Source organism: Salipiger mucosus DSM 16094 (assembly GCF_000442255.1).
Lineage (GTDB): Bacteria > Pseudomonadota > Alphaproteobacteria > Rhodobacterales > Rhodobacteraceae > Salipiger > Salipiger mucosus.
The window spans coordinates 599984-654453 of sequence record NZ_KE557273.1; the positions used below are offsets into that span (position 1 = coordinate 599984).

General features: G+C 69.5%; 55 protein-coding genes, 1 tRNA gene and 2 pseudogenes (2 of these 58 running past the window's edge). 40 read left to right on the plus strand and 18 right to left on the minus strand.

Translation table 11 applies throughout. From position 1 onward, the window contains the following. Together SALMUC_RS03030 and SALMUC_RS03035 are read left to right on the plus strand one after the other, a co-directional pair. On the plus strand, window positions 1–2519 hold the 3' portion of the coding sequence (locus SALMUC_RS03030) for an ATP-binding protein (RefSeq protein ID WP_020039550.1). The gene continues 163 nt to the left of window position 1, outside the view; the window shows 2519 of its 2682 coding nt (coding positions 164–2682); its start codon lies beyond the left edge, outside the window; it ends in the stop codon at window positions 2517–2519. 95 nt (window positions 2520–2614) lie between these two features. Beyond that, the gene (locus SALMUC_RS03035) at window positions 2615–3760 is read left to right on the plus strand and encodes a FliM/FliN family flagellar motor switch protein (protein ID WP_020039551.1); all 1146 of its coding nucleotides are present in this window, start codon (window positions 2615–2617) and stop codon (window positions 3758–3760) included. Window positions 3761–3770: 10 nt separating this feature from the next. Here the strand turns inward: SALMUC_RS03035 and SALMUC_RS03040 are convergent, their stop codons facing one another. From SALMUC_RS03040 to SALMUC_RS03055, 4 genes are all read right to left on the minus strand, one after another. After that, window positions 3771–4202 (minus strand): protein tyrosine phosphatase family protein, encoded by a 432-nt coding sequence (locus SALMUC_RS03040; RefSeq protein WP_020039552.1) that lies wholly within the window; start codon window positions 4200–4202, stop codon window positions 3771–3773. Between the two features lie 10 nt (window positions 4203–4212). Beyond that, window positions 4213–4650, minus strand: a complete 438-nt coding sequence (locus SALMUC_RS03045) for a DUF6691 family protein (protein ID WP_020039553.1) — start codon at window positions 4648–4650, stop codon at window positions 4213–4215. A gap of 1 nt (window position 4651) precedes the next feature. Beyond that, the gene (locus tag SALMUC_RS03050) at window positions 4652–5077 is read right to left on the minus strand and encodes a YeeE/YedE family protein (protein ID WP_020039554.1); all 426 of its coding nucleotides are present in this window, start codon (window positions 5075–5077) and stop codon (window positions 4652–4654) included. A gap of 119 nt (window positions 5078–5196) precedes the next feature. Then, entirely contained in the window at window positions 5197–6060 is an 864-nt protein-coding gene (locus tag SALMUC_RS03055) for an MBL fold metallo-hydrolase (RefSeq protein WP_084513905.1), read from the minus strand. A 134-nt stretch (window positions 6061–6194) separates the two neighbouring features. Here SALMUC_RS03055 and SALMUC_RS03060 point away from each other — a divergent pair, with 134 nt between their 5' ends. Next, window positions 6195–6521 carry a TraR/DksA family transcriptional regulator gene (locus SALMUC_RS03060; RefSeq protein WP_037370989.1) on the plus strand — a complete coding sequence of 109 codons (327 nt, stop codon included), beginning with the start codon at window positions 6195–6197 and terminating at the stop codon, window positions 6519–6521. Window positions 6522–6540: 19 nt separating this feature from the next. Beyond that, the gene (locus SALMUC_RS03065; RefSeq protein ID WP_020039557.1) at window positions 6541–6753 is read left to right on the plus strand and encodes a hypothetical protein; all 213 of its coding nucleotides are present in this window, start codon (window positions 6541–6543) and stop codon (window positions 6751–6753) included. Between the two features lie 158 nt (window positions 6754–6911). Here the strand turns inward: SALMUC_RS03065 and SALMUC_RS03070 are convergent, their stop codons facing one another. After that, window positions 6912–7127: a hypothetical protein gene (locus SALMUC_RS03070; protein ID WP_020039558.1), complete on the minus strand. Its 216-nt coding sequence runs from the start codon at window positions 7125–7127 to the stop codon at window positions 6912–6914. 132 nt (window positions 7128–7259) lie between these two features. Between SALMUC_RS03070 and SALMUC_RS03075 the strand changes: the two genes are divergently transcribed. After that, window positions 7260–7511, plus strand: coding sequence for a DUF2312 domain-containing protein (locus SALMUC_RS03075; protein WP_020039559.1), 252 nt, complete (start codon window positions 7260–7262; stop codon window positions 7509–7511). Window positions 7512–7522: 11 nt separating this feature from the next. Here the strand turns inward: SALMUC_RS03075 and SALMUC_RS03080 are convergent, their stop codons facing one another. Then, window positions 7523–8404 (minus strand): hypothetical protein, encoded by an 882-nt coding sequence (locus tag SALMUC_RS03080; protein ID WP_020039560.1) that lies wholly within the window; start codon window positions 8402–8404, stop codon window positions 7523–7525. 83 nt (window positions 8405–8487) lie between these two features. Between SALMUC_RS03080 and SALMUC_RS03085 the strand changes: the two genes are divergently transcribed. The 5 genes from SALMUC_RS03085 (at window position 8488) to SALMUC_RS03100 (ending at window position 12085) form a co-directional block, all read left to right on the plus strand. Further along, entirely contained in the window at window positions 8488–10137 is a 1650-nt protein-coding gene (locus SALMUC_RS03085) for an ABC transporter permease (RefSeq protein WP_020039561.1), read from the plus strand. Between the two features lie 49 nt (window positions 10138–10186). Next, window positions 10187–10262, plus strand: a tRNA-Thr gene (locus tag SALMUC_RS03090). Window positions 10263–10325: 63 nt separating this feature from the next. Further along, window positions 10326–10841 carry a DUF6538 domain-containing protein gene (locus tag SALMUC_RS31640; protein ID WP_342663007.1) on the plus strand — a complete coding sequence of 172 codons (516 nt, stop codon included), beginning with the start codon at window positions 10326–10328 and terminating at the stop codon, window positions 10839–10841. Next, on the plus strand, window positions 10841–11245 hold the full coding sequence (locus SALMUC_RS03095; protein ID WP_020039562.1) for a hypothetical protein: 405 nt from the start codon (window positions 10841–10843) through the stop codon (window positions 11243–11245). The genes SALMUC_RS31640 and SALMUC_RS03095 overlap by 1 nt, the downstream gene beginning before the upstream one ends. Window positions 11246–11509: 264 nt before the next feature. Continuing rightward, window positions 11510–12085, plus strand: a complete 576-nt coding sequence (locus SALMUC_RS03100; protein ID WP_020039563.1) for a hypothetical protein — start codon at window positions 11510–11512, stop codon at window positions 12083–12085. Window positions 12086–12363: 278 nt separating this feature from the next. Here SALMUC_RS03100 and SALMUC_RS03105 read toward each other — a convergent pair whose 3' ends face one another. Then, a complete protein-coding gene (locus SALMUC_RS03105) occupies window positions 12364–14727 on the minus strand; it encodes a 1-deoxy-D-xylulose-5-phosphate synthase N-terminal domain-containing protein (protein WP_020039564.1) in 2364 nt (787 codons plus the stop codon). A 128-nt stretch (window positions 14728–14855) separates the two neighbouring features. Here SALMUC_RS03105 and SALMUC_RS03110 point away from each other — a divergent pair, with 128 nt between their 5' ends. The 3 genes from SALMUC_RS03110 to SALMUC_RS03120 all read left to right on the plus strand — a co-directional run bounded on the left by SALMUC_RS03110 (window position 14856) and on the right by SALMUC_RS03120 (window position 19812). Further along, window positions 14856–15320 (plus strand): Lrp/AsnC family transcriptional regulator, encoded by a 465-nt coding sequence (locus tag SALMUC_RS03110; protein WP_020039565.1) that lies wholly within the window; start codon window positions 14856–14858, stop codon window positions 15318–15320. A 158-nt stretch (window positions 15321–15478) separates the two neighbouring features. Further along, complete coding sequence (locus SALMUC_RS03115; protein ID WP_020039566.1) at window positions 15479–16693, plus strand: efflux RND transporter periplasmic adaptor subunit; 1215 nt, start codon at window positions 15479–15481, stop codon at window positions 16691–16693. Then, on the plus strand, window positions 16690–19812 hold the full coding sequence (locus SALMUC_RS03120; protein WP_020039567.1) for an efflux RND transporter permease subunit: 3123 nt from the start codon (window positions 16690–16692) through the stop codon (window positions 19810–19812). Before SALMUC_RS03115 ends, SALMUC_RS03120 begins: the two co-directional genes overlap by 4 nt. 4 nt (window positions 19813–19816) lie before the next feature. Here the strand turns inward: SALMUC_RS03120 and SALMUC_RS03125 are convergent, their stop codons facing one another. Both SALMUC_RS03125 and SALMUC_RS03130 read right to left on the minus strand, forming a co-directional pair. Further along, window positions 19817–20554, minus strand: coding sequence for an SDR family NAD(P)-dependent oxidoreductase (locus SALMUC_RS03125; RefSeq protein WP_020039568.1), 738 nt, complete (start codon window positions 20552–20554; stop codon window positions 19817–19819). Between the two features lie 25 nt (window positions 20555–20579). Beyond that, entirely contained in the window at window positions 20580–21275 is a 696-nt protein-coding gene (locus SALMUC_RS03130; protein ID WP_020039569.1) for a GntR family transcriptional regulator, read from the minus strand. Window positions 21276–21438: 163 nt separating this feature from the next. Here SALMUC_RS03130 and SALMUC_RS03135 point away from each other — a divergent pair, with 163 nt between their 5' ends. Genes SALMUC_RS03135 through SALMUC_RS03145 form a run of 3 tightly spaced genes read left to right on the plus strand, consistent with a single transcriptional unit; the run spans window position 21439 to window position 23931 of the window. Further along, entirely contained in the window at window positions 21439–22248 is an 810-nt protein-coding gene (locus SALMUC_RS03135; RefSeq protein WP_020039570.1) for an aspartate dehydrogenase domain-containing protein, read from the plus strand. A 2-nt stretch (window positions 22249–22250) separates the two neighbouring features. Further along, entirely contained in the window at window positions 22251–23516 is a 1266-nt protein-coding gene (locus SALMUC_RS03140; RefSeq protein WP_020039571.1) for an aconitase X catalytic domain-containing protein, read from the plus strand. Further along, on the plus strand, window positions 23509–23931 hold the full coding sequence (locus SALMUC_RS03145; protein ID WP_020039572.1) for an aconitase X swivel domain-containing protein: 423 nt from the start codon (window positions 23509–23511) through the stop codon (window positions 23929–23931). Before SALMUC_RS03140 ends, SALMUC_RS03145 begins: the two co-directional genes overlap by 8 nt. A gap of 14 nt (window positions 23932–23945) precedes the next feature. Here SALMUC_RS03145 and SALMUC_RS03150 read toward each other — a convergent pair whose 3' ends face one another. Beyond that, window positions 23946–24821, minus strand: a complete 876-nt coding sequence (locus tag SALMUC_RS03150) for a VOC family protein (RefSeq protein WP_020039573.1) — start codon at window positions 24819–24821, stop codon at window positions 23946–23948. Between the two features lie 178 nt (window positions 24822–24999). Here SALMUC_RS03150 and SALMUC_RS03155 point away from each other — a divergent pair, with 178 nt between their 5' ends. The 3 genes from SALMUC_RS03155 (at window position 25000) to SALMUC_RS03165 (ending at window position 28035) form a co-directional block, all read left to right on the plus strand. After that, window positions 25000–25986 (plus strand): tripartite tricarboxylate transporter substrate binding protein, encoded by a 987-nt coding sequence (locus SALMUC_RS03155; protein ID WP_020039574.1) that lies wholly within the window; start codon window positions 25000–25002, stop codon window positions 25984–25986. Window positions 25987–26081: 95 nt separating this feature from the next. After that, entirely contained in the window at window positions 26082–26546 is a 465-nt protein-coding gene (locus tag SALMUC_RS27915) for a tripartite tricarboxylate transporter TctB family protein (RefSeq protein ID WP_084513906.1), read from the plus strand. Window position 26547: 1 nt separating this feature from the next. Next, complete coding sequence (locus SALMUC_RS03165) at window positions 26548–28035, plus strand: tripartite tricarboxylate transporter permease (protein WP_020039576.1); 1488 nt, start codon at window positions 26548–26550, stop codon at window positions 28033–28035. Between the two features lie 15 nt (window positions 28036–28050). Here the strand turns inward: SALMUC_RS03165 and SALMUC_RS03170 are convergent, their stop codons facing one another. Further along, a complete protein-coding gene (locus tag SALMUC_RS03170; protein WP_037370994.1) occupies window positions 28051–29514 on the minus strand; it encodes an MmgE/PrpD family protein in 1464 nt (487 codons plus the stop codon). A gap of 181 nt (window positions 29515–29695) precedes the next feature. Here SALMUC_RS03170 and SALMUC_RS03175 point away from each other — a divergent pair, with 181 nt between their 5' ends. From SALMUC_RS03175 to SALMUC_RS03210, 8 genes are all read left to right on the plus strand, one after another. Continuing rightward, window positions 29696–30898 carry a CaiB/BaiF CoA transferase family protein gene (locus SALMUC_RS03175; protein ID WP_020039578.1) on the plus strand — a complete coding sequence of 401 codons (1203 nt, stop codon included), beginning with the start codon at window positions 29696–29698 and terminating at the stop codon, window positions 30896–30898. 23 nt (window positions 30899–30921) lie between these two features. After that, a complete protein-coding gene (locus tag SALMUC_RS03180; RefSeq protein WP_020039579.1) occupies window positions 30922–32082 on the plus strand; it encodes an acyl-CoA dehydrogenase family protein in 1161 nt (386 codons plus the stop codon). Between the two features lie 94 nt (window positions 32083–32176). Next, a complete protein-coding gene (locus tag SALMUC_RS03185) occupies window positions 32177–32611 on the plus strand; it encodes a hotdog domain-containing protein (protein ID WP_020039580.1) in 435 nt (144 codons plus the stop codon). Next, window positions 32604–33041: a MaoC family dehydratase gene (locus SALMUC_RS03190; protein WP_020039581.1), complete on the plus strand. Its 438-nt coding sequence runs from the start codon at window positions 32604–32606 to the stop codon at window positions 33039–33041. Before SALMUC_RS03185 ends, SALMUC_RS03190 begins: the two co-directional genes overlap by 8 nt. Before the next feature lie 69 nt (window positions 33042–33110). Further along, window positions 33111–33971, plus strand: coding sequence for a dihydrodipicolinate synthase family protein (locus SALMUC_RS03195; RefSeq protein ID WP_084513876.1), 861 nt, complete (start codon window positions 33111–33113; stop codon window positions 33969–33971). Next, the gene (locus SALMUC_RS03200) at window positions 33968–34891 is read left to right on the plus strand and encodes a dihydrodipicolinate synthase family protein (protein ID WP_020039584.1); all 924 of its coding nucleotides are present in this window, start codon (window positions 33968–33970) and stop codon (window positions 34889–34891) included. The genes SALMUC_RS03195 and SALMUC_RS03200 overlap by 4 nt, the downstream gene beginning before the upstream one ends. Beyond that, window positions 34888–35169, plus strand: a complete 282-nt coding sequence (locus tag SALMUC_RS03205; RefSeq protein WP_020039585.1) for an EthD domain-containing protein — start codon at window positions 34888–34890, stop codon at window positions 35167–35169. The genes SALMUC_RS03200 and SALMUC_RS03205 overlap by 4 nt, the downstream gene beginning before the upstream one ends. Before the next feature lie 32 nt (window positions 35170–35201). Continuing rightward, the gene (locus SALMUC_RS03210) at window positions 35202–36134 is read left to right on the plus strand and encodes a LysR family transcriptional regulator (protein ID WP_021119767.1); all 933 of its coding nucleotides are present in this window, start codon (window positions 35202–35204) and stop codon (window positions 36132–36134) included. On the opposite strand, the gene SALMUC_RS03215 is transcribed toward SALMUC_RS03210, so the two are convergent. Further along, window positions 36097–36915 carry an HpcH/HpaI aldolase family protein gene (locus SALMUC_RS03215; RefSeq protein ID WP_245584653.1) on the minus strand — a complete coding sequence of 273 codons (819 nt, stop codon included), beginning with the start codon at window positions 36913–36915 and terminating at the stop codon, window positions 36097–36099. The two genes, SALMUC_RS03210 and SALMUC_RS03215, sit on opposite strands and share 38 nt — an antisense overlap. A gap of 227 nt (window positions 36916–37142) precedes the next feature. On the opposite strand from SALMUC_RS03215, the gene SALMUC_RS03220 reads away from it, so the two are divergent. The 4 genes from SALMUC_RS03220 to hydA all read left to right on the plus strand — a co-directional run bounded on the left by SALMUC_RS03220 (window position 37143) and on the right by hydA (window position 41475). Further along, the gene (locus SALMUC_RS03220; protein ID WP_020039588.1) at window positions 37143–37706 is read left to right on the plus strand and encodes a TRAP transporter small permease; all 564 of its coding nucleotides are present in this window, start codon (window positions 37143–37145) and stop codon (window positions 37704–37706) included. Further along, a complete protein-coding gene (locus SALMUC_RS03225; protein WP_020039589.1) occupies window positions 37703–38983 on the plus strand; it encodes a TRAP transporter large permease in 1281 nt (426 codons plus the stop codon). Before SALMUC_RS03220 ends, SALMUC_RS03225 begins: the two co-directional genes overlap by 4 nt. Window positions 38984–39031: 48 nt before the next feature. Next, on the plus strand, window positions 39032–39994 hold the full coding sequence (locus SALMUC_RS03230; protein WP_020039590.1) for a TRAP transporter substrate-binding protein: 963 nt from the start codon (window positions 39032–39034) through the stop codon (window positions 39992–39994). A 74-nt stretch (window positions 39995–40068) separates the two neighbouring features. Beyond that, a complete protein-coding gene (hydA, locus tag SALMUC_RS03235; RefSeq protein WP_020039591.1) occupies window positions 40069–41475 on the plus strand; it encodes a dihydropyrimidinase in 1407 nt (468 codons plus the stop codon). A 24-nt stretch (window positions 41476–41499) separates the two neighbouring features. Here hydA and SALMUC_RS03240 read toward each other — a convergent pair whose 3' ends face one another. From SALMUC_RS03240 to SALMUC_RS03255, 4 genes are all read right to left on the minus strand, one after another. After that, window positions 41500–42162, minus strand: a complete 663-nt coding sequence (locus tag SALMUC_RS03240; RefSeq protein ID WP_198014473.1) for a GntR family transcriptional regulator — start codon at window positions 42160–42162, stop codon at window positions 41500–41502. 15 nt (window positions 42163–42177) lie between these two features. Beyond that, entirely contained in the window at window positions 42178–42621 is a 444-nt protein-coding gene (locus tag SALMUC_RS03245) for a MaoC family dehydratase (protein ID WP_020039593.1), read from the minus strand. After that, window positions 42618–43760 carry an acyl-CoA dehydrogenase family protein gene (locus tag SALMUC_RS03250; protein WP_020039594.1) on the minus strand — a complete coding sequence of 381 codons (1143 nt, stop codon included), beginning with the start codon at window positions 43758–43760 and terminating at the stop codon, window positions 42618–42620. The genes SALMUC_RS03245 and SALMUC_RS03250 overlap by 4 nt, the downstream gene beginning before the upstream one ends. 67 nt (window positions 43761–43827) lie before the next feature. Further along, window positions 43828–44193 carry a tautomerase family protein gene (locus SALMUC_RS03255; RefSeq protein ID WP_020039595.1) on the minus strand — a complete coding sequence of 122 codons (366 nt, stop codon included), beginning with the start codon at window positions 44191–44193 and terminating at the stop codon, window positions 43828–43830. A 129-nt stretch (window positions 44194–44322) separates the two neighbouring features. On the opposite strand from SALMUC_RS03255, the pseudogene SALMUC_RS31455 reads away from it, so the two are divergent. The 7 genes and pseudogenes from SALMUC_RS31455 to SALMUC_RS03285 form a co-directional block, all read left to right on the plus strand. Beyond that, a pseudogene (locus tag SALMUC_RS31455) lies at window positions 44323–44667 on the plus strand (dihydrodipicolinate synthase family protein); the annotation flags it as partial. A 124-nt stretch (window positions 44668–44791) separates the two neighbouring features. Next, a pseudogene (locus tag SALMUC_RS31460) lies at window positions 44792–45202 on the plus strand (dihydrodipicolinate synthase family protein); the annotation flags it as partial. A 60-nt stretch (window positions 45203–45262) separates the two neighbouring features. Then, the gene (locus SALMUC_RS03265) at window positions 45263–46240 is read left to right on the plus strand and encodes a TRAP transporter substrate-binding protein (RefSeq protein WP_020039597.1); all 978 of its coding nucleotides are present in this window, start codon (window positions 45263–45265) and stop codon (window positions 46238–46240) included. A 74-nt stretch (window positions 46241–46314) separates the two neighbouring features. Then, entirely contained in the window at window positions 46315–46830 is a 516-nt protein-coding gene (locus SALMUC_RS03270; protein WP_020039598.1) for a TRAP transporter small permease, read from the plus strand. 1 nt (window position 46831) lies between these two features. Then, window positions 46832–48118: a TRAP transporter large permease gene (locus SALMUC_RS03275; RefSeq protein WP_020039599.1), complete on the plus strand. Its 1287-nt coding sequence runs from the start codon at window positions 46832–46834 to the stop codon at window positions 48116–48118. Between the two features lie 29 nt (window positions 48119–48147). Beyond that, window positions 48148–48561 carry a DUF3830 family protein gene (locus tag SALMUC_RS03280; protein WP_020039600.1) on the plus strand — a complete coding sequence of 138 codons (414 nt, stop codon included), beginning with the start codon at window positions 48148–48150 and terminating at the stop codon, window positions 48559–48561. Between the two features lie 9 nt (window positions 48562–48570). Then, window positions 48571–50052, plus strand: a complete 1482-nt coding sequence (locus SALMUC_RS03285; RefSeq protein ID WP_021119771.1) for a class I adenylate-forming enzyme family protein — start codon at window positions 48571–48573, stop codon at window positions 50050–50052. A gap of 27 nt (window positions 50053–50079) precedes the next feature. Here the strand turns inward: SALMUC_RS03285 and SALMUC_RS03290 are convergent, their stop codons facing one another. Together SALMUC_RS03290 and SALMUC_RS03295 are read right to left on the minus strand one after the other, a co-directional pair. Next, a complete protein-coding gene (locus tag SALMUC_RS03290) occupies window positions 50080–50799 on the minus strand; it encodes a response regulator transcription factor (protein ID WP_020039602.1) in 720 nt (239 codons plus the stop codon). Then, complete coding sequence (locus SALMUC_RS03295; RefSeq protein WP_020039603.1) at window positions 50796–51974, minus strand: sensor histidine kinase; 1179 nt, start codon at window positions 51972–51974, stop codon at window positions 50796–50798. Before SALMUC_RS03295 ends, SALMUC_RS03290 begins: the two co-directional genes overlap by 4 nt. 217 nt (window positions 51975–52191) lie before the next feature. On the opposite strand from SALMUC_RS03295, the gene SALMUC_RS03300 reads away from it, so the two are divergent. Next, window positions 52192–53217: an ABC transporter substrate-binding protein gene (locus tag SALMUC_RS03300; RefSeq protein ID WP_020039604.1), complete on the plus strand. Its 1026-nt coding sequence runs from the start codon at window positions 52192–52194 to the stop codon at window positions 53215–53217. Between the two features lie 61 nt (window positions 53218–53278). Beyond that, on the plus strand, window positions 53279–54470 hold the 5' portion of the coding sequence (locus SALMUC_RS03305) for a sugar ABC transporter ATP-binding protein (RefSeq protein WP_020039605.1). 233 nt of this gene lie beyond the right edge of the window; the window shows 1192 of its 1425 coding nt (coding positions 1–1192); its start codon is at window positions 53279–53281; its stop codon lies beyond the right edge, outside the window.

Consider the following 54470-nt stretch of genomic DNA (forward strand, 5'->3'; position numbering starts at 1 on the left):
CCTTCTACGGCGCCGTGGGCTCGGCCGTGCGCTCGGGGTTCGAGTATCTCACCATCTACCTCGGCCCCTCGCTGGTGCTGGTGGGCTGGTGGTGGATCCTGCGCAAGCTGGTGCGCATCGGCCGGGCGCAGCGCATCACCTCGGTCGCCGACCTCATCTCGTCGCGCTACGGCAAGTCGAACCTGCTCGGCGTGGGAGTCACCATCCTCGCGGTGGTCGGCACCACGCCCTACATCGCGCTGCAACTCCAGTCGGTCACGCTCAGCTTCGAGGTCTTCGCCGCCGGCGACATGGCCGCGGGCGAGGAAAAGGGCCACACCGCGCTCTGGGTCGCGGCGGGGCTCGCGCTCTTCACGGTGATCTTCGGCACCCGCAACCTCGACGCCAACGAACGCCACAACGGCGTGGTCATGGCCATCGCCGTCGAGGCGGTGGTCAAGCTCGCCGCGCTGCTGGCGGTTGGCGTCTTCGTCGTCTGGGGCGTCTCGGGCGGGGTCGAGCAGACGCTGGCGCGCATCGACGCCTCGGCGCTCGGGCGCTGGCGCATCGACGGCGGGCGCTGGGCGGGGCTGATGCTGCTCTCGGCGGCGGCCTTCCTCTGCCTGCCGCGCATCTTCCAGGTGTTGGTGGTCGAGAACGACGACGAGACCCACCTGCGCACCGCGAGCTGGGCCTTTCCGCTCTACCTCGGACTCATGAGCCTCTTCGTCGTGCCCATCGCGGTCGCGGGGCTCGACCTGCTGCCGCCGGGCTCGAACCCCGACCTCTTCGTGCTGACCGTCCCGCTCAGCCAGGGCCGCGACGGGCTGGCGATGCTGTCGTTCCTCGGCGGCTTCAGCTCGGCCACCTCGATGGTGATCGTCGCGGCCATCGCACTCTCCACGATGGTATCGAACCACGTGGTGATGCCGCTTTGGCTGCGCTTTGCCGAACCCGGCGCCACGGTTTCGGGCGACGTGCGCAACGTGGTGCTGACCTCGCGCCGGCTGTCGATCATCGGCGTGGTGATGCTGGGCTACCTCTACTACCGCCTCTCCGGCGGCGGCGCGGCGCTCGCGACCATCGGCCTCGTCAGCTTCACCGGCGTCGCGCAGGTGCTGCCCGCCATGCTGGGCGGCATCTTCTGGCGCGGCGCCACGCGGGTGGGGGCGCTCACCGGGCTGACGCTGGGCTTCGGCTGCTGGGGTTACACGCTCTTCCTGCCCAGCTTCGGCCCGGGCGTCTTCCTGCCCGAGGCGTGGATGGTGCACGGACCCTTCGGCCTCTCCTGGCTGCGGCCTCAGGCGCTCTTCGGGATCGGCGGGATGGACCCGCTGCTGCATGCGCTCTTCTGGTCCATGGCCCTCAACACCGCGGGCTTCGTCGCGGCCTCGCTCGCCAGCTTCCCCACGCCGCTCGAGCGGCTGCAGGGCGCGCAGTTCGTGCATGTCTTCGACCACTCGCCCAGCCCGCGCAGCTGGACCGGCGGCGCCGCGCAGGCCGAGGACCTGATGATCATGGCGCAGCGCATCCTGGGCGCGCCCGACGCCCGCGCGCTCTTCGAGCGCGAGGCGCGGCGGCAGGGGCTGCACGGCGGGCTGCCCGATCCCACGCCCGGCTTCCTCGAGACGCTCGAGCGTGAACTCGCGGGCTCGGTCGGCGCGGCGACGGCGCATGCCATGGTCGGCCAGATCGTCGGCGGCATGTCGGTCTCGGTCGAGGACCTCATGGCCGTGGCCGACGAGACCGCGCAGATGATGGAATACTCCGCCCGCCTGCGCGCCCAGAGCCAGGAGCTCGCCCGCACCGCCGCCCAGCTGCGCGAGGCCAACGCCAAGCTCACGCGCCTGTCGGTTCAGAAGGACGCCTTCCTGAGCCAGATCAGCCACGAGCTGCGCACCCCCATGACCTCGATCCGCGCCTTCTCCGAGATCCTGCGCGACACCGAGGGCCTCGCCCCCGAGGACCAACACAAGTATGCCTCGATCATCCACGACGAGGCGATCCGCCTGACCCGTCTGCTGGACGACCTGCTGGACCTCTCGGTGCTCGAGAACGGGCAGGTGAGCCTCAACCTGCGCGAGGGGCTGCTGTCGGACGTGCTCGATCGCGCGGTCGCCGCGGCCGCCGCCGACGAGACCGGCGCGCGCCTTCGGATCGAGCGCGACCCGGCCGCCGAGCAGGTCTGGCTCAACACCGACCTCGACCGGCTGAGCCAGGTCTTCATCAACCTTGTCGCCAATGCCCGGAAGTACTGTGATGCCGTACGACCCGTACTTGAGATCCGGGTGTCGGCGGGCGAGGAGGTGGTCATCGACTTCATCGACAACGGCCAGGGCATCGGCCGCGAGGCCCGCGACATGATCTTCGAGAAATTCGCCCGCGTGAGCGATCAGAAGGCCGGCGGCGCGGGGCTGGGACTGGCGATCTGCCGGCAGATCATGGTCCGGCTCGGGGGCAACATCTCGTATCTGTCTGGGCAGCCGGGCGCAGCATTTCGCGTCGTCCTGCCCGCGAACATCGCGCTCGCCGCGCAATGAGCGGGGCCGGGAAACTGCCCTGATCTAAAGCCGTTGGTAACCAAATCCGGCCATAAGCCCGGGGGAAGCCCCCCTCGCAACAGGCAAGAGATCGGATGGGAGACGCGGCGATACAGGATGTCCTGGGCCAGAAGGCGACCGCCGCCCGGCGGGCGCTCGAGGCGCGCGCGATGTCCCCGGCCAAGGCCCTCCGCCGGGCCCTGTCGCGCACCGCCGACGTGCTGTGGGATCTTGCGCTGGTCACCCACGGCGTCAGCCAGGAGATCCTCGATCAGGACGGGGTGATCGACCTTTTACCCCATGATTCCCTGCTCTTGCTGCTCGACGGGCCCGAGGGCGCCATCGGGCTCGCCGCCGTCGACCGCGAGGTCATGACCGGCCTGATCGAGGTGCAGACCATCCTGCAGGTCACGCAGATGCCCATCGAGGATCGCGCGCTCACCCAGACCGACGCGGCCATGATGACACCGATGATCGACGGCACGATGGAGCGATTGGCGCGCTACCTGCAGGAGCATCCGCTCTGCCCCCAGATCGAGGGGTATCGCTTCGGCGCCATGATCGAGGACGCGCGCGCCGCCGGCCTCCTGCTGGATGCCGCCGGCTACCGCGCGTTCAGGGTGTCGGTCGACCTCGCGCTGGGCCGGCGGCGGGGCGAGCTGATGTTCATCCTGCCCGAACGCCCCGAAAACGGGGCGCGCGGGGCAGAGGTGGACAGCCCCGGCGAGCCCGGCCCGCACGAGGCCCGGATGAAGCTGCTGCCGGTGCGCATGGACGCGGTGCTCTGCCGGCTGACCCTCTCGCTGCGCGAGGCCGAGGCGCTGCGCCCCGGCGACCTGCTGCCCCTCCCGCCCGAGGCGTTGCAAGGCGTCCTGCTCCATGCCGCAAGCGGAGAGGCGGTGGCGGGCGGCCGTCTCGGCCAGTTGAACGGGATGCGCGCCGTGCGCCTGACCTGGCCTGAAGGGGCGGGTGACGGCGAGGCGGGGCAATCCGGTGCGCGGCCGGAGGAGGAGCCGAGCGGCGCCGGATACCTCTCCGCCGTGCCGGAGGCGACGGCAGAGGAGGCGCCGTTCCCGTTCGACAATCAGGAGGATGTGGCGGAGGAGGCCATGGCGGCAGACCTTCCGGACCTGCCGCCGATGGAGTTCGATACGGGGGATTTCGGCTTCGACGCCGAGGCCGGAGACGACCTCGGCGATTTCGACTTCGCTGCCGCGCCGCTCGACCCCGAGCAGGAATGAACCGCCGGGCTCAGCCCGCCTGTTCGGCCAGCTTGTCCAGCGTCGGGCGCAGCCCGCTCAGGTCGTAGCCGCCGCGCGCGCCCGCCGCGACGATCTCGTCGGTGGGCATCTTGCCGGCCTGGCCCATGGCCCAGATGATCGTGCTGCGGGTGCCCGACCGGCAGTAGGCCAGAACGGGGCCATTGGCCTGCTCGATCAGCTCGGCGTGGCGTGCCACGTCGTCGAGCGTCAGCGACTCGTTGGTCATGGGCACGGCGGCAAAGTCCAGCCCCGCGCCCCGCGCCGCTGCCTCGATGGCGGCGGCCTGAAGCTCGGGCGGGTTCTCGGCATCCGGCCGGTTGCAGATGATGCGGGTGATCCCCGCATCGGCGATGGCGGGCAGGTCCCCGGCCTCGATCTGAGGCGCGACGTAGTAGCCCGGTGCGATCTGTTTCAGGTCCATGCCGGCAGATTTATTCCGCCGGCACCGGCTTGTCGAGCCGCGCGCGCAGAAACGGCGCGATCGCCATCCCCGTCAGCATGGCTGCCAGAAAAATGAACAACCCGGCTCCGCCATAGCTGATCGCGGCGATGGAGGGGCCAGGGCAGAGGCCCGCCAGCCCCCAGCCCATGCCGAACATCACCGAGCCCAGCACGAGCTTGCGGTCGATCTCGGTCGAGGGTTTCGGCGGCATCGGCGTTCCCAGCACGGAGCTGCGCCGCCGCTGCGCCACCAGCCAGGCCAGCGCCATCGGGATCATCGCGCCGCCCATGACGAAGGCCAGCGTGGGGTCCCAGTTGCCGAAGACGTCGAGCCAGCCCTGCACCTTGGTGGTGTCGGTCATGCCCGAGACGAAGAGGCCGGCGCCGAAGAGGCCCCCGGCGACGAAGGCGAAGATCAGTCGTGCCATGTCAGATGACCCCCAGCAGGTGGCGGAAGAGGACGACGCCCACGCCGCCCGTGACGATGTAGACCGCCGTGGCGGCGAAGCCCCGCAGCGAGAGGCGCGACATGCCGCAGACCCCGTGTCCAGATGTGCAGCCGTTTGCGATCCGCGTGCCCAGGCCCACCAGCAGGCCGGCGGCCACCAGCACCGCGATGTTGTCGGTGATATGCGTGTTCACCTCGCGGTAGATCGGCGTCAGCACCACGGGCAGCAGCGCGACGCCCACCAGGAAGGCGAGCCGTTCCCATTTCGTGTTGCCGGCCGAGCCGTCGATCAGCCCGCCGATGATGCCCGAGGCGCCCATGATCCGCCCGTTGACCAGCAGGTAGGCGGCGCCGCCGCTGCCGATCAGCAGGCCGCCGACCAGCCCCCAGATCCAATCCATTTCCATGTCGCGCGTTTCCCTTGTTCAATAGCTGTCTTGCCGCGCCGAAGCGCGGTGCGCCCCCGGTTCGCGGCGGGGGCGCGGTCTTGTTCGGTTGTCCGCTGCGGGGCCGGGGCCCCGGTGGCTCAGAGCTTGTTCACCGGCACCTTGAGAAAGACGTCGCCCTGGTCGTCCGCGGGCGGCATCCGGCCGGCGCGCATGTTGACCTGCAGCGACGGGATGATGAGCTTTGGCATGGCCAGCGTCGCATCGCGTTCGTCGCGCATGCGCACGAATTCCTCGGCCGACTTGCCTTCGCCCACGTGGACGTTGAGCGCCTTCTGCTCGCCCACCGTCGTCTCCCAGGCGTAGTCGTCGCGGCCCGGCGCCTTGTAGTCGTGGCCCACGAAGATCCGCGTCTCGTCGGGCAGGGCGAGAATCTTCTGGATCGAGTTGTAGAGGGTTTCCGACGACCCGCCGGGGAAGTCGCAACGCGCCGTGCCGAAGTCGGGCATGAACAGCGTGTCGCCCACGAATGCGGCGTCGCCGATGACGTAGGTCAGGCAGGCCGGCGTGTGGCCCGGCGTGTGCAGCACGTCGCCGCGCAGCTGGCCGATGTGAAAGCTGTCGCTCTCCTTGAACAGCGCGTCGAACTGCGAGCCGTCGCGCTGGAACTCGGTGCCCTCGTTGAAGACCTTGCCGAAGGTGTCCTGCACCACGGTGATGCGGTCGCCGATGCCGATCTTGCCGCCCAGCTCCTGCTGGATATAGGGCGCGGCCGAGAGGTGGTCGGCGTGGACGTGGCTTTCCAGCAGCCACTCGACCTTGAGATCATGGTCCTTGACGAAGGCGATGATCGCGTCGGCCGATCGCGTGTCGGTGCGGCCGGACGAGTAGTCGAAGTCCAGCACGCTGTCGACGACCGCGCAGGCGCTGCCCGAGGGGTCCTTGACGACGTAGGAGATGGTGTTGGTAGCCTCGTCGAAGAAGGCGGTGACTTCAGGTGACATCATGAGCGGATCCTCCGTTTCGAGAGTCATATATGAAATAATGAATGTATGTTCAAGGATTCGTTTCGATTGACATGCGTCAAGGCCGAGGGCCTCGCGGCGCGGCATGGTCGGGCCGGAAATACGGAGGAGTCATGTCACACGAGGCGAGAAGAAGGGCCTTGCTTGCGCGGCTGGAGGAGCTTGGCGGACGGCTCGACGAGATCGAGCAGTCCCTCGAGCAGCCGCATTCGAAGGACTGGGAGGACAACGCGACCGAGCGCGAGGGCGACGAGGTCCTCGAGGGGCTCGGCGTGAGAAGCCGGGGCGAGATCGCCCGGATCAGGGCGGCCCTGAAACGCATTGACGAGGGTGAGTACGGGTATTGCGTGAACTGCGGAGAGCCGATTGCCGAGGCGCGGCTCGACGTGCTGCCCGAGGCGGCGCTCTGCGCCAGATGCGCGGGCGGCCGGACCGCCTGAAACGAGAGGAGATGAGGAAATGACCGACATTCTGAACCGCCGGATCGAGGAAATCGAAGTCGCCATCGAGGCCACCAGTGGCGCACACCGCGAGAGCCTGATGCGGGAACTGGAGCGCGTGGTCGCGGAACTCGAGGCGCAGGGCGGCAAGGCGTCGTCTTCGGCCCAGGCACGTCTCGACGCCGAATGCGAGGACCGGGTCGAGGAGAATTTCGACAACATGCCGATCTGACCTCCGGTCCCGCCGAAGTCCCGCCTTCCCGTCCAACGGGTGACATCGCGCGCGACGCGGGCGATACGAACCGGGTGCGCACTGTTTCGGTGCGCGCCCGGGGCAGGCAGGAACGGGCTTCGCTTCGAGGACCTGGAGACGCGAGAGGCGGGCAGGGCTCAGCCCAGGAAGATCCCGAGGATCACCATCATCAGCCCGATGACCGAGAACATCAGCGCGGCCATGTTCACGGGCATGACGCGCTGGACGACCGCGCGCAGCGCCTCGTCCTCGAGCCCCGAGCGGCGCGCGCGCCAGACCCGCGCGATGCACCAGACGAGCCCCGCGAGGCCCGCGACCGAGATGGCCGCCCCCAACCAGATGAGCCACTCCATGGTGCGCCAATCTCCCTTCAATCCGCAGCGTGGCGTAATCCATCGCCCCGCGTCCGGCAACCCCTTGCCCGGCGCCGCGCCCGGCGCTAGTCAGTCGCGACCGATCGCAGCAGATACGGGCAGGAGGCAGATATGCAGGACGATGGCGGATACGGCGTCGCAGCCGGCGAGCTGAAGCAGTTCATAGAGCGCTTCGAGCGGCTCGAGGCCGAGAAGAAGGAAATCGCCGACCAGCAGAAGGAAGTCATGGCCGAGGCAAAGGGCCGCGGCTACGACACCAAGGTCATGCGCAAGGTCATCGCCCTGCGCAAGCGCGAACCCGACGACATCGCCGAGGAAGAGGCGGTGCTCGAGATGTACAAGTCGGCCCTCGGCATGGGCTGAGGCCCCGGCGCTCAGGGCGTGAGCAGGCTCACGCCCGGCATCCGGCCGATCTCCCAGACGTCCTCGTCGTAGAGCTCGGTCAGCATGTCGACATAGGCCGAATCCCAGCCGGGCAGGTCGAGCTCTTCCTCGACGGCCTCGTCCAGCGCGTACTTGTCGAGGAAGGCCGCCATCACGCGCCGCTTCTGCGGCTCGGTGATCTCGGGGTTTTCCTTCAGGAAACCGCGAAAGCGCGTCATGCCCTCCGGGCTGATGATCTCGGCCAGCAGGTCGAAGGCGCCGGTGATCTTGCGGCTCTCCTCGACCCCGGCCATGGCCCGGATGATCCGGCCCCAGATCAGCGGCGTGTCCTCGTTGCACCAGGTGGTGACCGGCACGTCCGGCAACTCGGCCCGGATGCGTCCGATCAGGTCGGACCAGCGCAGGTGCATCGGGTCGGCCCCGCCGAGGAACTCCTCGAAGCTGGGCACCGGCGTCGCGCGGAAAGTCGCGGGCAGCCATGTCGCGAAGTCGCGCAGGCCCACGAAGATCTCCAGGTCGTCGCCCCCGAAGAGCTGCTGCACGCCGCGCAGCCGCCGCTCGGTCCGGCGGTAGAGCTTGCCGCCGCTCAGCGCCTGCTTGGGCACCGAGAGCAGGGTCTCGTGGCTCAGCACCAGCCGCGAGACGTTCTCGGGGTCGTCGTCGAGGATCGCGTCCAGCAGGACCTCGCGTGCGTCGGCGGCCGGTGCGCCGTCTTCGAGCGAGTGCATTGCCTCGCTCAGCAGCCTGCGGTATCGGCTGGGTCCGGGGATCGCCACGCCGTCCCCGCGCAGCGCCTCGGCGTTGCGCAGCAGACCCTTGAGCAGCCTGTCCTCGTCCGTGCAATGGACCCCGATGTGAAGAACGACCTTCATCGCCAGCCTGCCTTTCCTGCCCGGTGCGGGACTATACGCGCCTCGGGGGGGAAGGAAACCGCCTTGCGCCGAAAGGCCCGCGGATGAGCCTCGCCGACCACAGCGGCGGCCTCCGGGTCGCCTGGCCGAGCCCCTGGTCTCTGGGGGCGGCGGCGATCGCGCTGGTGGTGTTGGCGCCGATCTGCGCGGTGATCTGGATCGCGCTCTTTCCGACCGACAACATCTGGCCGCACCTGCTCTCGACGACCCTGCCGCGCTACCTGCGCAACACGCTGGTGCTGATGGCGGGCGTGGGCGTGCTGTCGGGGGCGGCTGGCTCGGGCGCGGCCTGGCTGGTGTCGCGCTACCAGTTCCCGGGGCGCGCCTGGCTGGAATGGGCGCTGCTGCTGCCGCTCGCGATCCCGGCCTACGTCGGGGCCTACGCGCTGGTGGACCTGCTGGAATACGCCGGTCCCGTGCAGGGCGCGCTGCGCCAGCTCTTCGGCTGGCAGACAGCGCGCGACTACTGGTTCCCCGAGATCCGCTCCATGGGCGCGGCCATCGTCGTGCTCTCGGCGGCGCTTTACCCCTACGTCTACCTTCTGGCGCGCAACGCCTTCCGCGAGCAGTCGGCTTCCTCCGAAGAGGTGGCCCAGTCGCTGGGCGCGGGCGCGCTGGGCCGCTTCTGGCGCGTGGGCCTGCCGCTGGCACGGCCGGCCATCGCCGCCGGCATGGCCATCGCGATGATGGAAAGCGTCAACGATTTCGGCACCGTCGACTACTTCGCCGTGCAGACGCTGACGACCGGCATCTTCTCGGTCTGGCTGCAGAGCAACAACGCCGGCGGCGCGGCGCAGATCGCTTCGACCGTGCTGGCGCTGGTGATCCTGCTGGTGCTGCTGGAAAAGGGCTCGCGCCGGCGGATGCGCTTCTTCAACCTTTCCTCGCGCCATCGCCCGGTGCCGCGCGCGCCACTTTCGGGCGCCGCCGCCTGGAGCGCGACCGCCGCCTGCGCCGTGCCCTTCGCCATGGGCTTCCTGCTGCCGGCGGGGGTGATCCTGTCGCATGCGCTCGACAATGCCGAGACCTGGGCCGACCCCGCGCTCTGGCGCGCGGTCTGGCACACCGTGACGGTGGGCGGCGTCGCGGCGGTGCTGACCGTGCTGGGCGGCGTCTTCCTGGTCTACGGCGTGCGGCTCTCGGGCCGCGCGCTGCCGCGCCTGCTGCTGCCGGCCACGACCATCGGCTACGCCGCGCCGGGCGCGGTGCTCGGCGTGGGCATCCTGATCCCGCTGGCACGCCTCGACCACGCGCTCGCCGATGCTGTCGAGGCCGCGACGGGCCATGACATCGGGCTCGTCATGACCGGCTCGGCCTTCGCGCTGGTGCTGGCCTACTTCGTGCGCTTCTTCGCCATCGCCCAGGGCGCGGCGGATGCGGCGATGGGACGGGTCTCGCCCAACCTCGCGCTCGCGGCGCGCTCGCTGGGCCGCAGCCAACGCCGCACCCTGACCGAGGTCTACTACCCGCTCATGCGCGCCTCGGTGGCCTCGGCGCTGCTGCTGGTCTTCGTGGACTGCGTCAAGGAACTGCCCGCGACGCTGCTGCTGCGGCCCTTCAACTACGAGACGCTGGCCACCCGCGTCCACGACCAGGCCTCGCTCGAGAACCTCGGCGGCGCGGCCCCGGCGGCGGTGCTGGTGATCTGCGTCGGCCTGCTGGCGGTCGGGATGCTTGCGCGGGCGAACCGCTAGAACGGGCTTGCGCCGAGGTGCCGCTCTGGCATATGCCCCTTGCAACGGTGCCCCTATAGCTCAGCTGGTAGAGCAACTGATTTGTAATCAGTAGGTCGGGAGTTCGAGTCTCTCTGGGGGCACCAGTTTCCAAAGGTAAGCCGCTGTTTTCCCTCAGCTTCAACACGAGCTGAGCCGAGGCGTAGACCATGCTGGAGACCAAGACCGCCGCTTACACATTCGTGAAGCAGGGCATCTACTACTTCTCAAGACGCGTTCCGAGCGACCTGAGACACCATTACACGACACCGCGAGTCATGTTTTCGCTTCGCACCAAATCCGTTGCCGTTGCAGCGTCCAGGGCAACACGAGCTGCGCAGAAGTTGGACGAGCATTGGTATCACCTGCGCATTCAAGAGGTAGAACTTCCGGGGAAGCACCTACTCCGCTCTGCACCTGGTCAGGCAGTCGCGTCCAACTCGGGAAGCGTTCGGCCAGCCGAAGACGCTGTGAGCCTTAGTGAAGCCGTCGCTATCTACCTTCGGCTGAAGGGCAAAAACCGTCCTGTGACCTTCCACCGTGCCGCCGAGCGATCCTGCGGCTACGTCATCGACTCTTGCGGCGATAGGGCCATCACGGCCTATACCGAGACACGCTGCCTCGAGACCTCGCTCCGATGGTTGTCCTCGACGCGTCAGGACGCTGTCGCGAGACTTACACCCTGATGGAACAGGAGCGAGGCAACCTGGAGCGACTGCCGTCCGCCGTGAAGGACTACAGTAACCTGAGGATCAACCTCTGGTCCAAGCCGTGGCGTTCTGCCGGAGCGACAAAGCTGCCAGGGTCCATTCAGAAGGCGCTGGAAGTGATCGATCAGTGGGACCACGAGGGCTTCGGCGACGGGATCGTCTTCGCAGAGGTGGCGGAGAAGATCGGGATGCCCCGGAAGGACTTCAACAAGCGCGTCGCCAGGGACCCACGCTTCAAGCAAGAGCTGGCCCAGCGCGGCTATGACGAGGTCACGCTCCCACGGCAGAGCAAAAGGGGGCACAGGTCTGCCAAGGGCATCGCCCGGACTGCACCGGCCTCCGCCTTCGCTCCTGACCCCGAGGCCTCCTACACCGTCTGAGAGCCTCCGGACCTTTTGGGGGTCAGATATCTGAGCGGCTTATTACTAAGGCGTGCGCTCGGCTTTCCCCCCATCACCCCTGGCGCCCTCCATCTCCTGCGAGGGCATTCGGTGCCACCATTGCCGCAACCAACGCTAAGGCTCGAGTTGCGCACGAGACCTCCAGTTGAGGTTCAACTTCCAGCCCCCACCGAACGCCGGTCTGCGGACCCTCCACCGGTAGCCGCCGATTTCGTGTGCGTTCAACTGAGACCAAGGACAATCATGCCCGACACCAACACCCTGACGGACCTTCTCGGTGAACCACGTCCATCGATCATCAGCACCTGGGACATCGTTGTTACGCCCTCGCTCTCCGTGAGTCTTGCCCGGGCAGAAGCCGAACAGCCGGAAGATGTGAACGATGGCTTGGTCCACGCTGTAACGTCGCCTGGCCGCATCGCCTACGCTCTCGGAGAGATAGCGACCCTGAAGGCCAACCTCAGCGAGCAACAGGAGCGCTTCATCAGATGTGCGGCCTACCGTTCACCACACGAAGCTGTCCTCGAAGGCCAGCCATGGCTCGAGCGAGCGCTTGAGGGCCACACCCGCTACCGGGACACTCTCGCCCCCTTCATCTGGCGTTCCATCAACACCTCCACAGCCACGGACTGGGAGATCGCGGAACGGATTGGCGAACCACTACGGCTGGTCAAGCAAGCTCGTTTGGTGAAAAACGCTCTGATAGGCCGTGGCCTGCACCTTCCTGCATCCTGGTGCGAGGCTCTGGACCTGGCGGCACACAAAGCACCCGAAGCCTTCAGCCGCACTCATGCCATACGTCGTCAGCAAGCCACCTAAACCGTAGACCATTCCGTAGACCATCCGGTGCCTGTTGACGCCGGGTGGTCGATGCTCATACCCCTTGTTTTGCTGAAGGGAAGACCCGAAAGGGTGCCTGCAACGGGAACCAAACCAAGCCCCCCGCTCTCTGGGGGCACCAGTTTCTTCGAACGTTCCGCGCTCCGGCAGACCCGCAACCCCTGCAGTTCCGGCGCAGACGGACCGCCATCAGGCCTGTCCCGACCCGGTCGTGCCCAGAGCCGGCCCCGCCGTCGCGACGGCGCCGGCCGTTCAGGTCAGGCGCGGCGCCCGGCGGTGAGGCCGTTGACCTTCTCGATGATGCCCTCGGCGTCGATGCCGTAGTGCCGGTAGAGCTCGCCGATGGTGCCGGTCTGGCCGAAGTGCTCGACTCCCAGCGGCACCGTGCGGTGTCCCTCGACCGAGCCCAGCCAGGACAGCGTCGCCGGGTGCCCGTCGATCACCGTGACGATCCGGCAGTGCGGCGGCAGGTCCGACATCAGCCGCTCGACATGCGAGACGGCCGCCGTATTGCCCCGCGCCCGCGCGCGCTGCGCCGCGGTCCAGCCGGCGTTCAGGCGGTCGGCCGAGGTCACCGCCAGCACGCCCACGTCGCGGCGCGCCTCGGTCAGCCGGCCGGCGGCCTTGATCGCCTCGGGGGCCACCGCGCCCTGGTAGGCGATCACCACCTCGCAGTTGGGGCCCGGCGGGCGCAGCCAATAGGCGCCGTCGACCGAGCCCTGCCGGAAGGCCTCGTCGTGGCGCTTGCCGGGCTGCTCGATCGGGTTGGTGGTCAGCCGCAGGTAGACCGAGCCGCCCGTCTCGTCGCGCAGCCAGGTGCGTTCGTCCGGGTCGCCCTCTCCGTCGCGCTGCAGGTAGTCGAAGGCCCATTCCATGATGACCGCAAGCTCGTCGGCGAAGGCCGGCTCGAAGGCGGCGAGCCCGTCCTGCGCGAGCCCGATCAGCGGCGTGCCGACCGACTGGTGCGCGCCGCCTTCCGGGGCCAGCGTCACGCCCGAGGGCGTGCCCACGGCGATGAAGCGCGCGTCCTGGTAGCAGGCGTAGTTCAGCGCATCGAGGCCACGCGCGACGAAGGGATCGTAGAGCGTGCCGATGGGAATGAGCCGCTTGCCCCAGAGGCTGTGCGCCAGCCCCGCGGCGCCCAGCAGCAGGAAGAGGTTCATCTCGGCGATGCCCAGCTCGATGTGCTGGCCCTCGGGCGTGAACTCCCACTTCGCGGTCGAGGGGATGCGGTGCTCGATGAAGGCGTCGGCCTGGGCCGAGCGGGCGAAGAGCTTGCGCCGGTTCACCCAGGGGCCGAGGTTGGTGGTCCCTGTCACGTCGGGCGAGGTGGTCAGGATGCGCTCCGAGAGCGGGCTGTCGCCGCGCGCCAGCTCGTCGAGGATCTTGCCGAAGGCCATCTGGGTCGAGACCTCGCGCTCGGCGCGGTAGCCGATCTCCGGCACGGGCACGCGGTCGTCGGTGTAGCGCCGCGCGCCCTTCGAGAAGAACGGCACCTGCGACAGGAACGCCTGCAGCGCGTCGGGCGTCTCGACGGTGGCCAGCGGCTCCCACTCGTCGCCCTCGGGCACGCCCATGTGCGCCTGCCACTCGGCCATCTGCGCCGTGGTCATCAGCCCGCCGTGGTTGTCCTTGTGCCCGGCGATGGGGGTGCCCCAGCCCTTGATGGTATAGGCGAGGAAACAGGTCGGGCGGTCGTGGTCGATGGCATCGAAGGTCTCGGCCATGGTCGCCACGCAGTTGCCGCCGAGGTTTTCCATCAGCGCGGCCAGCTCGCGGTCGCTGCGTCGGTCGATCAGCGCGGTCACGTCGCCCTGGTCGCCGAGGTCGTCCATCAGCCGCTTCCGCCAGACCGCGCCGCCCATGTAGGTCAGGGCCGAGTATTCCGCGTTCGGGCAGGCGTCGATCCACTCGCGCAGCTTGTCGCCGCCCGGCTCCTCGAAGGCCGCGCGCTGCAGGGCGCCGTGCTTGATCTTGACCACGTCCCAGCCGAAGGCGTCGAAGATCTTCTCGATGCGCCCGAACAGCCCCTCGCGGACGATGCCGTCGAGCGACTGGCGGTTGTAGTCGACGATCCACCAGCAGTTCCGCAGGTCGTTCTTCCAGCCCTCCTGCAGGGCCTCGTAGACGTTGCCCTCGTCCATCTCGGCATCGCCCACCAGCGCCACCATGCGCCCGCGGGTGATGTCCGCGCCCCAGGGCTTGGCGGCGATGTAGTCCTGCACCATCGCCGCGAAGGAGGTGATCGCCACGCCGAGGCCCACCGAGCCGGTCGAGAAATCCACGTCGTCGACGTCCTTGGTGCGGCTGGGATAGGACTGCGCGCCGCCGTAGCCGCGGAAGGCCTCGAGCGTGGCGCGGTCCTGCTGGCCCATGAGATACTGCATCGCGTGGAAGACCGGCGAGGCATGGGGCTTGACCGCCACCCGGTCCTCGGGCCGCAGCGCCGAGAAGTAGAGCGCCGTCATGATCGACACCATCGAGGCCGAGCTGGCCTGGTGGCCGCCCACCTTGATCCCGTCCACCTTGGGCCGGATGTGGTTGGCGTTGTGGATCATCCAGTGCGACAGCCAGAGCAGGCGCTGTTCGACGGTCCTGAGGTGATCGGTCTGTGCGGGCATGGGCGGTCTCCTTTCCGCAGATCCTAGCGCGTCGCGCGGGTGGAAACTCACCGTCTTCGACGATATTTCCGCAGGGGCGTGCCGGATTCCGGCGCCGGACCCGGAAAATGCGCTGGAATCCACTGCCCATGGCCAACGATCTCGACGACATCGACACCCGCATCCTGCACGAACTGCAGCGCGACGGGCGCCTCAGCCACCAGGATCTCAGCGCGCGCGTGGGCCTTTCGCCGTCGCCCTGCGCGCGGCGCATCCGCCGGCTCGAGGCCGAGGGCTACATCACCGGCTACAGCGCCCGCATCGACGAAACGCGGCTCGGTTTCGGCTTCAGCGTCTTCGTCTCGGTGCGGCTCGACCGGCAGGTGGACGATCGGCTCGGGACCTTCGAGCGCAACGTCTCGCGCTGCCCCGAGATCGTGGACTGCTGGCTGATGACCGGCAGCTTCGACTACCTGCTGCGCGTGGCCGTGCGCGACCTCGACGAGTTCGAGCGTTTCCTCACCGGGCGGCTGACGCGCTTTGACGGGGTCGCCTCGCTGGAATCCTCGATCCCCATCCGCCGGGTCAAGTACCAGTCGGCCCGCCTGGACTGACGCGCCACGTCACGTCACCGACCCGCCTTGCGCTCTTGCACGGTCAGGCTACCTGCCTCCATCATCGCGGCGACGGCCCCGGCACGGGATCGGGGCGCGACGACGAACACCAGACGGGCGGCAAAGGGCGACGACAGCCCCAGGCGGAGCACGGCAACATGACATCATCTGACGGGCAGGACGCCCAGACAGGGCAGGGCGGCCTGCGCTTCGAGAGCGACCGGGGCGCCTCGCGCTCGATCTGGATCGCGAGCGCCCTGCTGCTCGCCATCGTGCTGTGGATGGGCAGCGGCTTCGTCTTCCCCAGCGAGGAGGAGACGGCCGAGGCCTCGCAGGGCGTCGAGGTTCAGCCGCCGGCGGTGCGCGTGCGCGCCTCCACCGCCGAGGCGGTCACGCTGACCTTCGGCGCCGAGGGCCAGGCGCTGCCCGAGCGCGACACCGAGGTGCGCGCCGAGGCCTCGGGCACCGTCGTTCGCCTGCCAGCGCGCAAGGGCGAGCCGGTGGAGCAGGGCGCGGTCATCGCCGAGCTCTCCTCGCAGCAGGCCCAGGCGACGCTGGAGCAGGCCCGCGAGGAAGAGGCCCGCGCGCAGCGCGAGTTCGACAACGCGAGCCAGCTTCTCGAGCGCGGCGTCGCCACGGTCGACCGCGTGGCCCAGGCCCGCGCGACGCTGGCCGCCGCAGAGGCGCAGGTCGCCTCGGCCGAGCAGGCGCTCGAGGACCTGACCGTCGTGGCGCCCTTCGCCGGCCGCATCGAGCGGCTTCCGATCAACGAGGGCGAATACGTGGCCTCCGGCGACGAGGTCGCGCGGATCGTCGACAACGACCCGCTGACCGTCGCCATCCAGGTGCCGCAACAGGCGCTGAACCGCATCCGGACCGGGCAGGCCGCGCAGGTGCGCTTCATCACCGGGCAGACCCGCGAGGGCACGGTCACCTTCGTCGGCACCGCCGCCGCCTCCGAGACGCGCACCTTCCTGACCGAGATCGAGGTCGCCAATCCCGAGGGCGACATTCCCGCCGGCGTCTCGGCCGAGATCACCATCCCCACGGGGCAGGCCGAGGCGCATTTCGTGCGCCCCTCGGTCGTGTCGCTGAACCCCGAGGGCGAGATCGGCATCAAGACCGTCGAAGGGGATCGCGTCCGCTTCCACCCGGTCGAGATCGTCAAGGCCGAGGTCTCGGGCGTCTGGGCCACCGGGCTGCCGGAAAACGCGCAGATCATCACGGTCGGGCAGGGCTTCGTCCGCGAGGGCGAGACCGTCCGCGCCCGGCCCGCCGAGGACGAGGACACCGGCGAGGCCGCCGAGGCGCCGGAGTCGGGCGCCGCGCAGGCAACCCTGCCGGAGGACACCGAGACGGAGGCGCAGCCGTGAACGCGATCATCGACGCCGCCTTCTCGCGCAGCCGCGTCGTCACCATGCTGCTGGCCATGATCCTGGCCGTCGGCGTCGCGGCCTACATCGCGATCCCCAAGGAGGCCAACCCCGAGGTCCCGCTGCCTCTGGTCTACGTCTCGACCGGCATCGACGGCATCAGCCCCACCGACGCCGAGCGCCTGCTGATCGAGCCGATGGAGGCCGAGTTCGGCGCCATCGAGGGGCTCGACCAGATGAACGCCGAGGCGGCCGAGGGCTTTGCCAGCGTGCAGCTCGAGTTCACCGCGGGCGACGACATCGACGAGGCGCTCGACAAGGTGCGCGAGGCCGCCGACCGGGTGCAGAGCGATCTGCCCGCCGACGCCCGCGACCTGACCGTCACCGAGATCAACACCGCGCTCTTCCCGATCATCACCGCCGTCCTGTCGGGGCCCTTGCCCGAGCGCACCCTCAACAATCTCGCCGAGACCACGCAGGACGAGCTCGAGGCGCTGCCCGGCGTGCTCGAGGTCGAGATCGGCGGCGAGCGCGAGGAATTCCTCGAGGTGCTGATCGACCCGACGGTCTTCCAGACCTACAACCTCAGCTTCGAGACGCTCATCAACCAGCTGCAGCGCAACAACCAGCTCATCGCCGCCGGCGCGATCGAGACCGGCGGCGGGCGCATCGTGCTCAAGGTGCCGGGTCTGATCCAGGACGTCGAGGACGTGATGCAGATGCCGGTCAAGGTCGACGGCGATACCGTCGTGACCTTCGGCGACGTGGCTTCGGTGCGGCGCACCTTCGAGGACCCCACCGGCTTTGCCCGCATCGACGGCCAGCCGGCGCTGGCGCTCGAGGTCACCAAGCGCTCGGGCGCCAACATCATCGAGACGGTGGCAGCAACCCGCGCGACCATCGAGGAGCTGCGCGCCGACTGGCCCGACAGCCTGCGGGTGACCTACCTGCAGGACCAGTCCGAGCAGGTCGAGACGCTGCTCTCGGACCTCGAGTCGAACGTCATCGCGGCGATCATCCTGGTGATGATCGTGATCGTCTTCGCGCTGGGCCTGCGCTCGGCCGTGCTGGTGGGCCTCGCGATCCCCGGCGCCTTCCTCGCCGGGGTCACGGCGATCTGGGCGATGGGGTTCACCATGAACATCGTGGTGCTCTTCGCGCTGATCCTCGTCGTCGGCATGCTGGTCGACGGCGCCATCGTCACGGTCGAGCTTGCCGACCGCCGCCTGCACGAGGGCGATCCGCCCAAGGTGGCCTACGCCCATGCGGCGAAACGCATGGCCTGGCCGATCATCGCCTCGACTTTCACCACGCTCAGCGTCTTCTTCCCGCTGCTGTTCTGGACGGGCATCATCGGCGAGTTCATGAAGTACCTGCCGATCACGGTGATCCTCACCCTGACGGCCTCGCTCTTCATGGCGCTGATCTTCATTCCCGTGGCGGGCGGCATCATCGGGCGCGGCCAGCCGCAGTCGGCCCGGGCCAAGGCGGCGCTGCATGCCGCCGAACACGGCGACCCGCGCGAGGTCGGCGGCATCACCGGCGCCTATGTCCGCCTGCTGGAACGCGCGATCCTGCGGCCCTGGGCGACCGTGGTGCTGGCGCTCGCGCTGCTCACGGGGGCCTTCGCCCTCTACGGCCAGTTCGGGCGCGGCATCTCGTTCTTCCCCTCGGTCGAGCCCGAGTTCATGCAGGTGCAGATCCGCGCCCGCGACAACCTCTCGATCTACGAGCGCGACGACATCGTCCGCCGTGTCGAGGAGCGCATCCTCGGCACCGAGGGCGTCGACAGCGTCTACGCCCGTTCGACCATGAGCGCGGGGCAGGGTGACGAGGACGTCATCGGCACGCTGCAGCTCGACCTGCTGGACTGGGACAAGCGCCGCAAGGCGGCCGAGATCGGCGCCGAGATCCGCGAGGACGTCTCGGACATCGCCGGCATCGACGTGCAGGTCGAGACCGAAAGCGGCGGGCCGAACAGCGGCAAGCCGGTCGTCCTGCGGCTCTTCGACAACTCCGAGACCGACCGCCGCGCGGCGGTCGAGGCCACGCTCTCGGCGATGGACCGGCTGGGCGGCTTCACCGACGTGGTCGACACCCGCCCGCTGCCCGGCGTCGAGGTGGCGATCAACGTCGACCGCGCCGAGGCCGCGCGCTTCGGCGCCGACGTGAGCCTTCTGGGGCAGGCGATCCAGCTTCTGACGCAGGGCATCACCGTGACCGACTACCGCCCGGCGGATGCCGACGGCGAGCTTGACGTGCGGGTGCGCTTCCCCAGCGACGAACGCTCGCTGGCCGAGCTGGGCAACCTGCGCGTGCCCACCACCTCGGGGCTGGTGCCGATCTCGAACTTCGTCTCCTTCGAGCCGGTCGAGCGGGTCGGCGTGATCCGCCGCATCGACGAGCGCCGCACCACCACGATCGAGGCCAACGTCGCGCCCGGGGTGCTGGTCAACGACCAGATCGCCGCGCTGCGCGGGGCGCTGGAAGAGGCCGACCTGCCCGAGGATGTCACCTGGGAATTCGGCGGCGAGGCCGAGGACCAGCAGGAATCCATGACCTTCCTCGCCACCGCCTTCGGCGCGGCCATCGTGCTGATGTTCACGACGCTGGTGCTGCAGTTCAACAGCTTCTTCCAGGCCACGGTGGTCATGAGCGCCATCGTCTTCTCGGTGGCGGGCGTGCTGCTGGGGCTGGTGGTCACCGGGCGGCCCTTCGGCATCGTCATGGGCGGCGTGGGGGTGATCGCCCTCGCGGGGATCGTGGTGAACAACAACATCGTGCTGATCGACACCTACAACGACCTGCGCCGCGAGGGGGCCTCGCCGCTCGAGGCGGCGCTGCGCACCGGCGCGCAGCGCCTGCGGCCGGTGGTGCTGACCTCGGTGACGACGGCGCTGGGGCTGATGCCCATGGTGATCGGGCTCAACATCGACTTCTTCCGCCGCGAGATCCTCTACGGCGCCCCCTCGACGCAGTACTGGACCGAGCTGTCCAGCGCCATCGCCGGGGGGCTCGTGGTGGCCACCGTGCTGACGCTGGTGGTCACGCCCGCGATGCTCATGCTGCGCGAGCCGCGCGACCGGCGGGCCGTGGCGGGCACCCCCGCCTCGGCCTGAGCGCTCAGAGCGTGAGGCCGCCGTTGGCGTGGATGCTCTGCCCGGTGACGTAGCCCGCGGGCGCCGAGAGCAGGAAACGCGCCAGCGCGGCGACCTCGTCGCGCTGGCCGACGCGCGCCATGGGGATGCCGGCGGTGACCTGCTCCCACTGCGCCGGGGTCAGCGACGAGGGCGTGCCCGGCTCCTTCTCGATGAAACCCGGCACCACCGCGTTCACCGTGATCCCGCGCGGCGCGAGGTTGGCCGCGATCACGCGCACCTGCGCCTCGAGCGCCGCCTTGGCGGGGGCCGTGGGCAGGTAGCTGTGGGTCTTGGCCCTGTGCGCCCCGAAGGCGCTGACGCAGACGATGCGCCCGCGCCGGTCCTCGAGCCGCGGCGAGAGCATCGCGCAGAGCCGGTGAAAGGCCACCGGCATGGCCGCCAGCGCCGTGGCCAGCGGCTCGTGCGGGGTGTCGTCGATCTTGCCCAGCTTGGCGTAGCCCGCGGCGAAGGTCAGCCCCGTGAGCGGCCCCGCCTGCTGTCCGGCCCAGTCCTCGACCGCCGCGAAGAGGCCCGCGTCCTCGGTCCGCCCGAGGCAGGTCTCGACCTCGGCGCCCTCGACCCGGCAGGCCTCGGCCACGCCGGCGAGCCGCTCTGCGTTCGAGCCGGTGTGCAGCAGCAGCGAGACGCCGGGCCCGGCCAGCTGCCGCGCCAGCGCGGCGCCGATGCCCGATCCCGAACCGATGATGACATGGCGTTCCACGGGCAATCTCCTCGCGTGTCTGTGGTCAGGCCGAGGACAGGGTGTGAACGTGGCCGTAGGCGGCCTTGATCGCGGCGACGATGTCCTCGTTGCGGTGCAGGATATGCTCGCGCATCGCCTCGGTCGCCGCCTCCCTGTCGCGCCGCCGCACCGCCTCGAGGATCTCGAGATGCTGGCGCTGCGTCGTCTCGCGCCGGCCGTCCATGGCGATCCAGCGCACCAGGTGGATGCGGTCGTTGAGGTTCGCCATGGTCCTGCGCAGCACCTCGTTCCCGGCCAGCCGCGCCAGCCCGTCGTGAAAGCCGATGTCCAGCTCGATCAGCCGGTCGACCGAGGCATCGGGCGATTCCGCCATGCTCTCGCGCAGGAACGCGTCCAGCGCGTCGAGCCCGTCCTCGGTGGCGCGGTCGCAGGCCAGCCGCACCAGCGAGCATTCGATCTCGGTGCGCGCCTCGAAGAGGTCGCGGATCTTGGCGGTCTCGAGGTCCGGCACGGAAAAGCCGCGCCCGCGGTCCTCCAGCAGCCCCTCGGCCACGAGCCGGTTCAGCGCCTCGCGCAGGGGCGTGCGGCTGATGCTCAACTCCCCGGCAAGCACCACCTCGTTGATCTTCTGGTTGGGCGTGAAGCCGAAGCGCAGCAACCGGTCGCGCAGCATCCGGTAGGCCCGCTGCGCCGAGGATGCGGTGCGGCCGTCGGGTCTGGCATCGCTGCGTTCGGCCATTTTGCGCTCCTTCCGGTCAAGACATCCGGCAACCTACCCGGTGGCGCGATTCCGCGTCAACGCGATGCTGCATCGCGGCGGCTGCAGCGCGGCAGGCGATCACCCTTGCGCCGTTACTTGTATACAAATACGAATACAGAGAAGGCATCAAGGGGGTTTGGGCATGACGGCAATCGTTCTGGGCGGCTTCGGCAACGTGGGCCAGCAGATCGCGGCGCGGCTGGCCGAGACCGGCGACACCCGCATCGAGATCGTGGCCATCGCGGCGCGCGACCACGACAAGGCCCGCAAGGCGGCGGCGAAGCTGGGCCTCGACGTGCCGGTGATCGACGCGGCCGAGGCGCCGGACCACGACGCGGTGCTCGTGGAATGCGCCACCTACGAGGGCTTCCGCGACGTGGTCGAGCCCACGCTGCGCGCGGGCGGTCATGTCATCGCCATCAGCGTCGGCGCGCTGGGCGCGAACCTCGACCTGATCGACCTCACCGAGCAATCGGGCGCCACGCTGCAGATCGCCGGCGGCACGCTGCCCGGGCTCGACATCCTGCGCGCCGCGCGCGAGGGCGAGATCCGCTCGGTGCGGCTCACCTCGCATATCCATCCCGCCTCGCTGGCCAAGGAGCCCTACATCCACGACAACGGCATCGACCTCGGCCCCGCCGACACCACGCCGGTGCCGATCTTCGAGGGCTCCGCGCGCGAGGCCGCGCGGCATTTCCCGCGCCATTTCAACGTGGCGGTGACGCTGGGGCTGGCGGGGATCGGGCTGGACGCGACCGAGGTGCGCATCCGCGCCGACGGCACGCTGCCCGGCGCGCGCCACACGCTCGCGGTGGACTCCGACGCGGTGCAGCTCGAGATGCACTCGCAGAACTTCCCCTCGCCGCGCAACAACCGCACCAGCCGGATCGTCTCGCAAAGCATCCTCGCCGCGCTGCGCCGTCTCGACGGCGGGCTGCAGGTGGGCAGCTGACCATGCACCTGAGCGAGCGCGACCGCGCCCTGCTGGACGGCGCCGAGGGCGAAGCCGCACGACAGGCCATGGCCGCGCTCGTGCAACTGGCCGAGGCCTACGACGCGCCCGACATGGTCGACATCGGCTATGCCCATGTCCACGCGGGCATGGCGCTCTACAAGGGCGACGTCGAACTGATCGAGAGCGTCGCGGGGCAGGGCGCGCGCATGGCGGTGCCGGTCTCGACCAACATCGCGAATGCCGACATGGGCGACTGGGCCTCGACCGGCGCGCCGGACAGCCTCGGGAAGCTGCAGAAGCGCGCCGAGGCCGCCCACCGCGCCATGGGCAGCGCGACCAGCTTCACCTGCACGCCCTACTGGGCGGGGCACTGGCCGACCTGGAACATGCACATCGCCTCGATCGAGAGCGGCGTGACGGTCTTTGCCAACTCGGTGCTGGGCGCGCGGTCGAACCGCGACGGCTTCTTCGCGACCTATGCCGGGATCACCGGGCGCTACCCGCGCTTCGGTCTGCACCTCGACGAGAACCGCCGCCCGACGCATCGCGTGCAGGTCACCGCGCGCCCGCGCGGAACGGCGGATTTCACCGCTTTGGGCTATGCCGTGGGGCGGGCCGTCACCAACGGCGTGCCGCTGATCGCGGGGCTGGACCGGCGCCCCGACCTCGACGAGCTGGACGCGCTGGGCGTCGGCATGGCGACCTCGGGCGGCGTCGCGATGTTCGTGATCCCGGGCGTCACGCCGCCCTTCGGCCCCGAGGCCGACGGCGCGGGCCTGCCAGAGGCCGAGGTGGACGAGGGCGCGCTCGCCGGCATCTTCGGCGAGTTCAGCACCGGCGACGAGACCGGCTTCGACCTGGTGCACCTGGGCTGCCCGCATGCCTCCTTCGAGGAGATGAAGCACTACGCCCGCCTGCTCGAGGGCCGCCGCGTGGCCGATGGTGTCGAGGTCTGGATCACCACCAACCGCGTCGTGCGCCAGATGGCGCGCGAGGCCGGGCTGCTCGCGCCCATGCTGGCGGCGGGGGCGAAGGTGGTTTCGGACACCTGCCCGATTTCGTGCCATTTCGCCTGCACCTGCTCGCCCGACCCGGCGCTCGGGGTCGAGCCGCCGAAGATCCGCACGATCCTCGTCGATTCCGCCAAGCAGGCGCATTACGTCCGCGACATGATCCAGTGCCCGACGTTGCTGACCACAAGCGAGCTTGCGGTCGAGTCGGCCTGCACCGGGCGCTTCCATCCCCGGCCGCGCCGCAATGACTGAGGGCAGCCGCTGGAGCGCGCGGGCGCTGGTCCGCGGCCTGGCCGAGGGGCCGGCCATGGTCTCGGGCACCGCACTGTCGTTCCTTGGCGATCTCGACATCCGCACCGGCCGCGTCGTGGGCGCGTCGAGCGATCTTGCCGGCCGCGTGGTCGCGGGCCGGGTGCTGGTGCTGCCCGAAACGCGCGGCTCTGCCGGGGCCTGGCGGTTTCTCTACCAGCTGAAGGTGCACGGCACGCACCCGGCGGCCTTGGTGCTGCGCACGCTTCCCGATCCCTCCGTGGTGCAGGGGGCGATCCTCTCCGAGGTGCCGGTGGTGATGCCGTCCGACGCAGGCTTCTGGGACGCCATACGCGACGGCGAGATCCTGCGGGTGGACGGCGATGCGGCCTGCGTGGCGCAGAACTCGAACGGGTAGTGCCGGCCCTCGGCTCAAGCCTCGAACAGCCAGGCGCCGCGTCCCAGTGCCGGGTCGAAGGGCAGGCGCCAGGCCTCGCCGACGCTCTCGGCCCCAAGCCGCGCCGCCAGCGCCGCCGGGTCGGCCACCCCGATGCGCAGCGCGACGAAGCAGGGCCGCCCGGGCTCGACCGCGACGCCGGCCAGCGCCTCGGCCTCCGGCTCGGGCAGCACCTCGACCGCGCCCTGGTCGAGCGGCACCCGGAAGCCCGGTCCGAACGGCTCGGCCGGGCGCCCCAGGAAGCGCGCGAAGCGGTCCGCCGCCTCGGCCGGATCGGGCGCCGAGACCACCACCGCCCGCAGCGCCCGCGCGGCGTTCTCGTGCGCCGTCCAGCGCGGCTGCCACATGGCCTCGGGGGCGTGATGCGTCAGGATCTGCACGCGCCCCTCGGGCATCGCCCCGGCCTGAAGCCGCGCCACCGTGAAGGCCGCCGTGGCGCTGCCGCCCTCGGTCTCGACCTCGCGCGAGAAATGCACCAGCGGGCGCATGTCGAACCCCGCCTCCGCCAGCTCGGCGTGCCGCGCCTCGGCGTCGGCCACGCCGAAGGCCGCGAGATGCAGCCCCGCACGCCGGTCGAGCGCGGCGCGGAACTCCAGCCCGATGGGCGTGTCGGCGGTGTGCACGAGGAACTCGAGATACCCCTCGGGCAGCATCACGCAGACGTTTCCGGTGCCGGTCAGCTTCGGCGCGCCGCCCTCGGGGTCGGGCACGACTTGCGCCGAGAAGGGCGTCACCGTGAAGCCCATGCCCGTCAGCGCCGCGCGCGCCGCCTCGGGGTCGGGCACGAAATGCCCGGTGTGATCCAGGCAGACCCCGCCGGGCGCGGGACTGTTGGCGTTCGATATGCTCATTTCTTCATCACCCCAAGGCCGCGCGCAGGAGACGCGGGAAAACCGTTGCAATCCGAAATCCATTGTATAACACTTTGTATACAACTTGCGAGGGGCCGCCACTCACGGACGGGAATCCGGCCCCGCGCCAACAAGACAGGTCAAGAGACCGCCATTGCAACAGGAGAGGTTCTTCCCCATGACGATCCGGACCGGACTACGCAGCATCCTCGCCGGCGCCACGCTGGCCGCGACCGCCGCCTTCGGCGCGGCCGCGCAGGACTATCCCACCAAGGACATCACCCACATCATGCCCTGGAGCGCGGGCGGCGGCACCGACACGGTGATGCGCACCTTCCTGCAATACGCCGAGGAGCCGCTGGGCGTGGGCATCCGCACCCAGAATGTCACCGGCGCGCAGTCGGGCGTGGGCACGCTGCGGCTGATGAAGGCGCGGCCCGACGGCTACACCATCGGCTCGCTGACCTGGGACAGCATGATCACCGTGCCCTACTTCGATCTCGTGCCCGGCTACGACACCGGCGCGCTGAGCTACCTCGCCACGGTCACGCTCTATCCCACCGTGCTCGCGGTCAACGCCGACACCGGCTGGGAAACGCTCGACGACTTCATCGCCGCGGCCAACGAGGCCCCGGGCGAGATCGCGATCTCGAACTCGGGCATCGCCGGCATCTGGCACCTGCACGCGCTCGACATGGCCGACGCGCTGGACGTCGAGCTGAACCACGTGCCCTTCCCGAACGGCTCGGCCGAACAGCGCGAGGCGCTGCTCTCGGGCGAGAACGAGGCGGCCAGCGTCAGCTATGCCACCGTGGCCTCGGCGCACGAGGCGGGCGACGTCAACATCCTCGCCGTGATGTCCAGCGAGCGCGACGTGAACCTGCCCGACACGCCGACCTTCACCGAACTGGGCTACGACGTGGTCTGGGGCGGCATGCGCGTGCTGGCGGTCCCCGCCGAGACCTCGGACGAGATCAAGGCGACGCTGACCGAGGGCTTCAAGGCCGCCTTCGACGACCCCGAGTTCCAGGAGATCGCCGACAAGCAGGGCATGAACGCCTTCTGGATGGGCGCCGAGGAAACGCAGGCCTACGTCGACAAGACGCAGGAGCGCGCGATCTCGATGCTTTCCAAGCTCGAGGAAGAGGGCGTCATCACCAAGTGACGCCGCTCTCGCGGACCCGATGATCCGGCCCGGCCGCGCCCGTCGCGGCCGGGCCTCTGCGCCCCAAGGGACCCCTTCGCACGATGCCTCTCACGATGACCCGACAGGCCTTATTCGCGCTCGCGCTGATCGTCTTCGACGGCTGGTATCTCTACCAGTCCTTCGACCTGCCGCGCCCCTTCGCCACCGGCGAGCCCGGCCCGGCCTTCTTCCCCTGGATCCTCGCCGCCGTGCTGGGCCTCGCTGCCTTTGCCGTGCTGGTGCAGGAGCTGTCGGGCCGCCCCGTGCCGGGCGAGGACACCGAGGGCGCGCGCGTCACTTGGCGCACCGTCGTGCTGATCGCGCTGACCGCGGGCTTTGCCTGGGCCTTCGAGCCGCTGGGCTACTGGGTCGCCACGGCGCTCTACACCTTCGCGGTGGCCTGGCTCTTCGAGCAGGAGCGCGCGGGCGCGCTCAAGGCCACGCTGACGGGCGCGATCATCGCCGCCGGGATCACCGGGGCGGGCTGGCTCTTCTTCGTCACGCTCTTCGAGCTGTTCCTGCCGGAAGGGAATTTCTGAGATGCTGGGCGACCTCTTCGGCGGCTTCGCCGCGCTCGCCAACCCCGAGACCTTTCTCTACCTCGTCGGCGGCTTCGTCATGGGGCTGGTCTTCGGCGCCATCCCCGGCCTGACCGCCACGCTGGCCATCGCGCTGCTGCTGCCCTTCACCTTCGCGATGGAGCTGACCAACGCGCTGGTCATGGTCATGGCGATCTTCATGTCGGGCATCTACGCGGGCTCGGTCACCGGCATCATCGTCAACATCCCCGGCGCGGCCTCGGGCGCGATCACGACGATGGAAGGCCACGTCATGATGAAGCGCGGCCACGGCGCCAAGGCGCTGGGGCTCGACGCGCTGGCCTCGTCGATCGGCGGGGTCGTCGGCGCGCTGGTGCTGATGTTCGTGGCCGTGCCCATGAGCCGGCTCGCGCTGCTCTTCCAGACGCCGGACAAGTTCGCGCTGGTGTTTCTCGCCGTGGTCACCGTGGCCATCGTCGCGCGCGGCTCGATCTGGAAGAGCATCATCGCCGTGACGCTGGGGCTCATGGTCTCGACCGTGGGCTTCGACAACATGGTCGCCAAGGCGCGCTTCGTCTTCGGCAGCGCCGACCTGATCGAGGGCGTGCAGCTGCTGCCCGCCGTCATCGGCCTCTTCGCGGTCTGCGAGCTTCTGGTGCAGGCCGGCTCGCCGCCGCGCGGCGCGCTCGACGTGCCCGAGTTCAAGGTCACCCGCCGCGACTTCGTCCCGCGCTGGTCCGAGATCCGCGAGATCGGCTTCTGGACCTACGTCAAGAGCTCGGTCATCGGCGTGCTCGTGGGGATGCTGCCGGGCGGCGGCGCCTCGATGGCCTCCTTCGTGGCCTATGCCGAGGCCAAGCGCGTCTCGAAGAAGCCGCAGGAATACGGCGACGGCAGCCACGAGGGGCTCGCGGCCGCTGAATCCGCCAACAACGCCATGTGCGGCGGGGCGGTGGTGCCGCTGCTGACGCTGGGCATCCCCGGCGACAGCGTGACCGCGATCATCTTCGGCGTGCTGCTCATCCACGGTCTGGTGCCGGGGCCGGGCCTGCTGACCAACGAGATGGCGACCATCGCGCCAATGTTCGCGGCGCTGCTGGTGGCGGCGACCTTCGTGTTCCTGTCGGTGATCCTCTTCGGGCCCTGGTACATCTGGCTCGCGCGGCTGAACCGGGGCGTGCTCTATGCCTTCATCGCCATGATCGCCATGGTCGGCACCTATGCCTCGACCTACTCGGTCTTCCAGATGTGGGTGGCCTTCGCCATCGGCGGCATCGCCTTCGGGCTGCGGCTGCTGGGCTACCCGCTGGTGCCGATGCTCATGGGGATCATCCTGGGCCCCTACATGGAGCTCTACATGCGCCGGGCGCTCATCACCGCGAACGGCGACCCGACGGTCTTCTTCGAGAGCCCGATCTCGCTGGCGCTCTACGCGCTCACCGGCGTCTTCATCTACTTCCTGAGGATCCGGGCGCGGCCGGTCGCCTGACCGGCCCGCGCGCCCTCACTGGGTCTCGAACCGGGCGCCGACGCGCGCGGCGTAGTCGCTGACGTCGGGCGCCTCCCAGAGGCCCTGCGCCGCCGCCTCGAGACCCGCGACCTCAGCCGCCGGCAGCACCGCGCCGGCGAGATCGCCGAACTTCGCGCTCAGCTCCTCGGGCGTCATCGGCGCCTCGGGGTAGCCGCGCGCAATGTCCATCCGGCGGCTGTGCACCTGCCCGTCGCGCGTCGTGATCTCGAGCTTCGTTGCATAGAAGTCGGGGAACAGCGGATCGAGCTCGGGATCGCTGGTCACGCTCACCCGGCCGCAGAGGTCGCGCAGCTCCGCGTCCTCCTCGCGCCGGTCGAAGAAGATGTCGGCGATCCGCAGCCGCCGGTTGGTCAACGCGACCGGCAGCACGTATTGCGCGCAGTGGCTCTTGAGCGGGTTGTCGTCGATGCAGTGGATGCCGTCGCGGGGAAAGCGCATCACGATGCGCTCGACCTGCGCGGGGCGCAGGTCGGTCTCGGCCACGATGTCGAAGAGCGCGTCCAGCGCCGGGTGCAGGAAGGCGACGCAGGAATAGGGCTTGATCGCCATTTCCATCACCCCGTCCCAGGCGGTGCCCAGATCGGCGACCAGCTTCTCGGGCGCGGGGCTGCGGCTGAAGGCGTGAAAGACCGTGTGGCCGTGGTCGAAGACCTCCGTCGGCCCGCCGAAGCCGCGCCCGGCCAGCATCGCGGCGGTCACGCCGTTGCGCGCGGCCATGCCCATCTGGAAGGGACGGGCGTTCTCGGTCGGATCGCTCTCCCAGGCCATCAGCCCCGAGGCCTGGCAGGCGGCCAGCCCGAAGGCCCGCACCACACGCGCCCGGTCCAGCCCCAGCAGGAAGCTGGCCGCCGCCGCCGCGCCGAAGGCCCCGCAGACCGCCGAGGGGTGGAACCCCAGCGCGTACTGCTCCGAGGGCCCCAGCGCGACCGACAGGCGGTATTCCACCTCGAGCCCAAGCGCCACGGCGGCGATCATGTCGCGCCCGCTGCGCCCCTCGGCCTCGCAGAGCGCCAGCGCCACCGGGATCATCACGGCGACAGGGTGCAGGATGCCCTCCGGGTGGTGGGGCTCGACGTCGCTGGCATAGCCCATCGTGCCGTTGGCCAGCACCGCCTGCACGACCGAGGTGCGAAAGCCCTGTCCGACCACCGAGCAGACCGCTTCGCCGCCCTGGTCGCGCACGAACTCCGAGATGATCCGCCCGGTCGAGAAGGCCGGGTTCCCGGCCGAGACCAGCGCCGCGGTGCCGTCGGTCACCAGCCGCCGCGTGGTCTCCCGCACCGCCTCGGGAAGGCTCTCGGGGCGGAACGAGGCGACGAAATCGGCAAGCGCCTCGGTCATCGGGGCCTGTGCGGGCGTGGTCATGGCGGTGTCCCTTGCTGAGGTGAAACTGGCAAAGCGCGCGCCCCGGTCGCGACCGGGCAGTCCGCGCGGCATGCAGCAACTCTTGCCTGTATACAGCTCGGAATACAAGTCTGCCGTGCCCCGCCCGCCGATTGGCCCGCGGCCCGCATCTATATCATTTCCGAATTCTCGGCGGGCGTATTAGCATAGTGGCCTATATTCCCACCCGCGCGCCCCGCGTCTACTCTCGCTGCAGCACAGCAAGGAGACGATCATGGGCGCGCTCGACGGCATCAGGGTTCTGAGCTTCAATCACTTCCTCTCCGGGCCCGCGGCGGCGCAGCACCTCGGCGACCTCGGGGCCGACGTGATCGCGGTCGAACCGCTCACCGGCGCCTTCCAGCGCAACTGGGCGGTGGGCAACCGCTTCGTGGACGACACCTCGGTCAACCACATGACGACCGGGCGCAACAAGCGCTCCATCGCCGTGGACCTCAAGGCCCCCGAGGGCATCGCCGCGGTCAAGCGCCTGATCGCCAACGCCGACGTGGTGATGGAGAACTTCCGCCCCGGCACGCTCGACAAGCTGGGCCTCTCGGAAGAGGAAATGCGCCGGGTCAACCCCGCCATCATCTACGCCACCACCACCGGCTTTGGCGCCGACGGCCCCTATGCCAAGCGTCCGGGGCAGGACATCCTGCTGCAGGCCATGTCGGGCCTCGCCGCCCACACCGGCAGCATGGAGCACGGCCCCGTCGCCGTGGGCTCGGTCCCGATCGACCACCACGCCGCGGCGCTGACCGTGACCGGCATCGTCGCCGCGCTCTTCGAGCGCCAGCGCACCGGCAAGGCCCGCCGGGTCGAGGTGAACATGCTGCAGGCCGCGATGGACCTGCAGGGCGAGTCGATCACCGCCTGGATGAACGGCGCCGAGCACGACGGCCCCCGCGGCAGCGACGGCATGGCCAACTGGTTCAGCCCCGCGCCCTACGGCATCTACGCCACCACCGACGGCTTCGTCATGATCTCGATGTCCAAGCCGGCCGATCTCGCCCGCGCGCTCGACCTGCCCGAGTTCCTCGAGTTCTCCGAGAAGGACGGCTTCGACCGCCGGAGCGAGGTCTCGCGCAAGGTGGGCGAGGGGATGGCCGCGCTCTCGACCGACCAGGCGCTCGAGAAGCTGGCGGCGCAGGGCGTCTGGCACGAGGTCGTGCAGGACTACGACGCGCTGCCCGCGAACCCGCAGGTCCGGCACCTGCAGGCCTTCACCGAGGCGAAGACGCAGGGAGGCTCGCCCATGGTCATGCTCTCGCACCCGGTGCGCTACGACGGCGTGGCGCCCGAGGTGCGGCTGACCCCGCAGCCGCTGGGCGGCCAGACCCGCGAGGTGCTCGCCGAGGCGGGCTTTGCCGACGACGAGATCGACACGCTGCTGGCGGCCGGGACCGTCGTGCAGACCGACAGGATGCGCGGCTGAGCCGCGGAAAGGACGACAGGCACATGGATTTCACGACCTCCGACGAGATGAAGATGGTGACCGAGGCGGTGGGCCGCTTCGTGCGCGAAAAGGTCCAGCCGCTCGAGATGGAAACCGAGGAGGCCGCCGCGGTCCCGCCCGAGAAGCTCGCGGCGGTCAAGGCCGAGGCGCAGGCGCTGGGCTTCTACGCGCTCAACATGAGCGAAGAGGTCGGCGGCGGCGGTCTCGGCGTGCTCGACATGTGCCTCGTCGAGGAACAGCTCGGCCAGACCTCCGACGCGCTGATCCGGCGCATCTTCGGGCAGGTCTACCCGATGCTCGAGCAGTTCGAGGGCCCGCTGCGCGACGAATATCTCTATCCCACCGTCAAGGGCGACAAGATCTGCGCCATGGCCATCACCGAGCCGGGCGCCGGCTCGGACGCGGCGGCGATCAAGACCAACGCCTATCTCGACGGCGACGAATGGGTGCTGAACGGCACCAAGCACTTCATCTCGGACGGCGACATCGCCGACTACGTCATCGTCATGGCCCTGACCGACGCCGAGAAGCGCGCCCGCGGCGGCATCACGCTGCTGATCGTCGACAAGGACACCCCCGGCTTCACCGTCGCGCGGAACCAGAAGATGATGGGCCACCGCGGCTACGGCCACGCCGAGCTCAACTTCGACGACGTGCGCATCCCCAAGGACAAGGTCCTGGGCGAGGTCGGGCAGGGCTTCCGCGTGATGATGGCCAATGTCGGCGGCATCCGCCTCGGCCACATCGGCGCCCGCGCTGTCGGTATGGCCTCGCGCGTGCTCGAGATGATGCGCGAACACGCCGCCACCCGGAAGCAGTTCGGCCAGCCCATCGGCGACTTCCAGATGGTGCAGCAGATGATCGCCGACAGCGCGATGGAGATCTTCGCCACGCGCATGATGGTGCTCAACACCGCCTGGGAGGTCGACCAGGGCCTTGATCCGCGGGACAAGGTCTCGATGGTCAAGGTGCAGGCCTCGGAAATGCTGGGCCGCGTGGCCGACCGCGGCATCCAGGTCTTCGGCGGCTACGGCTTCACCAAGGAGCTGCCGCTGGAACGCATCTACCGCGATGCCCGCGTCACACGCATCTACGACGGCACCTCCGAGGTGCACCGCATGCTGATCGCCCGCTCGGTGATCAAGCGCGGGCTCACCCTCTGACGGCCCCTTTCATCTTTCCGCAAATACGCGGGGGGCGTGGGGGCTCGCCCCCACCACCAGCCCCCGCGACCAGCCACAGGACAGCGATCCGCCCATGACGACCGAACCCCACGCCCCCGCCCACCTCGAGCCGGGCCAGTCCATCACCTTCCGCAAGACCATGAGCGTGGCCGAGCAGGGCTTCTTCACCGGGATCTCGGGCAACCTCGGCGGGCTCTACGTCGACCGCGCGCAGGCGCGCGCGCAGGGCCTGTCCGACATGGCGGTCTTCGAGCTCGCCGCCGGCGCGCTCTTCACCACCGCGCTCTCGCGCCTCGCCGGGCCCACGATGCGGATCGAGGCGATTTCCTTCCGCTTCGCCCGCGCGATCACGCTGGGCGAGACCTTCGAGGCGACCGCCACCGTGGGCCGCACCAACGGCTCGCTCACCTGCCTGCTGACGGGCCGCATCTGCGACGAGCAGGTGGCCGAGGGCGAGGCGCGTCTCGTGCCGGTCCGCGCCGGAACGGACGAGGCCGCCGATGTATGACATCCGCCAGATCGACGAGCTGAACGTCGGCGACCGGGTCTCCGTCTCCAAGACCGTGACCGAGGCCGACGGCGCCATGTACATCGCCGCCACCGGCGACTTCGGCCCCGTCCACGTCGACGAGGATTTCGCCTCGGGCACCCGCTTCGAGACCCGCCTCGCGCCGGGCATCCTCGTGGCCGGCATCTGCACCTCGGTCCTCACCGCCGAGCTGGTGGGCACGCTGGGCGTGTCGATCCGCGACAGCTTCTGGTTCACCGGGGCCGTGCGCTACGGCGACACGATCACCTTCGAGATCTGGATCTCGGCCAAGGACGAAGAGAACCGCACCGTCGACTGGCAGGCCAGCGCGGTCAACGAAGAGGGCGTCGAGGTGCTCAAGGCCGACGCCACCCTGAAATTCCCCAGAAAGAAGAAGGTCACGACATGAGCCTCACCGGACAGGACCTGCGCGGCATCACCGTCGCCACCGTGCCTCCCCTTCGACGCCGATGGCGCCATCGACTGGGACGGCTACGCCGCCGTCCTCGACCACAGCGCGGACCCCGCGACCACCGACTGCGTCTTCGTCAACGGCCACGCGGGCGAGGCCACGGCGCTCACCGACGCCGAGAAGCTCGAGGTCATCAAGCGCACCCGCGCCCAGATCCACAAGGATCAGCCGCTGCTGGCGGGCGTGGTGCCCACCGGCATCCCCGACGCCCTGCGCCAGGCCGAGGCCGCCCGCGAGGCCGGCGCCGACGTCGCCGTGATCTTCCCGCCCGAGGCGCTGGGCGGCGGCAACGCCAATACCGACGCGGCGGTCCGGATGTACGAACGGCTCGCGCGCGAGCTGCAGATGCCGCTGTCGCACTTCCAGTTCCCCATCGCCTCGGGCTTCGGCCTCTCGACCGAGGTCATGGCCAAGGTCGCGCAGATCCCCGAGGTCATCGCGCTCAAGGAGGGCAGCGCCACGCTGCTCGCCTACGACGAGAACCGCCGCGCGGTGAAGGCCGCCGCGCCGGACACGGCGATCCTGCCCTCGAACTTCCACTGGTTCTTCGCCCAGGTGGCGCTGGGCGGCGACGGGATCCTGTCGGGCCTCGCCTCGCTCACGCCGGGGCTGCTCAAGGACCTCTGGGAGGCTTCCGAGGCGATGGACCTCGCCGCCATGCGCGAGGCCAACGACCGGCTCTACCCGGTGATCCGCGCGATCTACGGCCCCGCGCCGGTGATCGACATGCACACCCGCATGAAGGACGGCCTGCAGATGCTCGGCGTGATCGAGAACTCGGCGCCGCGCCTGCCGCTGCTGCCGCAGTCGAACGAGGTGGTCGAGGGCGTGCGCCGCGCGCTGATCGCCGCCGGGATGCTGAAATGACCCCGCGCGCGGCGCACGGCGGGCTCTACGCCGCCACGATCACGCCCATGACCGAACAGGGCGCGCTCGACCACGCCGGGCTCGAGCGTCACCTCGCCGCCGTGCTGGCCGACCCCGGCCAGGCGGGGCTGCTGCTCAACGGCCACGCGGGCGAGGGCATCTTCATGTCCCGCGACGAACAGGTCGAGGTCGTGCGCATCGCCCGCCAGGTCGCGGGCACGCGGCGCATCATCGCCGCCGTCAGCGCCGAGGCCACCGCCCAGGCCGCCGCCGACGCCAAGGCGGCGGTGCAGGGCGGCGCCGACGCGGTGATGGTCTTCGCCCCCGCCTCGTGGTCCATGGGCCCCGATCCGCGCGCCATCGTCGCGCACCACCGCGGCGTGGCCGAGGCCGCCGGCGCCCCGGTCTACCTCTTCCAGGGCTCGGCGGGCGCGGGTCTTGCCTACAAGCCCGACGTGCTGAAGCAGCTGCTGGAAATCGAGACCGTCGCCGGCATCAAGGAAGGCTCGTGGGAGGTCAAATCCTACGAGACGACCCGCCGCATCGCCCGCGCGCAACGTCCCGACGTGGCGGTCATGGCCTCGGGCGACGAACATCTCTACACCTGCTTCGTGCTCGGCAGCGACGGCAGCGCCGTCAGCCTCGCCGCGCTGGTGCCCGAGCTGATCTCGGCCCTCGACACCCACGTCCTGAACCAGGAACACCCGCAGGCGCTGGCGATCCACGAGGCGCTCTTCGACCTCGCGCGGCTGGTCTACGCCGCGCCCGGGCACCTCGCCGCGGCACGCCTCAAGGCCTGCCTCGCCGCGCTGGGCCGCATAGACAGCCCCGCCTGCCGCGCGCCCACCCCGCGCATCGCGCAGGACGAACTCGAGCGCATCATGGCCGCGCTGCGCCCCTGCCTGGAGCTTTCCGCATGACCCAGACGCACATCGTCTTCGTGGACATCGACCCCGAGCACGAGGCGGCCTTCGACGAGTGGTACGAGACCCGCCACCTGCCGGACATCCTCGCCTGTCCCGGCTGGCTCGACGCCCGGCGCGAGAAATGCATCGAGGGCGGCCCGCGCCACGTCGCGATCTACACGATCACCGGACCGGAAGCCTATGAAACGCCGGAGTTCAATGCTATCAAGGGCTTCGGGCCGTTCACGGACAAGATCCGCAACTTCCGCCGCATCCGGCTGACGCGGAGTTGAGCGCGCCCGCCAACCGGGACCGGGGCCGCGACATGCTCAACCTCAGGCAGCTCGAAATCCTCCGCGCCGTGGTGCAGTACCGCACCACCGTCGGCGCGGCGGAACGGCTGGGGATGTCGCAGCCCTCGATCTCGAACACCATCCGCCACATCGAGAGCGTGCTGGGCTTCCCGCTCTTCGAGCGGGTCAGCAACCGCCTCACGCCCACCGAGGAGGCGCTGATCCTCCTGGAGGAGTCCGAGCCGCTCTTCCTGCTGCGCGACGCGGTGAACCAGCGCGCGGCCGACCTGCGCATGGGCCGGATCGGCCGCATCCGCATCGCCTCGACGGCCGAGCTGTCCGAGGCCGTGCTGCCCCGCGTCATCGCGGACTACGCCACCGAGTACCCCGAGATCCAGATCTCGCTCGAGACCCGTCCGCTCGACAGCGTCCTGCAGGTCGTCGAGAACGGGCTCGCCGACGTGGCCTTCATCATCGCCGGCTACGAGCGGCAGGCGCTGGAATACGAGGTCATGGACGAGCTGCGCGCCGTCTGCCTCTGCTCCGCCGACGACCCGCTCGCGCAACTCGACCAGGTCACGCCGCGCGATCTCGACGCGCGGCAGATCGTCGGTCCGCAGGTCGCCAACCGCATCGGGCTTATCATCGCCGAGAGCTTCAGCGCCTCGGGCTACGACTACCGCCCCAGCGTCGAGACCCGCTTCATGAACGCCGCCGCGCGCATTGTGCGCGACGGCTGGGGCGTCACGCTGGTCGACGAGCTCTCGGCCTTCACCGCGCTGCGCCCCGGCCTCGTGGTGCGTCCCTACGCGCCGGAGCTGCGCTTCTCGCTCTCCGCGGCCACCTCGCGCGCCAAGGCGACCTCGCGCCAGACGCGGCGCTTCATCGACGCTTTCGCCGAGCGCGCCGCGCTGCGCATCGCCGAGGTCAGGGCCGCGACCCAGAAGGGCGGCGGGCCGGAGTGACCTCCGCCTCCGTGGCGCGCAGCCGCTCGAGCAGCGCCGCACCCCCCTCGATCACGAGGTTCGTCTCGTTCGTGGCGACGATCACCTCCGCTCCCAGCGCAAGCCCATGGCTCTGCACCAGCTGCGGCGGCAGGCCCATCACGCCGAAGCCGCAGCCGTGGCGCTGCGCGGCCGCCGCGATGGTCTCGAAAGCCTCGCGCACCCGCGGGTGATCGAGCTGCCCGCGCAGGCCCAGCCCGTCGGCCAGGTCGTTCGAGCCGATCATCAGCATGTCGATCCCCTCGGTCGCGGCGATGCCCTCGACCGCCTCCAGCGCGGCGGCGCTCTCGATCATGGCGACGACCCTGGTGCCGCGCTCGGCCCGCTCGGTCAGTTCCGAGGCCGGCAGCAGCGCGTAGTCCAGCGCGGGCAGGGGGCCGGGCAGGGCGCGCGCCCCGCGCGGCGCGAAGCGGCAGCGCCGCGCCACCTGCGCCGCGTCCTGGGCGCTGTCGACGTGCGGCACCACCACGGCCGAGGCGCCGCAGTCCAGCACCCGCGCCACGTCGTCCGAGTGCGGCCCGGTGACCCGCCCCCAGACCGGCATCCCGGCGGCGATGCCCGCGGCGGCCGCCTGGCCGAGCTCCCCGATGCCCAGCGGGCCGTGCTCCATGTCGATCACGGCGAAATCGAATCCCGCCCCGCGCGCCAGCAAAATCGCCTCGGCGCGGCCCAGAAGGCAGAATGCAAGGCCCCACAGACGCGGGGGCGTGTTCGTGCTATGCTCAGTTTTTGATCGGTTCACCAAGGTGTGCTCACTTTGCGGTCGTTGCGCTCGGGGGTCTGCCTTGAGGCTAGTGCACTTTTTCCGGAAATATTCGTCAAAAGTGGGGAATAAATACTTGGTATCAGTCTTCTTATAGTCTGCGTCCTTCATCCCCACAGCGTTGCCGATAACCTGATCCCGACAGGCGCGGAGCGACCGCGGCGTGGCCGCCACCCGCCCGTGCCAAACAGCAAGGAGGTGCGCCGATGCCGGATCGCACGACACGTCCCGCCGCTCGCGGTGCGTGGGAAAACAACAAGTATTTCAAGGTCCTGTCCAAGGGGCTCTGGGCGCTGCGGCGGCTGGTCGATGCCATCGCGCTGATGCTGCTGGCCTACATGGCCGTCGCCATCCTGGCGCAGGTCACGGGCCGCTACGTCTTCAATTATTCCATCGCCTGGAGCGAGGAGACCGCCACCTTCGCGCAGGTCTGGCTCACGCTGCTCGGCGCGGGGATCGCCATGCGCTACAACCAGCACGTCGGCGTCGACGTGCTGATCCGCAAGGCGCCGCGCCCGGTGCAGCAGGCCTGCTCGGCCGCCTCCTTCGCCCTCGGCGCCTGGTTCCTGGGCGTCGTCGTGGTGGGCTCGCTGTCGATGGTCGGCATCGGCCTCGTCGTCAAATCGCCCGCGCTGCGCATCCCCATGGCGATCCCCTACATGGCGCTGCCCGTGGGCTTCGGCTACTTCCTGCTCGAATTCGCGATCTCCAGCCTTCCGCGCATCCTGCGCCCCGAGGGTCCCTCCGACACCGGCGAGGCCGCGGCATGATCTGGGCAGCAGGCGGTTTCCTTCTTCTCCTCGTCTCGGGCATCCCGATCGTTCTCGCGCTGGGCATCGCCGCGCTGGTCGCGATCGAGATGACCACCACGGCCCCGATCTCCATCGTGGCGCAGCGGGTCTACGGCGGCATCAACAGCTTCACGCTCATGGCGATCCCCTTCTTCGTCGCCTCCGGCCTGCTGATGGAGGCCGGCGGCATCGCCCGGCGCTTCGTCAACCTGGCCACGGCGCTCGTGGGCTGGATCACCGGCAGCCTCTACCTCGTCTCGGTGGTCACCGGCACCGGCCTCGCGGCGATCTCGGGCTCGGGCTCGGCCGACACGGCGGCGATCAGCGCCGTCATGACGCCCGAGATGAAGCGCCGGCGCTACGACATCGACCTCGCGGCGGCGGTGATCGCGGCCTCGGGCTCGCTCGCCTCGATCATCCCGCCCTCCATCGTCATGATCGTCGTCGCCATCACCGCGAACCAGTCCATCGGCGCGATGTTCCTCGGCGGCATGGTGCCCGGCCTGCTGGTCATGAGCGGCCTCATGCTGGGCTGCTGGATCTACGCCCGCCGCGGCGGCGAAGCCTACCGCGACCGCGAGGCCTTCACCTTCTCCCGCCTGCGCGACGGCTTCCTCGACGCGGCGCCCGGCCTGCTGGTGCCCGTGGTCATCATCGGCGGCATCACCGGCGGCATCTTCACCGCGACCGAGGCCGCCTGCATGGCGCTCTTCACCACGCTGATCGTGACCTTCTTCGTCTACCGCGAGATCAAGCTGCGCGATCTGCCCGCGATCATGCTGCGCGCGGTCAGCCTCTCGGCCACGGTGCTGGTCATCATCTCGACGGCCTCGGTCTTCACCTGGATCATCGCCACGCAGGGCTTCCCGGGCATGCTGCGCGACTGGCTGACCGGGCTCACCGACAACCCGGTGACCTTCCTGCTGATCGTGAACGTGCTGCTGCTCGTCGTCGGCATGTTCATGGAAAGCATCTCGGCCATCCTGATCCTGCTGCCGATCCTGCTGCCGCTGGCGCAGAGCTACGACATCGACCCGGTGCAGTTCGGCGTCATCACCGCCCTGAACCTCTCGATCGGGCTCATCACGCCGCCCTACGGCATCTGCCTCTACGTCGCCTCGACGGTGGCCGGACGGCGGATCGAGCAGGTCTCGCGCAAGGTCTGGCTGCCCTTCGGCTGCATGCTCATTGCGCTCATGCTGGTGACCTTCGTGCCGGCAATCTCCCTGTGGCTGCCCTCGGTGCTGATGGACTGAAGGCTCCGCATCCTCCTCCAACCAACCCCAACGAAAGAGAAAAAACTCATGTCCAACAGAACCCTCACCTCCATGGCCGTGGCCGCCGCGCTGGTCGCCGCCCCGGCCTTCGCCGCCGACTACACCTTCCAGGTCGCCCACACCAACGCCGCCGACGAAGTGCAGGACATGGGCCTTCAGAAGATGAAGACCCTGCTCGAGGAAAAGACCGACGGCGCCGCCACCATCGAGATCTTCCCCGGCGGCCAGCTGGGCGACGAGGCGCAGATCATCGAAAGCGTCATGCTGGGCTCGCTCGACGTTGCGATGACCTCCAACTCGATGCTGTCGAACTACGTCGAGGACTTCCTCGTCTTCGACATGCCCTTCCTCTTCCCCTCGATCCCCGCGCTGGGCGAAAAGGTCGACGCCAACTTCGACATGATGCAGGCATCGGCCAACGAGGCCGGCTTCGAGCTGCTGGGCGTCTTCTCCTCGGGCATCCGCCACATGATGACCTCGGAGCCGATCGAGAGCATCGAGGACCTCGAGGGCATGAAGATCCGCACCATGCAGAACCCGGTGCACGTCGAGGCCTTCCGCGCCTACGGCGCCAACCCGACGCCGATGTCCTACTCCGAGCTCTACGGCGCGCTGCAGTCCGGCGTCGTCGACGGGGCCGAGGGTGCCTCGACCGGCTATGACGGCATGAAGTTCTACGAGGTCGCGCCCTCCTTCGCGCTGGTCGGCTGGCTCAACATGACCGCGCCGGTCTCCATGCAGAAGGCCGCCTTCGACGCGCTCCCCGAAGAGATCCAGACCGCGCTGCTCGAGGCCGGGCAGGAAGCCGCGAGCTGGCAGCGCCAGTATGTCGTCGACCAGGAACAGCCGCTGCTCGACAGCTTCGAGGAAATGGGCGTCACCATCACCCGCCCGGACACCGAACCCTTCATCGAGGCCTCGCGGCCCCTTTACGAGACCCAGCTCACCACCGAAGGTCAAAAGGCCCTCTACGAGGCCCTGACCGAGTGAGCGACCGGCCCGCGGCGTTTCTGACCCTTGGCGCCGCGGGCCACCTGACGACCAGAATTTGAAAGACACCCCACATGCTCGACACCGCCATCCGCAACGCCGAGATCGTCACCGCCGCCGACCGCTACCGCGCGGACATCGGCATCCGTGACGGCCGCATCGTCTCCATCGCCGAGGACGTCGGTCCCGCCACGGAAGAGATCGACGCGGCGGGCCTGCTGGTGCTTCCGGGCGGCATCGACGCGCATGTGCACCTCGAGCAGCCGCAGGGCGGCGACGTGGTCATGGCGGACGGCTTCGAGAGCGGGACGCGCTCGGCGGCGGCGGGCGGCAACACCACGGTGCTGCCCTTCGCGCTGCAGAAGAAGGGCCAGTCGCTGCGCGATGCCGTGCAGGCCTACCACGCGGCGGCCGAGGGCAAGTGCTACACCGACACCTCGTTCCACATCATCATCACCGACCCCACGCCGCAGGTGCTGGGGCAGGAGCTGCCCGCGCTGGTGCGCGACGGCTACACCTCGTTCAAGGTCTTCATGACCTACGACGACATGGTCCTCAACGACGCCCAGCTGATCGACGTCTTCGACGTGGCGCGGCGGGAAAAGGCGATGGTCATGGTCCATGCCGAGGGCTACGACGCCATCCGCTACATGGCCCGCCGGCTGGAAGAGGCCGGCAAGACCGCGCCCTACTACCACGCCGAAAGCCGCCCCCAGAGCGTCGAGCGCGAGGCGACCCACCGCGCCATCAGCCATGCCGAGCTGACCGACGTGCCGATCTGCATCGTGCACGTCTCGGGCCGCGACCCGATGGAGCAGATCCAATGGGCCCGCCGGCGCGGCATGAACGTCTGGGCCGAGACCTGCCCGCAGTACATCGCGCTCACCGCCGATGACCTCAAGGGCCTGAACATGGACTTCGACGGGGCGAAATACGTCTGCTCGCCCCCGCCGCGCGATCTCGACAGCCAGGCGGCGATCTGGGAGGGGCTGCGCGACGGCACCTTCGACATCTTCTCGTCCGACCACTGTCCCTTCCGCTTCGAGGACAGCCACGGCAAGGACGTCGAGGGCGCCCGCACCTCCTTCCGCTGGGTGCCCAACGGCATTCCCGGCATCGAGGCGCGCATGCCGATCCTCTTCTCCGAGGGCGTCTCGAAGGGGCGCATCACCCTGGAACGCTTCGTGGAGCTGACCGCGACGAACCCGGCCAAGCTCTTCGGGATGTATCCGCGCAAGGGCACCATCGCCGTGGGCGCCGACGCCGACCTCACCGTCTGGGACGCGACGCGCGAGGTGACCATGTCGCAGGAGCTGCATCACCACGACTGCGACTACACCCCCTACGAGGGCATGGCGATCACCGGCTGGCCGGTGCGCACCATCCTGCGCGGCCGCACGATCTTTGCCGAGGGCGAGATCACCGGCGCGCCGGGGCAGGGGGTCTACCTCGAACGCGGCACCAGCCGCGCCTTCGGCTGAACCACGCGAACGGGCGCCGGGGGCTCAGCCCTCCGGCGCGATCCGCGACACGAGGTCTTCCATCATCGCGGCGTTCTGCATCCGCAGGATCGCCTCGGCGGCCGAGGCATCCTGCCGCCGCAGCGCGTCGACCAGAAGGGTCATCTCCTCGGCCATGACGCGCCGCCGCCCGGTGCCGTAGCCAAAGCCCCGCCGGAAGGCGAATATCGTGTCCCAGCCGCGCTGGAACAGGCGCAGCACCTCGCGGTTGCCACCGAACTCCACCAGCCGGGCGTTGAACTGCCGGTTGGTCTCGATGGCCTCGATATCCTCGCCCGCCTCGATGTGCCCGCGATACTCCGCCGCCAGCGCCTCGAGCTCGCGGATGCGCTCCAGCGTCAGCTTGGTCATCCCGCGCTTCACGGCAAAGATCCGCAGCTCGGTGTTCAGCTCGAAGAGGTCGGTGATGTAGGATCGGTCGAGCTGCCGCACCGTGGCGCCGCGGTTGGGCTCGATCTCGACCAGTCCCTCGCCCTCGAGCTTCCGCAGCGCCTCGCGCAGCGGCATGGTCGAGAAGCCCAGCCGCTTGGCCAGCTCCGCCGTCTTCAGCCGCGCGCCGGGCGCGATATGCCCGGCAAGGATGTCCTCGCGGATCAGGCGCGTGGCCTGGTCCACCGAGTTCTGCGCGGCATCCGGGTCGTCGGTCATGCGGCGCACCATCCGTCAGGGCGCCTTTCGGATCAAGGAGATATGCTCGGAGTCGATCAGCAGCGTGCCGGCCTCGTCCATGAGCCGCACCGCCTCGGTGATGATCCCCGCCGGCCGCGACAGCGACTCGCGTTTGGCGGTGAACTCCATCTCCACGTGCACCACGGCCCCCGCGACGATGGGTCCGACAAAGCGCACCTTGTCCCAGCCCAGCGAGGCGATCGAGGTCTCCTCGTAGAGCCGCAGCTCGGTCTTGAGCCCCTCCATCAGCGACAGCCCGAAGAGCCCGTGCGCGATGATGCCGGGAAAGCCCTGCGCCTTGGCGTAGTCCTCGTCGGTGTGCAGCGGGTGGAAATCGCGGGTCAGCTTGCAGAAGGCGGCGATGTCGGGCGCCGTGATCTCGTGCGTGGGCGTGGTGAAGCGGGCGCCGACGTCGACGTCTTCGTAATAGAGGTTCATGCGTGCAACTTCTGCATCTGGCGCGCGATGATCATGCGCTGGATCTGGTTGGTGCCCTCGTAGATCTGCGAGAGCCGGACGTCACGATACAGCCGCTCGACCCGATACTCGCGCGAGTAGCCGTTGCCGCCGTGGATCTGCAGCGCGTTCGAGATGTGCCCCTGCGCCATGTCGGTGGTGAAGAGCTTGGCCTGCGCCGCCTCCAGCGCGATGGGGTGCCCCGCGTCGTAGAGCTTCGCCGCGTGGTGGATCAGCAGCCGCGCGGCGGCGATGTCCTTGGCCATGTCGGCCACCATGAACTGGATCGCCTGGAAGTCGTAGATCGGCTTGCCGAACTGCTTGCGGTCATGGGCATAGGAGATGGCATCCTCCATCCCGGCCTGCGCCATGCCGAGCGCCATCGACGACATCATCAGGCGCGAGAAGTTGAAGTTCTCCATCGCCATGCGGAAGGCGCCGTTCTCGGGGCCGATCAGGTTGCCCACCGGCACGCGCACCTCGTCGAAGCTGATCATGCATTCGGCCAGCCCGTGCATGCCCAGCAGCTCCTCGGACTTGCCGCGGATCACGCCGGGGCGGTCGGTCTCGACCAGGATGCACGAGATGCCCTTGTGCCCGGCCTCGGGGTCGGTCTTGGCAAAGACCATGACGGCATCGGCGACCTGTCCGAAGGTGACCCAGGCCTTGGTGCCCTTGATCACGTAGTCGCCGCCGTCGCGTCGCGCGGTGGTCTTCATCGCCGCCACGTCCGACCCGCAGTCGGGCTCGGTCACCGCGGTCGCGGGAATCAGGCTGCCGTCCAGCACGCCGGGAATCAGCTTGTGGTGCTGTTCCGAGCCGTGGTGATGCAGGAAGAGCGCCGCCTCGACCGGGATGGCAAAGGCGTTGCCGACCGCGCCCGAGCCGCGCGCGATCTCTTCCATGACGATGCAGGCGGCCATGGCGTCAAGGCCCACGCCGCCCGCCTCTTCGGGCAGGGCGACGCCGAAAAGCCCTTGTTCGGCAAGGGCAAGGTAGATCTCGCGCGGGAAGGTGTCGTCGCGGTCGATGGCGGCGGCGGCGGGCGCCACCACGTCGTCGGAGAGACGGCGCGCCGTGTCGCGCACCATCTTCTGCTCGTCGGTGTAAAGCTGATCCAATGTGATCTCCATCAGGGGATATGAGATATTATCTGATCACACTGCTACGCCCGCGCGCACCGCCGCGTCAACCCGCGGCCTGCCCGGCATGGAAGGCGTCCGAGGGCAGGGTGTCGAAAAAATAGACGATGACGTCCTTGGGGGTGCTACCATAGGCCGAGCACACCGCATCGGTGATCGACCGGGCCGCCGCGGCCTTGGCCGCGCCGTCGCGCGGGAAGGCGTGGATTTTTATGAAAATGCGCAAGGTTTGGGCATTTTCGCCGTATTTTCCTGCATGTGCGTAGGAATAGTGACCCACTGAATTATAATAGACGGTGACGATTTCCGGCTTGATGTCGAAGGCCTGGCAGAGACCATCGGTCATGTCGCGGCTCGCAACCTCCCGTATTTGTTCGCTCGGACCGTGGTCGGTGACTTCGATGAAGGGCATGCGCGTGGTTCCTTTTGATCGGGGAGTGGAGGGGGCGGGCAGGGCGCCCGTGTTGACTCAGTATCTGATCACATAAAGGGTGTCTGCAAGAACTTTGGATCGGCGCACCGCCGAAAGGAAAGGAAGGCCATGACCTTCAGAGGCAGCTACACCGTCTGCGTGACGCCCTTCGACGCCGAGGGCCGCGTCGACCTCGGGACGCTCCGCTCCTACGTCGACTGGCAGATCGAGGAAGGCGTGCACGGGCTGGTCCCGCTGGGCTCGACCGGCGAGTTCCTGTCGCTGACCCGCGAGGAACGCGCCGCCGTCGCCGAGACCGTCATCGACCAGGCCGCCGGCCGCGTGCCGGTGGTGATCGGCACCGCCGCCGAGTGGACCGACGAGGCCGTCTCGCTCAGCCGCGAGGCCGAGTCGCTGGGCGCCGACGGCGTGATGCTGGTGCCGCCCTTCTACTCCTCGCCCACCGACGAGGAGCTGGTCGTCCACTTCACCCGCATCGCCGAGGCGCTGGGCATCCCGGTGATGCTCTACAACAAACCCCTTCACGGCCAACGTCGACCTCACCGCGCCGCTCGTCGCGCGGCTCTCCGAGGTCGACAACATTTCCTACATCAAGGACACGTCCAAGAACGTGCACCGCGTGACCGAACTGCTCGAGGCCTGCAACGGCCGGATGACGGTCTTCGCGGGCTACTACCCCTGGGAAAGCTACCTCGCCGGGGCCGAGGGCTACAGCTCGGTCATGGCCAACATCGCGCCGGCGCTCTCGGCGCGCTGCTTCGAGCGCACCGTCGCCGGCTCCCCCGAGGGCCGCGAGCTTTACGCCAGGAGCCTGCCGCTCATCAACGCGCTGGCCGGCGATCTCTACGTCTCGGCCACCAAGGCCGCGATGGCGATGGTCGGCCGCCCGGCGGGCGACCCGCGCCCGCCGCGGCTGCCCCTGCCGGACGACAAACGCGCCGGGATGCACCGCATCCTGGGCGATCTGGGGCTGCTGGCGGAGGCCTGAGCCCGGCCGCGCGCCGGGACGAACGATCCGCCCCAACAGAGAGAGAAAAGGATACCAACCATGAAACTCACGAACCTGGCCCTCTGCCTTGCCATGGGCGCCACCGCCGTGGCGGCCCCCGCCTTCGCGCAGGACATCACCCTCAAGGCCAGCCACAACGCCAACGCCGACGAGCCCTACGGCGTCGGCATGCGCAAGATGGCCGAGATCCTCGAGGAGAAGACCGACGGCGAAGCCACCATCGAGGTCTACGACAACGCCACCCTCGGCGACGAGATGGAGAGCATCCAGGGCACGCAGATCGGCACCGTCGACATCGCCGTGACCGCGAACTCGACGCTCTCGAACTTCGTGCCGGACCTGTCGGTCTTCTCGCTGCCCTTCCTCTTCGAGGACGCCGAGCAGATGGACCGCGCCCTCAGCGATCCCGAGGTGATCGATGCCATCCAGTCGGCGCTCGACGCGCAGGGCTTCCACCTGCTGTCGATCTTCTCGGCCGGCACCCGCCACATCATGACCAAGACCCCCATCGAGACGATGGAGGACATGGCGGGCCTCAAGATCCGCACCATGCAGAACCCGGCCCACGTCGACACCTTCGCCGCCTTCGGCGCGAACCCGACGCCGCTGGCCTACACCGAGCTCTACGGCGCGCTCGAGACCGGCGTGGTCGACGGCGCCGAGGCGGCCAACACCAACTTCTACTCGCAGAAGTTCTACGAGGTCGCGCCCGACTGGGCCGTGATCGGCTGGCTCGAGCTCGTGGCCCCCGTCATCATGGGCAAGGCCGCCTACGAGGCGCTCCCCGAGGACGTGCAGGCCGCCGTGGACGAGGCCGGCATGGAAGCGGGCAAGATCCAGCGCAAGGCCTACCTCGACAGCGACAACGCGCGCTTCGAGGACCTCGAGGAAGTGGGTGTCACGATGACCCGCCCCGACGATGCGCCCTTCCGCGAGGCGGCCGAGGCCGTCCAGCAGAAGTATCTCGAAACCGACGCCCAGAAGCAGATCTTCGAGCTTCTGAAATCCGTCGAGTGATCGGGCCGGCGGCCTGATCCCGCCCGGCCGCGCCCACCGCGGCCGGGCCCCCTGTTTCCCGAAGGAAAGCGCGCATGGCCCGTCTTCTCGAACGTCTCTGCCTTGCCCTGCGCCGCGTCGTCTCGGGCGTGGTGATCCTGCTCTTCTCGGTGATGATGATCGCCGTGCTGGTGCAGGTGGGCGGACGCTACGTCTTCAACTACTCCATCGCCCAGGCCGCCGAGATCGCGACCTTCTGCCAGGTCTGGCTGGTGCTGCTGGGCGCAGGCGTCGCCGTCGCGCGCGGCCAGCATGTCGCCATCGACATGGTGCCCGCCTCGCTGCCGCGCCCCGCCGCCCGCGTCGCGCTGGTGGCCATCGCGGCGGTCTGCATCGCCTTTCTCGGCGTGCTCGCCTGGGGCAGCCAGCCGCTGCTGCGCATGGGCGAATTCCAGACCTCGCCCGCGATGCGCGTGCCGATGAAATACATCTACCTCTGCCTGCCCGTGGGCGCCGGATACATGGTGCTCGAACTGCTCCTGTCGGTGCTCCAGCGCTGGGACGATCCCTTCCCGCCGCCGCAGGCCGAAGACACCGAAGAGGCCATCTGACATGCTCGTCATCGCATCCGCCTTCGTCCTCCTGCTGGTCCTCGGCGTGCCGGTGGTCTTCGTCCTCGGCGCCTCCGCGGTCATCGCGCTGGTGACCACGACCGACGTGCCGGTCGCCATCGTCAGCCAGAGGGTCTTCGCCGGGCTCAATTCCTTCACCCTCATGGCGATCCCCTTCTTCGTCTTCGCGGGCGTCGTCATGGACGCCGGCGGCATCTCGCGCCGGATCGTCGAGTTCGCCTCGGCGGTGATCGGCTGGATGGTCGGCAGCCTCTACCAGGTCTCCTGCGTGGCGGCCGCGGGCCTCGCCGCGATCTCGGGCTCGGGCTCGGCCGACACCGCCGCGATCTCGGCGATCATGCAGCCGCAGCTGCGCCGCCGGGGCTACGACGTGGACTTCGGCGCGGCGCTCATCGCCTGCGCGGGCTCCATCGCGCAGGTGATCCCGCCCAGCCTGACCATGGTGATCCTCGCCATCGTCTCGAACGTCTCGATCGGCGCGCTCTTCATCTCGGGGGTGCTGCCGGGCCTGATGTGCATCATGATGCTCATGGTCGTGGCCTACTTCCAGGCCCGCAAGGGCGGCGCCGTCTACCGCGAGACCGAGCCCTTCACCATGGCCCGCGTGGCCCGCACCGGCCGCGCCGCGCTGCCCGCCGCGGGCATGCCGGTGCTGATCCTCGGCGGCATCCTCGGCGGCGTCTTCACGCCCACCGAGGCGGCGGCGGTCTCGGGCTTCTACGGCCTGCTCGTGGGGCTCTTCGTCTACCGCGACCTCGACATCCGCCGGCTGCCCGACCTGATCCTGCGCACCGCCTCGCTCTCGGCGGCGGTCATGCTCATCATCGGCACCGCCAGCGTCTTCTCCTGGCTCATCGCCAACGCCAACGTGCCGCGGATCCTCGGCGAATGGATCACCAGCGTCTCCAGCTCGCAGGTCGTCTTCCTGCTGATCGCGAACCTGCTCTTCCTCTTCGTGGGCATGTTCCTCGAGACCATCGCGGCGATCCTCATCATCGTGCCCATGCTCGCGCCGATCGCGCTGCAGATGGGGGTGGAGCCGGTGCACTTCTCGCTGCTGGTGATCCTCAACTGCGCCATCGGCACCGTGACGCCGCCCTACGGCGTATCGCTCTTCGTGGCCTCCAGCGTCGCGGGCCGGCCGGTCATGTCGGTCGCGCGCCGGCTGATGCTGCCGCTTGCCGGGCTTTTCATCATGCTCGCGGCCGTGACCTTCATCCCCGACCTGTCGCTCTTCCTGCCGCGGCTGTTCGGACTTATCGACTGACCTCACCCAAGGATCCAAAGGAAAGACCCATGTCCAAGCTCAAGGTGACCATCGCCGGCATCGAATTCGACGCGAAGTTCGAAGAGGCCGACGCCCCCAAGACCGTCGCCGCCTTCCGCGCGCAGATGCCCTACAAGAGCCAGGTCGTCCACGTCCGCTGGAGCGGCGAGGGCGTCTGGATTCCCCTCGGCGACACCGAGTTCGGCGTCGACTACGAGAACCACACCAGCTACCCGGCGCCGGGCCAGATCATCCTCTACCCGGGCGGCATCTCGGAGACCGAGATCCTGCTCGCCTACGGCGGGGTTCACTTCGCCTCCAAGATGGGCCAGCTTGCCGGCAACCATTTCATCACCCTGACCTCGAACCTGGACAAGCTCTCCGAGATCGGCCCCAAGATCCTGTGGGACGGGGCGCAGGAGATCCTCTTCGAGGACGTCTGAGGACAGCCCATGCCCGACACGCCCGTCACCTTCGGCGCCCGCCTGCGCCAGCTTGCCGCCGAACGGGGCGGGCAGGAGGCCGTGCGCTTCCTCCCTGCGACGGGCGAGGCGGACTCGATCAGCTGGGCCGCGCTCGACGCGCAGGTCGACCGCTATGCGCGCGGCCTCGCGGCGCAGGGCGTGGGGCAGGGCGACGTTGTGGGCTTCGCGCTCGGCAACGTGCCGGCGCACCTCGCGCTGGCGCTCGCCGTCTGGCGGCTGGGCGCCACGACCCTCGTGCTCGACCCGGGCATCCGCCCGGAGACCGCCGAGGCGTTGAAGGAGCGCAGCGGCGCCCGGCTGGTGATCGGCCCGGCGCCGGGGCTCGGGGACATCGACATCGCCGCCTTCGAGGCGCAGGCCGCCACGCTGCCCGAGACCCCGGTGCCCGATGCCACGTCGCGCCCGGGCAAGATCGCGCTCTCGGGCGGCTCCACCGGCCTGCCCAAGATGATGGCCGACGATCTGCCCTACACCCGCGTTCCCGGCGCCAGCTGGGGCCGCGTGGCGCCGCGCCTCGGTTTCCGCTGCGACCAGACGCAGCTCGTCTGCGGGGCGATGTCGCACAACGCCCCCTTCACCTGGGCGCAGAACGGTCTCTTCGAGGGCAACCGCATCGTGCTCATGGAGCGCTTCGACGCCGCCCGCGCCCTGCGCGTGATCGACGACGAGGAGGTCGGCTTCGCCATGCTCGTGCCCACCATGATGGTGCGCATGCTCGATGTGCTGCCCGAAAGCGGCGCGCGCCTCGACAGCCTGCACGCGCTCTACCACACCGGCGCCCCCTGCGCGGCCTGGCTGAAACAGGCCTGGATCGAGGTGCTGGGCCCCGAGCGCGTCACCGAGATGTATGGCTCGGGCGAGAACACCGGCCAGACCACGATCACCGGGGCCGAGTGGCTGACCCACCGCGGCTCCGTCGGGCGCGGCTTCGAGACCGAGATCCGCATCTACGACCCCGAGGGCCGGCTGCTTCCGCCCGGCGAGGCGGGCGAGATCTACATGCGTCCCGCCGACACCAAGGCCCGCGCGCGTTACCTCGGCGCGGGGGCACCGCAGCCGCAACGCGACGCCGAGGGCTTCCAGAGCATCGGCGATGTCGGCTGGCTCGACGCCGAGGGTTACCTCTACCTCGGCGGGCGGCGCGACGACGTCATCAATACCGGCGGCGTGAAGCTGCACCCCGAGACGGTCGAGGCGGTGCTGCTGCGCCACCCCGCGGTTCAGGATGCCGTGGTGCTGGGCATCCCCGACCGCGACTGGGGCGAGACCGTGCTGGCCTGCGTCGTGCTGAATGGCGGGGCCAAGGCCACCCCCCAGACCCTGCGCGCCTTCTGCGCCGAGCACCTCGCCCCCGCCGAGGTCCCCAAGCGCATCGAGATCCGCGACAGCCTGCCGCGCGACGGCTTCGGCAAGATCCGCCGCAAGGCGCTCAAGGCCGAGTTCGCCTGAGCCCGATCGAGCGACAGGGCAGGGGCCTCAGCCCCGCCCGCCCAGCCAGGCGTCCAGGTCGCGCTGCGCCGCCTCCAGCGTCTCGACGTTGATCGTCCGCGTCACCAGCGCCCGGTTCAGCGCCCGCACCCGCTTGTTGAGGCTCACCGCCTCGTCCTCGGGGTCCACCGTCACGCCCAGCTTGTCGTAGAGCGACAGCAGCCGGTTCTGCACCGTGCGCAGCGACATGCCGCGCCGCTCGGCGATCAGCTTGTCCGGCAGCCCCAGCGCGAGATCCAGCAGCACGCCGAATTCGCTGTCGTCCAGCCGGTTGCGCGGCGCCGCGCCCTGCTTCTGCAGCCGGTGGATCTCGCGGTCGACCATGATCTGCCCCTCGACCAGCACCGCGCGCAGCGCCAGCCGCAACCGGTCCCGCGAGGCGGTCTTGAGCACGTAGCCATAGGCACTGTCCTCGGGCACGATCCGCGCGATCCCCCGCAGGTAGGCCTCGTCGGCGTAGTTCGACCAGAACAGGATCCGGCTCTGCGGCCGCTCGGCCCAGATCGTGCGCGCTGCCTCGATGCCGTTGCGGCGGTCCATCTGCAGGTCCATCACGACCGCCTCGATCCCGCCCTGCCGCGCCTCCTCCTCGCCCTCGGCACCGTCCGAGGCATGGAAGATCTCGGTCACCTCGGGCAGCGCCTCGGCCAGGGTGTCCTGCAGGTAGGAGGCGTGGAACTGGTCGTCCTCGACCACCAGCACCCTCATGGCCGTCCCTCCAGCGTGACCCGCAGCGCGCAGCCGTGGTCGCTCGAGATATCCAGCCCGGCCGAGATCAGCCGCGCCCGCGTGCGGATATGCGCAAGCCCCGACTGCCGGTGCAGCGCGGCGGGCAGCCCGTCGCCGTCGTCGCGCACCGTCATCGACAGCCCCGAGGGCGCCAGCGGTTCGATCCGCACCTCGATGCGCCGTGCGCCCGAGTGCCGCGCCGCGTTGTTGATCGCCTCCTGCGCAATGCGGAACAGCGCCGTGCGCTCGGTCGCCTCCAGCCGGTCGGGGGCGCCGTCGGTGGCGTCCGTCACCTCGACCTCGATCGGCTGCCCGCCCACCGCGCGCTCCAGGTGCACCCGCACCGCGTGGGCAAATCCGAAGAGCTCCAGCAGCGTCGGCACGGCGGTGTCGATGATCCGCCGCAGGTCGTCGATGCTCTGCGAGATGCGCCGCGACAGCTCCTCGCGCCCCGGCGGCGTCTCGCCCTCGACCTCGCGCAGCAGCCGCGTCAGGTCCGCGAGCGTCTGGTCGTGCAGGTCCATGCCGATGCGCTGGCGCTCCTGCTCCAGCGTCTGGGTCAGCTCCAGCGCCCCGCGCCGCAGCCCTTCCTCGCGCGCCTGCGCCTCCTCGCCCACCTGCGCCGCGCGCTGCGCCTGCTCGGCGGTGTGCAGCGCGTGGAAGTAGGGCGAGAGCACGTCGGCGATGTGCTGCGCCCGCGTGACCGTGTCCGCGTCGTAAAGCCCCGCCGTCGAATGCGAAATGTTGAGCGTGCCGATGGGCTGGCCCATGACCTTCATCAGCACGTGCACCCGCGAGCGCAGGCGGTGGTTGAAGATCGGCTCCGAGCAGGCGCCCTCGTAGGTCTGGCGCGGGTCCTGCATCGCGTCGTGGCACAGCATGTAATCGCATTTGCCGGTAATGAGGTCCCGGATCGGCGAGGCATCGACCCGCGTGCGCGCCCGCGACCAGCGCGTGCGGATGCCCACCTCGTAGCTCGCCAGCCACCCGGGCCGGTCGTTGAGGCACAGGTCCGCGTGGGTGAAGGGGATCACCTCGCCGATCTCGCCCGCCACGGCGGCCAGCGCCGAGGCGATGTCGGCGCGCTCCACCAGGTGCGCCGAGATGCGCAGGAAGACGTCCCCCTCGGCCTGGGCCGGCAGCGTCGTTGTCATGGTCTCCTCCCTCCGCGCGATGCGCGTTCCCGCAAGTCTCGCAAGCCTTGCGCCGAAAGGAAACCGCATCGCCCGCAAATTGCTTGCGGGAACCCGCAACATCTCTGCGGGATGCAGCCTTTACAGAACGCCGGTCCGGTCACATCATTTCCGCGTCGCGACCCGGCAAAGGGGGCGGCGGAGTGCGCATGGGAGATGCGCGATAGGGAGGAATACCATGACGATTTCCAAGTTGCTGCTGGGTGCGGCCAGCCTTGCCATGATCGCCGGAGCGGCCTCGGCCGAGTCCCACATGGCCGAGACCTCGGACAAGCGGATCGCGCTGTCCAACAACTACGCGGGCAATTCCTGGCGCCAGGCCATGCTGCAGACCTTCGAGGAGACCGCCGAGGAGGCCGTCGCCAACGGCGTCGTCGCCGCCGCCGACGCCTACACCACCTCCGAGAACCAGGCGACCGAGCAGGCCGCGCAGATCCAGAACATGATCCTGCAGGGCTACGACGCCATCGTGCTGAACGCCGCCTCGCCGACCGCGCTCAACGGCGCGGTGAAGGAGGCCTGCGACGCCGGCCTCACCGTGGTCAGCTTCGACGGCATCGTGACCGAACCCTGCGCCTGGCGCATCGCCGTCGACTTCGCCGCCATGGGCCGCGAAGAGGTCGACTACCTCGCCTCGCGCCTGCCCGAGGGCGGCAACCTGCTCGAGATCCGCGGCCTCGCCGGGGTCTTCGTCGACGACGAGATCTCCAAGGGCATCCACGCCGGCGTCGAAGAGCACGACCAGTTCGAGATCGTGGGCTCGGTCCACGGCGACTGGGCGCAGGACGTGGCGCAGAAGGCCGTCGCGGGCATCCTGCCCTCGCTCCCCGAGGTGGTGGGCGTCGTGACCCAGGGCGGCGACGGCTACGGCGCCGCGCAGGCCTTCGAGGCCGCGGGCCGCGACACGCCGCTGATCGTGCTCGGCAACCGCCAGGACGAGCTGCAGTGGTGGGCCGAGCAGCGCGACGAGAACGGCTACGAGACGCTGTCGCTCTCCATCGCGCCGGGCGTCGCCTCGCTGGCCTTCTGGGTCGCGCAGCAGGTGCTCGCGGGCGAGGACGTGCCCAAGGACCTGACCGTGCCCTTCCTCAAGATCACGCAGGACACCCTCGACGCGGCGCTGGAAAGCACCCCCGAGGGGTCGGTCGCGAACGTGGTCTACACGCTCGAGGACGCGCAGGAGGTCATCGCCGAGGCGAAGTGACCCCGAGGCGGGCCGCGCCCTCTCGCGCGGCCCGCGCCATTCTACCTGACATGGAGTGCTCATGACCGATCATGAGAGCGCCCCCATCGTGGCGCTGACCGAGGCTGCCAAGCATTTCGGCCCGGTCCGCGCGCTCGACGGGGTCAGCCTGTCCGTCGCGCCCGGCGACTGCATCGGGCTGGTGGGCCACAACGGCGCGGGCAAGTCCACGCTGGTCAACCTCGTGAACGGCGGGCTCGCGCCCAGCTCGGGCGAGATCCGCTTCGATACCGGCGGCACCGCGCTCGGGGCAGGCGTGCGCTCGGTCTTCCAGGAGCTCTCGCTCTGCCCCAACCTCACCGTGGCCGAGAACCTGCGCATCTCGCACAGCGCGCTCAAGGGCCCCGGCTGGCGCCGCCCCGCGCGCGCCGAGATCCGGCAGAGCCTCGACACCGTCTTTCCCGACCACGGCATCGACCCCGACGCCGAGGTCGACACGCTCTCGATCGCCGAACGGCAGATGGTCGAGATTGCCATCGGTTTCGCCCCGCGCGGGACCGAGGCGAGGCTGGTGATCCTCGACGAGCCCACCTCGTCGCTGGACGCCGGCATCGCCGAACAGCTGCTGGCCCACGTCCGGCGCTTCTGCGCGGGCGGCGGCGCGGTGATCTTCATCTCGCACATGCTGGGCGAGATCTTCGACGTCGCCACCCGCATCGTCGTGCTCAAGGACGGCAAGGTCGTGGCCGAGCGCCCCGCCGACGGCTTCACCCGGCAGGGGCTGGTCGATGCCATGGGCCATGTCACCGCCGAGGAGGGCGAGACCTCCGAGACCGCCCGCAGCTTCGGCGCCGAGATCGTCCGCTCGCCCGAGGGCCTCTCGGCCCGCGAGGGCGAGGTCGTGGGCCTCTCGGGGCTCGCCGGGCACGGGCAGGCGGCGGCGCTGGCGCGGCTCTACCTGTCGCGCACCTCCTCGTGGCATGCCCGCAAGGCGCCCGAGGTGGTCTTCGTCGCCGGCGACCGCACCCGCGACGGGATCCTCCCGCTCTGGTCGATCCTGCGCAACGTCTCGATCTCGATCCTGCAGCAGGGCGCCCGCTGGGGCCTCGTCGACCGCGCGGCCGAAGAGGCCACCGCCGCCGAATGGAAAAAGCGCATCGGCATCCGCACCGACGACGTGACCAACCCGATCCTCTCGCTCTCGGGCGGCAACCAGCAGAAGGTGCTCTTCGCCCGCGCGCTCGCCAGCTCCGCGCCGGTCATCATCATGGACG

Bases quoted from the DNA above. Each gene is read 5' to 3' on its own strand.
- SALMUC_RS03035 (WP_020039551.1), top strand. From the start codon at position 2,615: ATGGGAGACGCGGCGATACAGGATGTCCTGGGCCAGAAGGCGACCGCC.
- SALMUC_RS03040 (WP_020039552.1), bottom strand. From the start codon at position 4,202: ATGGACCTGAAACAGATCGCACCGGGCTACTACGTCGCGCCTCAGATC.
- SALMUC_RS03045 (WP_020039553.1), bottom strand. From the start codon at position 4,650: ATGGCACGACTGATCTTCGCCTTCGTCGCCGGGGGCCTCTTCGGCGCC.
- SALMUC_RS03050 (WP_020039554.1), bottom strand. From the start codon at position 5,077: ATGGAAATGGATTGGATCTGGGGGCTGGTCGGCGGCCTGCTGATCGGC.
- SALMUC_RS03055 (WP_084513905.1), bottom strand. From the start codon at position 6,060: ATGTCACCTGAAGTCACCGCCTTCTTCGACGAGGCTACCAACACCATC.
- SALMUC_RS03060 (WP_037370989.1), top strand. From the start codon at position 6,195: ATGTCACACGAGGCGAGAAGAAGGGCCTTGCTTGCGCGGCTGGAGGAG.
- SALMUC_RS03065 (WP_020039557.1), top strand. From the start codon at position 6,541: ATGACCGACATTCTGAACCGCCGGATCGAGGAAATCGAAGTCGCCATC.
- SALMUC_RS03070 (WP_020039558.1), bottom strand. From the start codon at position 7,127: ATGGAGTGGCTCATCTGGTTGGGGGCGGCCATCTCGGTCGCGGGCCTC.
- SALMUC_RS03075 (WP_020039559.1), top strand. From the start codon at position 7,260: ATGCAGGACGATGGCGGATACGGCGTCGCAGCCGGCGAGCTGAAGCAG.
- SALMUC_RS03080 (WP_020039560.1), bottom strand. From the start codon at position 8,404: ATGAAGGTCGTTCTTCACATCGGGGTCCATTGCACGGACGAGGACAGG.
- SALMUC_RS03085 (WP_020039561.1), top strand. From the start codon at position 8,488: ATGAGCCTCGCCGACCACAGCGGCGGCCTCCGGGTCGCCTGGCCGAGC.
- SALMUC_RS31640 (WP_342663007.1), top strand. From the start codon at position 10,326: ATGCTGGAGACCAAGACCGCCGCTTACACATTCGTGAAGCAGGGCATC.
- SALMUC_RS03095 (WP_020039562.1), top strand. From the start codon at position 10,841: ATGGAACAGGAGCGAGGCAACCTGGAGCGACTGCCGTCCGCCGTGAAG.
- SALMUC_RS03100 (WP_020039563.1), top strand. From the start codon at position 11,510: ATGCCCGACACCAACACCCTGACGGACCTTCTCGGTGAACCACGTCCA.
- SALMUC_RS03105 (WP_020039564.1), bottom strand. From the start codon at position 14,727: ATGCCCGCACAGACCGATCACCTCAGGACCGTCGAACAGCGCCTGCTC.
- SALMUC_RS03110 (WP_020039565.1), top strand. From the start codon at position 14,856: ATGGCCAACGATCTCGACGACATCGACACCCGCATCCTGCACGAACTG.
- SALMUC_RS03115 (WP_020039566.1), top strand. From the start codon at position 15,479: ATGACATCATCTGACGGGCAGGACGCCCAGACAGGGCAGGGCGGCCTG.
- SALMUC_RS03130 (WP_020039569.1), bottom strand. From the start codon at position 21,275: ATGGCCGAACGCAGCGATGCCAGACCCGACGGCCGCACCGCATCCTCG.
- SALMUC_RS03135 (WP_020039570.1), top strand. From the start codon at position 21,439: ATGACGGCAATCGTTCTGGGCGGCTTCGGCAACGTGGGCCAGCAGATC.
- SALMUC_RS03140 (WP_020039571.1), top strand. From the start codon at position 22,251: ATGCACCTGAGCGAGCGCGACCGCGCCCTGCTGGACGGCGCCGAGGGC.
- SALMUC_RS03145 (WP_020039572.1), top strand. From the start codon at position 23,509: ATGACTGAGGGCAGCCGCTGGAGCGCGCGGGCGCTGGTCCGCGGCCTG.
- SALMUC_RS03150 (WP_020039573.1), bottom strand. From the start codon at position 24,821: ATGAGCATATCGAACGCCAACAGTCCCGCGCCCGGCGGGGTCTGCCTG.
- SALMUC_RS03155 (WP_020039574.1), top strand. From the start codon at position 25,000: ATGACGATCCGGACCGGACTACGCAGCATCCTCGCCGGCGCCACGCTG.
- SALMUC_RS27915 (WP_084513906.1), top strand. From the start codon at position 26,082: ATGACCCGACAGGCCTTATTCGCGCTCGCGCTGATCGTCTTCGACGGC.
- SALMUC_RS03165 (WP_020039576.1), top strand. From the start codon at position 26,548: ATGCTGGGCGACCTCTTCGGCGGCTTCGCCGCGCTCGCCAACCCCGAG.
- SALMUC_RS03170 (WP_037370994.1), bottom strand. From the start codon at position 29,514: ATGCCGCGCGGACTGCCCGGTCGCGACCGGGGCGCGCGCTTTGCCAGT.
- SALMUC_RS03175 (WP_020039578.1), top strand. From the start codon at position 29,696: ATGGGCGCGCTCGACGGCATCAGGGTTCTGAGCTTCAATCACTTCCTC.
- SALMUC_RS03180 (WP_020039579.1), top strand. From the start codon at position 30,922: ATGGATTTCACGACCTCCGACGAGATGAAGATGGTGACCGAGGCGGTG.
- SALMUC_RS03185 (WP_020039580.1), top strand. From the start codon at position 32,177: ATGACGACCGAACCCCACGCCCCCGCCCACCTCGAGCCGGGCCAGTCC.
- SALMUC_RS03190 (WP_020039581.1), top strand. From the start codon at position 32,604: ATGTATGACATCCGCCAGATCGACGAGCTGAACGTCGGCGACCGGGTC.
- SALMUC_RS03200 (WP_020039584.1), top strand. From the start codon at position 33,968: ATGACCCCGCGCGCGGCGCACGGCGGGCTCTACGCCGCCACGATCACG.
- SALMUC_RS03205 (WP_020039585.1), top strand. From the start codon at position 34,888: ATGACCCAGACGCACATCGTCTTCGTGGACATCGACCCCGAGCACGAG.
- SALMUC_RS03210 (WP_021119767.1), top strand. From the start codon at position 35,202: ATGCTCAACCTCAGGCAGCTCGAAATCCTCCGCGCCGTGGTGCAGTAC.
- SALMUC_RS03220 (WP_020039588.1), top strand. From the start codon at position 37,143: ATGCCGGATCGCACGACACGTCCCGCCGCTCGCGGTGCGTGGGAAAAC.
- SALMUC_RS03225 (WP_020039589.1), top strand. From the start codon at position 37,703: ATGATCTGGGCAGCAGGCGGTTTCCTTCTTCTCCTCGTCTCGGGCATC.
- SALMUC_RS03230 (WP_020039590.1), top strand. From the start codon at position 39,032: ATGTCCAACAGAACCCTCACCTCCATGGCCGTGGCCGCCGCGCTGGTC.
- hydA (WP_020039591.1), top strand. From the start codon at position 40,069: ATGCTCGACACCGCCATCCGCAACGCCGAGATCGTCACCGCCGCCGAC.
- SALMUC_RS03240 (WP_198014473.1), bottom strand. From the start codon at position 42,162: ATGACCGACGACCCGGATGCCGCGCAGAACTCGGTGGACCAGGCCACG.
- SALMUC_RS03245 (WP_020039593.1), bottom strand. From the start codon at position 42,621: ATGAACCTCTATTACGAAGACGTCGACGTCGGCGCCCGCTTCACCACG.
- SALMUC_RS03255 (WP_020039595.1), bottom strand. From the start codon at position 44,193: ATGCCCTTCATCGAAGTCACCGACCACGGTCCGAGCGAACAAATACGG.
- SALMUC_RS03265 (WP_020039597.1), top strand. From the start codon at position 45,263: ATGAAACTCACGAACCTGGCCCTCTGCCTTGCCATGGGCGCCACCGCC.
- SALMUC_RS03270 (WP_020039598.1), top strand. From the start codon at position 46,315: ATGGCCCGTCTTCTCGAACGTCTCTGCCTTGCCCTGCGCCGCGTCGTC.
- SALMUC_RS03275 (WP_020039599.1), top strand. From the start codon at position 46,832: ATGCTCGTCATCGCATCCGCCTTCGTCCTCCTGCTGGTCCTCGGCGTG.
- SALMUC_RS03280 (WP_020039600.1), top strand. From the start codon at position 48,148: ATGTCCAAGCTCAAGGTGACCATCGCCGGCATCGAATTCGACGCGAAG.
- SALMUC_RS03285 (WP_021119771.1), top strand. From the start codon at position 48,571: ATGCCCGACACGCCCGTCACCTTCGGCGCCCGCCTGCGCCAGCTTGCC.
- SALMUC_RS03290 (WP_020039602.1), bottom strand. From the start codon at position 50,799: ATGAGGGTGCTGGTGGTCGAGGACGACCAGTTCCACGCCTCCTACCTG.
- SALMUC_RS03295 (WP_020039603.1), bottom strand. From the start codon at position 51,974: ATGACAACGACGCTGCCGGCCCAGGCCGAGGGGGACGTCTTCCTGCGC.
- SALMUC_RS03300 (WP_020039604.1), top strand. From the start codon at position 52,192: ATGACGATTTCCAAGTTGCTGCTGGGTGCGGCCAGCCTTGCCATGATC.